Genomic DNA, 57157 nt, shown 5'->3' with positions numbered 1-57157 from the left:
GGCGGTGCTTCAGCGCCGAACCGAACGGCTGACCCTGCACGACCGGGAGGTCTTCGCGGCCACCGTCGGCGGCATCCGGGTGGTGGAGCCCGCAGCCGACCTCGCGGTCGCCCTCGCCGTCGCCTCCGGCGGGCTCAACCTGGCGATCGCACCGCAGTTGGTGGCGATCGGGGAGGTCGGCCTGACCGGCGAGGTGCGTCGGGTGGGCGCGGTGCCGCGCCGGCTGGCCGAGGCGGCCCGGCTCGGTTTCCGGGTGGCCCTGGTGCCGCCCGGCTGCGGCCCGGCGAGCACCGGTGCCGGCCCCGAACAGATGCGCGTGATCGAGGTCACCGACGTCCGCTCGGCGTTGCAGGCCGCGGCGCGGGCGTCGGCGGAGTGACGCGGTGCACCGGCGGGTCGGTCAGGCCGGGCGGAATCGTGACACATCACAGTAACCGCGAGAGCACCCACCGCAGGGCAGTCCGTAGACTGTGCCCGTGCCGATCGACCGCGATACCACCAAGCCTGCCGGCGCGACGCCCCACGCCCGCACCGGCGCCGTGGGCTCGCCTGCCCGTGCGATCAGCGTGAGCGTGACCGGAGGTGGCGTGGCCGGCGACCCGCTGCGCGCCAATCTGGCCCTGATGGCACCGGGCACCGCGCTGCGCGACGGGCTGGAGCGGATTCTCCGGGGCCGGACGGGCGCGCTGATCGTGCTCGGCTACGACAAGGTGGTCGAGGGCCTCTGCACGGGTGGCTTCCCGCTCGATGTCGAGTTCTCCGCGACCCGGGTCCGCGAGCTGTGCAAGATGGACGGCGCGGTCGTGCTCTCCAGCGACGGCACCCGGATCGTCCGGGCGGCGGTGCATCTGATGCCGGATCCCACCATCCCGACCGAGGAGTCGGGCACCCGGCACCGCACGGCGGAGCGGGTCGCCCGGCAGACCGGTTACCCGGTCATCTCGGTCAGCCAGTCCATGCGCATCATCAGCCTCTACGTCAACGGCCAGCGCCACGTGCTGGACGACTCGGCGGCGATCCTCTCCCGGGCGAACCAGGCGCTGGCCACCCTGGAGCGGTACAAACTCCGGCTCGACGAGGTCTCCGGCACCCTCTCCGCGCTGGAGATCGAGGACCTGGTCACCGTTCGGGACGCCGTGGCCGTCGTGCAGCGGCTGGAGATGGTCCGCCGGATCGCCGACGAGATTGCCGGTTACGTGGTCGAGCTGGGCACCGACGGACGGTTGCTCGCCCTCCAGTTGGACGAGTTGATGGCCGGTGTCGACGCCGACCGCACCCTGGTCATCCGGGACTACCTGCCCGTCGGCCGCAAGTCGCGGACGCTTGACGAGGCGCTGGTCGAGCTGGACCTGCTGAGTGCCACCGAGCTGATCGATCTGGTCTCGGTGGCCAAGGCGATCGGTTATCCGGCCGCCTCGGACGCGCTGGACGCCGCGGTCAGCCCTCGCGGGTTCCGGCTGCTGGCCAAGGTGCCCCGACTTCCGGTGTCCGTGGTCGACCGGCTGGTGCTGCACTTCGGCAGCCTTCAACGGCTGTTGGGCGCCACAGTGGAGGACCTCCAGACGGTTGAGGGTGTCGGAGACGCCCGGGCCCGCGGCGTACGCGAGGGGCTGTCGCGGCTGGCCGAGGCGTCCATCCTGGAACGCTACGTCTGAGGCACGCCGATCATCTGAGGACCAGCTTCGCGGGCTGACTCAGCTTGGTGCCCACCCGGGCGAAGACCTCGTACGTGCCGGCCTGGGCGACGGGACCGTTCGCCACCCCGTCGGCGCACCGGCTGCTGTCCCGGCCGTTCCAGGCAACCTGATAGGAACGCTCGAACCCGGGGGTGAAGGACTGCACGTCCGACCCGGCGGCCGTACCGCACGTGTCGGAGGACCAGACCACCTCGGCGCCGGCCTTGATGTACAACTCCTGCGCGGTCGCGCCGACGTCCCGGCTGCACGTCCGGTCGGACCGGTTCCGGACCTTCAAGTGCAGGTCGACGGCGGCACCGGGGGCGACCTGGGCGGGCAGAGCCACGGCGGTCACCGACAGTTCGGCGTCCGCGCAACTGCCCTCGTCGGTGACCGGGTTGACCGCCGGTGGGTTGTTGCTGAGGCTGGGCTCGGTCTCCGGCTCGTCCGCCGGGGTGGAGGGATCGGCCCCCGCGTCACCCGACGGCGGTGAGCCGGTCTGCGGGGTCAGCACCGACCCGGTCGGGGCGGGCGTGCCGGTGGCCATGCCCGGATCGGGCTGGCCGTTGCCGGTCACGTCGTTGCCACCGTTGGGCCCGTTGCACGAGTAGAGCAGGACAATCAGGAAGAGCAGCACCGCACCGAGCACGACGGCGCGACGCCGCCAGTACACGGCGGGAGGCAGGGGGCCGACCGTCAGACGCATGATGCCCCCACCGTAGCGGCGGGGTGTGCGACGGACCGCAGCGACGCGCCGTGGCTCGCCCGTCCCATCCGATCCGACCCTCCATTCACGACGGTCCGCCGGGCCGAGGTTCACCCGCCGTCACTCCCAGTGACGAACCAACCGGCTCAGAGGTAGACCTTGCGCTGGTAGATCGCGTGTGCGCCGGCCACCCGGTCCAGGAACAGCAGGCCGGCGCAGTGGTCGATCTCGTGCTGCAGGGCGCGCGCCTCGAAACCGTCCGTCACCAGACGGACCGTCTTCCCGCTGCCGGGCAACGCCCCCTCCACGACCAGCCGGCTCGCCCGCTTGACGTCACCGGTCAGATCCGGCACCGACATGCATCCTTCCCGGCCCGCCTTCCACCGGGTCGCCTCGACCACCCGGGCGTTGCAGAGCACGAAGACGCCGTGCCCGGTGACCGTCTTGGGGTGACCCGTGACGTCCACCGCGAAAACCTGGGCGCTCACTCCCACCTGCGGGGCGGCCAGGCCGACACAACCGGGCGACACCCGCATCGTGGCGATCAGGTCGGCGGCCAGTCGCACCGTCTCACCGGCGGCCGGGTCCACCTCGCTGCCCGGCCGGCTGAGCACCGGATCCGGTGCGGAGACCACCGGGACCACCCGACCGGCGCCCAGCACCTCGGGTACCCAGTCGCCGAGGCCCACGTACGCGTCGGCCTGAGGGTCCACGTTCCTCCCGCCTGACGCGCCGCTCACAACAGGTCCGGTTCGGCGGGTCGGAGGGTCACCTCGACACCGAGACCGGCAGCGGCCTCCGCCAGCCGGGCGGCGAGCGCGTCCGCGGTGCCCGTGGGCAGTTCCACCTCGGCGACCACCACGTACAGCGTCCCGGCCAGTCGGGTGCTCAGGTCGGTGACGTTGCCGCCGGCGTCGGCCAGCACCCGGGTCATCGCGGCCACGATGCCCATCCGGTCGGCGCCATGCACCGCCATCACGTACGGTTCGCCGGCCGGTGCCGTCTCACCGTCGGGCGTCACCTCGCGTACGGTGGCCAGCAGTTGGCCGTCGGAGGCGAGCGGGGCCAGCGCGGTCTCGACCTCGGCGGCGGTCGGGCCGACACAGATCAGGGTCATCGCGAAATGCCCTCGCAGCCGGGTCATGGTGCTGTCGGTGAGGTTGGCCCCGAGCCGGGCGAGCACCTCGGCGACGTCAGCCACTATGCCGGGCCGGTCCCGGCCGATGACGGTGATCGCGAGCTCGTTCATCCGGGCATTCTCCCCGACCGGTGTGCGCCGTCGATGTCGGACCGCCCGGACCGCCCGAACGGCGGGACGGGTGTGCGTGACATCATCGTCGGCGCGATGACAGAAGCCACCTTCGCCGGCCTGGTGAGCCGGTGGTATGAGCAGCATGCGCGGGATCTGCCGTGGCGCAGGCCCGAGGCGGGTCCGTGGGCGATCCTGGTCAGCGAGGTCATGCTCCAGCAGACCCCGGTGGTCCGGGTGGTGCCCGCCTGGCAGGCGTGGCTGGCGCGCTGGCCGACGCCGGCTGCCCTCGCCGGATCCAGCCCGGCCGAGGCGATCCGCATGTGGGGACGGCTCGGTTATCCGCGCCGGGCGGTCCGGCTGCACGAGTGCGCGGTGGCCATCGTGGAGCGCCACGGCGGCGAGGTGCCGGAGCGACTGGAGCAGCTGCTCGCACTGCCCGGCGTGGGCACGTACACGGCCCGTGCGGTCGCCGCCTTCGCGTACGGCCAGCGACATCCGGTGGTCGACACGAACGTACGCCGGGTGGTCTGCCGGGCGGTGGCCGGAGAGCCGGACGCCGGCCCCACCACCCGACCCGCCGATCTGGTCGCCACCGAGGAACTGCTGCCCGCCGAGCCGGCCGCGGCTGCGCTGGCCAGTGCCGCCATCATGGAGTTGGGCGCGGTCGTCTGCACCGCCCGGTCCCCTCGCTGCGAAGCGTGCCCGGTCGAGTCGATCTGCGCCTGGCGGGCCTCGGGACGCCCCGCTCCGGTCGGTCCGACCCGCCGTCCCCAGCGGTACGCGGGCACCGACCGCCAGGTACGCGGCCTGCTGCTCGGGGTGCTCCGGGAGGCCACCGGCCCGGTACCGCACCAGCGGCTGGACCAGGTGTGGGCGGATGAGGTGCAGCGCGCCCGGGCACTGGCCGGACTGGTCACCGACGGACTGGTCGAGCCGATCGGCGAAACGTCGTTCCGGCTGGTCGGAGATGGCCCTCCGGCACCGGTGGCCGGCTGAGGGCCGGCTCCGAGCGGAGCCGGCCCTCAGGGACTCGATGTACGGCTGACGGATCAGGCGGAGTAGCCGCGGGTGGCGATCCAGTCGGCCAGCGCGTCGGTGCTGATCCAGTACTCGGACCGGGCGGCGTCGGCCGAGTCAGCGATCTTCATCTGGTCGCCGCCGTCGCGATAGCCGGTCACCGCGATGTAGTGGCCGCCATCGAAGGTGTGGCTGCCCCCGCCCAGGTCGGTGGCGGTCCCGACGACGTTTGCCACCACGCCCCGGCCGTTGTCGATGGCGCGGACGACGTCGTCACGCAGTCGGTCGGTCTCGGCACGGTCAGCGGCCTGACCGGGGATCTCCACCGTGCGGTAGACATCCTTGCCGGCCCGTTCGTTAAGCGCCTCGGTGATCAGGTACGCCGAATCGGTGCCCCGCTCCGTGGTACCCATCTCCCGGGCAAGGTCGTCCTGCGAGACGTCCTTGTTCAGGATGCTCAGCGTGTTACGCACGGCGGCCGGGCCGCAGTAGTAGAAGTTCGGCTGGGCCTCGTAGCGGACGTTCAGCTGCCGCTCACCCTTGCCGTGGCCGCGCTCGGCCACGGTGCCTAGCGGGCCGGTGCTCGGCGGAGCGGCGACCGCGCCCACCGGGCCGGCGATCATTCCACCGGCGCAGACGGCACCGGCGGCGGTCAGAGCGGCCTTGCGGATCGGATTAGCCATGATCGTTGCCTTCCGTCTCGGGGGATCGACGCGACACCAGGAGAGGGAGGTGCGGAAACCGCGCCGGGCGAAGGCGGCGGATGCGCGCCTGCCCGGGTCTGCAACCACCTCGGGGGGCCGGGCATTTCCGAGCCGCCCGAGCAGGACCGTCGCGGTTACTCCCCGTACAACGGCTTCCAGGACCGGTCCATGCCCGCCCAAACCGTGACCGACGTCACGACAAATCACATGAAAACGGACACGGCATCCGACCCGCCTCAGCGAGTTGGTGAGCGTTCAACGGTGCCCAGAGACGACGGCGGCCCGGTGGCGTGATGCCACCGGGCCGCCGTTGCTTCGGCTGACGACTACTCGTCCGCGCCCGCCGCCGCCGTCCTGCCGCCGAGGTCGGCCGGTACGGCGTCCGGCACCTCCACCGGCCGTTCGGAGCCCCGGAAGACGAGCTTGGACTTGTCGATGTCGTTCGGATCGCCCTCGCAGTCCACCACCACGATCTGACCCGGGGTCAGCTCGTTGAACAGGATCCGCTCGGAGAGGTTGTCCTCGATGTCGCGCTGGATCGTGCGACGCAGCGGACGCGCCCCCAGCACCGGGTCGAAGCCCTTCGCCGCCAGGTACTTCTTGGCGTTGTCGGTCAACTCCAGGCCCATGTCCTTGTTCCGCAGCTGGGTCTCGATGCGGGAGATCATGATGTCGACGATCGACAGGATCTCCTGCTGACGCAGCTGGTGGAAGACGATGGTGTCGTCGATCCGGTTCAGGAACTCGGGCCGGAAGTGCTGCTTGAGCTCGTCGTTGACCTTCTGCTTCATCCGGTCGTAGTTCGAGTCGGAGTCCTCCGACGCCTGGAAGCCCAGCGAGACCGCCTTGGCCACGTCCCGGGTGCCCAGGTTGGTGGTCAGGATGATGACCGTGTTCTTGAAGTCCACGATCCGGCCCTGACCGTCGGTGAGCCGACCGTCCTCCAGGATCTGCAGGAGGGTGTTGAACACGTCCGGGTGGGCCTTCTCGATCTCGTCGAAGAGGACCACGCTGAACGGCCGACGCCGCACCTTCTCGGTCAGCTGCCCGCCCTCGTCGTAGCCGACGTAGCCGGGAGGGGCACCCACCAGCCGGGAGACCGTGTAGCGGTCGTGGAACTCGGACATGTCCAGCTGGATCAGGGCGTCCTCGCTGCCGAACAGGAACTCCGCGAGGGCCTTGGACAGCTCGGTCTTACCCACCCCGGAGGGGCCGGCGAAGATGAACGAGCCCGACGGGCGCTTGGGGTCCTTGAGGCCGGCCCGGGTCCGCCGGATCGCCTTCGAGACCGCCTTGACCGCGTCCTCCTGGCCGATGACGCGCTTGTGCAGCTCGTCCTCCATGCGCAGCAGGCGGGAGGTCTCCTCCTCGGTCAGCTTGTAGACCGGGATGCCCGTCCAGTTGCCCAGCACCTCGGCGATCTGCTCGTCGTCGACCTCGCTGACGACGTCCAGGTCACCGGCCTTCCACTCCTTCTCCCGCTGCGCCTTCTGCCCCAGCAGCTGCTTCTCCTTGTCCCGCAGCTGCGCGGCGCGCTCGAAGTCCTGCGCGTCGATGGCGGACTCCTTGTCGCGGCGCACCTGGGCGATGCGCTCGTCGAAGTCCCGCAGGTCCGGCGGCGCGGTCATCCGGCGGATCCGCATCCGGGCACCGGCCTCGTCGATGAGGTCGATCGCCTTGTCCGGCAGGAACCGGTCGGAGATGTACCGGTCGGCCAGCGTCGCCGCCGCCACCAACGCGGCGTCGGTGATGCTCACGCGGTGGTGCGCCTCGTACCGGTCCCGCAGACCCTTGAGGATCTCGATGGTGTGCGCCAGCGACGGCTCGCCCACCTGAATCGGCTGGAAGCGTCGCTCGAGCGCGGCGTCCTTCTCCAGGTGCTTGCGGTACTCGTCGAGCGTGGTCGCGCCGATGGTCTGCAGCTCACCACGGGCCAGCATCGGCTTGAGGATGCTCGCCGCGTCGATCGCGCCCTCGGCGGCACCCGCACCCACCAGAGTGTGGATCTCGTCGATGAACAGGATGATGTCGCCCCGGGTACGGATCTCCTTGAGCACCTTCTTCAGGCGCTCCTCGAAGTCACCGCGATACCGGGAACCGGCCACCAGCGCGCCCAGGTCGAGCGTGTAGAGCTGCTTGTCCTTCAGCGTCTCGGGCACCTCGCCCTTGATGATCTTCTGGGACAGCCCCTCGACCACGGCCGTCTTGCCGACGCCGGGCTCACCGATCAGGACCGGGTTGTTCTTGGTACGGCGGGAGAGCACCTGCATCACCCGCTCGATCTCCTTCTCCCGCCCGATGACCGGGTCGAGCTTGCCCTCGCGGGCAGCCTGGGTCAGGTTCCGGCCGAACTGGTCCAGCACCAGGCTGGTCGACGGCGCGGCCTCACCCGGCGCGGTGCCCGCCGCGGCCGGCTCCTTGCCCTGGTAGCCGGAGAGCAGCTGGATCACCTGCTGGCGGACCCGGTTGAGGTCGGCGCCGAGTTTCACCAGCACTTGGGCGGCGACGCCCTCACCCTCGCGGATCAGCCCGAGCAGAATGTGCTCCGTGCCGATGTAGTTGTGGCCGAGCTGCAGCGCCTCGCGCAGCGACAGCTCCAGCACCTTCTTGGCCCGCGGCGTGAACGGGATGTGCCCGCTCGGCGCCTGCTGGCCCTGGCCGATGATCTCCTCCACCTGCTGGCGAACGCCCTCCAGGGAGATCCCGAGGCTCTCCAGGGCCTTGGCCGCGACGCCCTCACCCTCGTGGATCAGGCCCAGCAGGATGTGCTCCGTACCGATGTAGTTGTGGTTGAGCATCCGGGCCTCTTCCTGGGCCAGGACGACAACCCGTCGCGCTCGGTCGGTGAACCGCTCGAACATGCCCTCGTGCTCCTCACGTGCCGTGCGCACTCGATCTTGGTGGTCAAGACTCTCGGCGGGGCCGGATACGCGAGCGCCCGGGACGGGCGTCCGCGCCTCATTACTCTATCGCCGCGAGCCGACTCGGCTGACCTCGTGTGTCTGCGTCGTAGGCCCGGTACGCGTCGTTTTGCACAACCATCCACGCTCAGCGGGTGTTCCGGGCATGGTCTGTGTACGCGCAGAGCGAAATTCGGCCCGGCTGCCGGGACCGCCGGAAGCGCCGCACGGGGGCGTCCCGGCCCGGACGGCACCACCGCGGCGCCGTCCACAGGTTGTGGACAACACATCCACCGGTTGTGGACAACGTCCGTCGCCCGGCGGTTAGTCCCGTCCTGTCGATCATGCCGGCACGAGGCGCGGTCCGGCGAGACGGCGACGCCGGCCCGGAGATCGCCTCCGGGCCGGCGTCGCGCACAGCCGTACGTGCCTGCCTGGCCTCAGTGACCGGCCTTCGAGTGGTACTCGTCGACGATCTCCTGGGGGATCCGACCCCGGTCCGAGATGTCCTTGCCCGCCTTGCGCGCCCAGGCCCGGATGGCCTTGTTCTGCTCACGGTCGGCGGTGGCACCACCCCGACCACGGGCGGCGCGCCCACCCACGACCACACCGCCGCGACCGACCTTGGTGCCGTGGGCGATGTAGGGGGCGAATACCTCGCGCAATTTCTCTGCGTTCGAACCGGACAGGTCGATCTCGTACTGAACGCCGTCGAGCGCGAACTTGACGGTCTCGTCCGCGTCCCCGCCGTCCAGGTCATCGACCAGCTTGTGAATGATCTGCTTGGCCACGTCCCACATTCCTTTCGAGCAGGGCTGATCCTGCCTACTGCACGAGCACAATAACCCGTCCGATGCTTGCCGCGTCAATAGTATGCGGTAACGCGGCGGAAAGTTGCCGTCGGACTACCGGGACCCACCAACGTGAAGCGGATGGTTCCCCGAATTTTCGATGGCGGCCACCGCCATCCGGAGGCCCACCGATTCCATTCCCCTTGGCCCGGCCGGGCCCATTCCCACTTCCTCGCCCGGAGAAAGCCGCCGTCCGGCCACCCCACCTCGGAAGGTCGGCAATGCCCGCGCCCACCAGCTGTTTCCGCTGCCCAGAACCGGCCCCGGCGCGGAGTGGGCGACGCCCGGACCGTTCCCCGAACCCGAACGCGCGTGGGTTCCACTTGCGGCCGGAGCGACTCGCTGCGGCGGACCGAGTCAGCGGCCACTGCCCTGTGGACGCTCCGGACGAAGGTGGGTGACGCCCGGTGCTCCCCGTGGACTCGCCGACCTCCGCCATGGCGAGCTTCCACGAGTACGAAGAGTCGACGTCCCCATTACAGAAGTTGCGGTCGGTCTCGGAGAGTCGACCGACGCCGCCGCCCACGGCGTGCTTCAGAAACAGTTCCGGTCGCCTTTCGAGATACAGATCGGTGTCGAGTGCATTGCTGTGGGTCACGAAAGGTCGGACTGCCGCACCCCGACGAGCGGCGTCAAGGGCGAGCGGCCTCAAACGCTCCGGCCGACCGTTACTGGATAGCCTGCGGTCATGAGTGACCCCATCGAAGCCCTCTCGTTCGGCACCGCCGCCGCCGATTACGACCGGTACCGGCCGCGCTATCCGCACGCCGCGTTGCAATGGGCGCTCGACGGTGTCGACACCCCCGCGCAGCTGGTGGATCTGGGTGCCGGGACCGGCATCCTCGCCCGTGGCCTGCGCGTACTGGGCCACCGGGTGACGGCCGTCGAGCCCGACCCGGGAATGCGCGCCCAGTTGACGTCTGTCGACATCGGCGGACACGTGCTCGCCGGCAGCGCCGAGTCGATGCCCCTTGACGACGGGTACGCCGACGCCGTCCTCACCGGGCAGGCGTACCACTGGTTCGACCGGCCCCGGGCGCACGCCGAGATCGCCCGGGTGCTGCGGCCTGGCGGGACCTTCGCGCCGATCTGGAACCTGCGGGACGAGAGCGCCGCCTGGGTCGCCGAGCTGAGCCGGATAGCCGAGATCGGCGACACCGTCGACCACCTGCGGCAGAGCGTGGCCGATTTCGGGGACTCCTTCAGCTCACCCGAGTGGGCCGAGTTCCCCCACACCACCACGCTGACCCCCGACGAACTGCTCGGCCTGGTCCGCACCCGCTCCCACTACCTGACCGCCACCCCCGACCGGCGCGCCGAGGTCGACCGCGAGGTCCGCAACCTGCTGCACACCCACCCCGACCTGGCCGCCCAGGAGACCATCACCCTCCCCTACGTCACCCTCGCAGCCCGCGCCCACCGAACCTGACCAACCCCAAGGACCCAACCGCAACAGACGCACCAACCCCGCCGCCCCAGGCCCCACCCGCCCAGCGGACGGATGGCGCGTACCCGCCGGAGGGTTTCCACCCCAGCAAGATCACGATGACACGTTCCGCTCATACACCATGCGCAACCCGATCAGCGTGATCATCGGCTCGTGATGGGTGATCGTCCGGCACTCGTTGAGCACCAGCGAGGCCAGCCCGCCGGTGGCGATCACCGCCTTCAGCTCGCCCATCTCGGCGGCCATCCGCTCCACGATCCGGTCCACCTGCCCGGCGAACCCGAAATAGAGGCCGGCCTGGAGGCACTCGACGGTGTTCTTGCCGATCACCGAGCGCGGCCGGGTCGCCTCGACCTTGCGCAGCTGGGCGGCGCGGGCGGCGAGCGCGTCGAAGGAGATCTCGATGCCGGGGGCGAACGCACCGCCGAGGAACTCGCCCCGACCGCTGATCACGTCGAAGTTGGTGGTGGTACCGAAGTCGACGACGATCGACGGTCCGCCGTACAGGGTGTACGCGGCCAGCGTGTTGACCACGCGGTCCGCGCCGACCTCCTTCGGGTTGTCGATGGCCAGTTGCACCCCGGTACGCACGCCGGGCTCGACGATGACGCTCGGCAGCTCCCCGTAGTAGCGGGTCAGCATGGTCCGCAACGAGCGCAGGGCGGCCGGGACGGTGGAGCAGGCGGCCACTCCGGTGATCTCGACGGCGTCCCCGGCGAGCAACCCTCGGAACATCAGGCCCAGTTCGTCAGCGGTCGAGCGGGCGTCGGTCTTGATCCGCCAGGAGTGCACCAGCTTGTCGCCGTCGAAGGTCGCCAGCACGGTGTTGGTGTTCCCGATGTCGATGCAGAGCAGCACGCCCGAAGCCTAGTGCGGCGGCCCGGTTCACTCCGTGCGCAGGTCCAGGGCGATGTCCAGGATCGGTGAGGAGTGGGTGAGCGCGCCGACGGAGAGGAAGTCGACGCCGGTGGCACCCACCGCCGCCGCGTCGGCGAGGGTCAGTCCGCCGGTGGCCTCCAGTTCGGCCCGGTCACCGACGGCGGCGACCACCTCGGCCAGCACCGCCGGTGACATGTTGTCCAGCAGGAGGAAGTCGGCGCCGGCCTCGACCGCCTCCACCGCCTCGGCGAGCGTGTCCACCTCCACCTGCACCGGCACGTCGGGGAACATCTCCCGCACCCGCCGGTAGGCGGCGGTCACGCCACCCGCGGCGAACTTGTGGTTGTCCTTGACCATGGCGACGTCGTGCAGGCCCATCCGCTTGTTCGTGCCCCCACCGGCACGGACCGCGTACTTCTCCAGGGCCCGCAGGCCCGGGGTGGTCTTGCGGGTGTCGAGGACCATCGCCTTGCTGTCGGCCAGCGCGTCCGCCCAGGCGCGGGTGTGGGTGGCCACCCCGGACATCCGGCACAACAGGTTGAGGGCGGTGCGCTCGGCGGTGAGCAGCACCCGGGTGGGGCCGGTCACCGTCGCCAGCACGTCCCCCCGGGCCACCCGCTCGCCGTCGCGGGCGACCAGCGACACCTCGACGGTACGGTCCATGCCGGTCACCTCCGCCGCCAGCTCGAACACGGCGGCGGCGACGGCCAGCCCGGCGACCACCCCGTCGGCTCGGGCCACCACGTCGGCGGTGTCTGTCTGCCCGGCCGGGATGGTGGCCACGCTGGTCACGTCGAGCGCATCCGGGCCGAGGTCCTCGACGAACGCGTTCTCGATGATCCGGCGCACCTGGTCCGGGTCCAGCCCGGCCGCGCGCAGCATCCGCTCGGTCTCGCCGGTCATCGCGTCTCCTCCCATCGGGTGGTCAACCGTCCCTGTCCACCGATGGCTCCGACCAGGTGGCCGTGCCACCGCTCGTCGGCCACCGGGAAGTCCTCCCGCCAGTGGCAGCCCCGGGTCTCCCGGCGCGTGTACGCCACGGCGACCAGGGTGGCGGCCACGGTGAGCAGGTTCGTCGCCTCCCAGTCGGCGGTGCGCGGCGTGCCACGGGCGGCACCCAGCTCGACCAGTTCGGCGGCGGTGGCGGTGAGCGTCGCGGCCGAGCGGAGCACGCCGGCACCCCGCGTCATCGCCCGCTGCAACACCGGCGTCGCCGCGTTCGGCAGCACCCAACCACCTTCCCCGCGCCATGCCCCGGTGTCCGCCGGGCGAGCCTGCTCGGGCAGGCCGGACGCGATGTGGTCGGCGATCCGTCGGGAGAAGACCAGCCCCTCCAGCAACGAGTTGCTGGCCAGCCGGTTGGCACCGTGCACACCGGTGCAGGCGACCTCGCCGCAGGCGTACAGGCCCGGGATGGAGGTACGGCCGTGCAGGTCGGTGCGGACCCCGCCGGAGGCGTAGTGCGCCGCCGGCGCGACCGGGATCAGGTCGGTTCCCGGGTCGACGCCGATGGCCCGGCACGAGGCGACGATGGTGGGAAAACGGCGAGCCAGGAAGTCACCGCCGAGGTGACGGGCGTCGAGGTGGACATGGTCGGCACCGGTGGCCAGCAGCACCCGGTGGATGCCCTTGGCGACCACGTCCCGGGGCGCCAGCTCGGCCAGTTCGTGCTGGCCGAGCATGAACCGCTTGCCGTCGGCGTCCACCAGGTACGCGCCCTCGCCCCGCAACGCCTCGGAGACCAGTGGCTGCTGGGCGTGCCCGGCGCCGGGCACCCGGGAGTGTTCCGGCACGATCAGCGCGGTCGGGTGGAACTGCACGAACTCGACGTCGGTGACCGCGGCACCGGCCCGCATGGCCAGGGCGACCCCGTCGCCGGTCGAGACCGACGGGTTGGTCGTGGCCGCGAAGATCTGCCCCATTCCGCCGGTGGCAAGCACGACCGCGCGGGCCAGCAGGGCGCCGACGCCGTCCTCGCTACCCTCGCCGAGCACGTGCAGGGTGATCCCGCACGCCGCGCCGAGCCCGCCCGGGCCGTCGCCGGGCGCGCGGAGCAGATCCAGCACCAGCGCGTGCTCGACGAGCCTGATCCACGGGTCGCGGCGTACCGCCTCGTGCAGCGCCCGCTGCACCTCCGCACCCGTCGCGTCACCGCCGGCGTGCACGATGCGGTCGGCCCGGTGCCCGCCCTCCCGGGTCAGCATCAACGAGCCGTCGGCGTTGCGGTCGAACTCGGCACCGAGGCGCATCAGTTCCCGCAGCCGAATCGGTCCCTCCTCCACCAGGACGCGCACCGCCGCCGGGTCGCAGAGTCCCACCCCGGCGATCTCGGTGTCGGAGGCGTGCATGACCGGGGTGTCGGCCGGGTCGAGCACCGCGGCGATGCCGCCCTGCGCCCACCTGGTCGATCCCTCGTCCATGTCCACCTTGGTGACCACGGTGACGTGCAGGCCCGCCTCCCGCAGGTGCAGCGCGGCGGTCAGCCCGGCGACCCCGGAGCCGACCACGATCACGTCGGTGGTCTCCACCCAGCCGGGCTCCGGAGCGGCCAGCCGGTTCGGCAGGGCCGGCAGGCCGACGGTCGGTAGGTCCATGCCCACAGTCAACCCGAACGCCTCTCGGCTCGGGCGGCGGGGGCGGGACGAGTGGTTCCGGCTACTTCGTCCGGACCGGCAGGGCGGCCGGGCCGGCGTCCTTGAGCGTGCCGGTCACCCGCCGATCGCTGAGCCACAGGTAGCAGCGCACCCCCCGGTCGCCGACCCGCCAGCGCCCGGCGCTGGGCGGGCGTACCACCACGTCGGTACGGAAGATCAGGTCGTCGTCGTCCGGCAGGCCGGCGTAGCGGGCGAGGATCGAGCGGCATCCGGCGTAGAACGGTGCCCACTGTGCGCTGCGCGTCGGGTAGGGGCGGTCCGGAGCCGGCCACACCCCGGCGAACTCGGCGTCGTGGCGCTCGGCGCACTCCACCGGAACCAGGGTCTGCACCACCCCGCCCCGGTCGGTGCGCGTCTGCTGGCAGCCCAGCCGCAGCGCCGACCGGGTCCGGAGCACGTCGCGCAGAGATCCGGTACGCAGCACGACCGTGGCGCCCGCCTCGACCGTGCTGACCTCCATCAGGTCGCAGCGGTACCACCGCGAGCCGGCCGCCCAGCCGGGCTTGGACGGCACCGCGACCGCCAACCGCAGCCGCCCGGCCCGCCAGTTGTCGCCGACGTAGCCGTTTGCTCGGTTGTCACACTCGGCGAAGGCGGTGCGCAGCTCCGCCGAGCCGGTCGGCGGCGGTTCGTTCCGTCCAGCGGGGAAGGACCCGACGTGCACCGTCTCCACCCGGTGAGGCGTGGCGCAGTCCACCGGCGCGTACGCCCCGAGCGGCACCACCTCGGCGAAGTCCGCCTCGTGACAGACTCCGGCGGCCGGGGTGAACGGCCCGGGCTCCGGCAGCACGGCCCAGTCGTCGACCAGGTTGCCGTCCAGCCCGCCGGTCGACCCGCAGCCGGTCAGCAGCGCCGCCACCACGAAGGCCGTGAGCAGGGTTCTCGTCGCACGCTGCATGGCGCCGCCTCCCCCAGTCAGCGGCCGTCCCCCGACGGCGCCTCAAGGGTAACCAGAAATGACCTTCCGGTGACAGACCGGATTCGCGGCGCGATCGTCGCGACTCAGACCGACAGCGGGTTGGGCACCGGAGTTCCGGCGGTGCCGGGCGCGGCGGTCGACGGATCGGTGCCGAGGTCGACGACCTTGTTCTCCGCATCCACGTGCACCACCCTCGGGCGATAGGCACGGGCCTCGGCGTCGTCCATCTGCCCATAGGAGATCAGGATGACCAGGTCGCCCGGGTGTACCAGGTGGGCGGCGGCACCATTGATGCCGATCACACCGCTGCCCCGCCGACCGGGGATCACGTACGTCTCCAGCCGGGCACCGTTGGTGATGTCGACGATCGCCACCTGCTCGCCGGGGAGCAGGTCGGCGGCGTCGAGCAGATCCTCGTCGACGGTCACCGAGCCCACGTAGTGCAGGTCCGCCTGGGTCACCGTGGCCCGGTGGATCTTGGACTTGAGCATCGTGCGGAACATCGGGACGCCTTTCGCGGGTACGTGTGGTCAGGAGGCCGGGTCGAGCCGGACCGGAACGTTGTCGATCAACCGCGTGTCGCCCACCCAGGCCGCCACGAGCAGCCGGGCAGGACCCCGGACCGGCCCGGGCTCCAGGTCCGGGTCGGTGAGCACCAGGTAGTCGAGCCGGGCGCCGGTTTCGCCGGCCCCGAAAGCGGCGTGCGCCGCGGTCAGCACCGCACCGGCGTCACGACCGGCCGAGGCGGCCTCGGCACCGGCCCGCAACGCCCGGGACAGGCTCAGCGCCACCGAGCGCTCGGCCGGAGAAAGGTAGCGGTTGCGGCTGGACAGGGCCAGGCCGTCCGGTTCTCGGACGGTGGGCACCCCGACCACCTCGACCGGCACGTCCAGGTCCCGGCACATCCGCCGGACCAGGGTCAGCTGCTGGTAGTCCTTCTCACCGAAGAAGGTCAGGTCAGCCCGGGTGAGCTGGAGCAACTTCAGCACCACGGTCAGCACGCCGTGGAAGAAGCCGGGCCGGCTCAGCCCTTCCAGGTCCTCGCCGAGCGGCCCCGGACTGACCCGCACCGCCGGCTCGCCGCCCGGGTACATCTCCGTCACCGAGGGAGCGAAAACCAGGTCCGCGCCGGCCCGGCGGCACACTTCAAGATCCGTGTCGAGGGTACGCGGGTAGCGGTCGAAGTCCTCGTTCGGCCCGAACTGCAGCGGATTCACAAAGATCGTCACGATCACGTGGTCGGCGCGCTCGCGAGCCGCGCGCAGGAGGGTCTCGTGGCCCTCGTGCAGCGCGCCCATGGTCATCACCACCCCCACCGTCCCGGTGCGGGCGGCTCGCGCCCGGGCGAGATCGGCGCGGGTGTGCACCAGTTCCGTCACGTGATCCACCTCAACTCGAAGCTGCCCTCCACCGCGGTCACGCCGCCACCCCGCTCCGCTGGTCGTCCAGGACGCCGAGCAGCGGTTCCGCGTCCGCCGGGCGCAGCCGACCGGCGGCGACGGCCCGGTCGGCGGTACGCCGGGCCAGGGCGAGATACGGCTCGACCGACTCGGGGGCGGTGGCCGCGAGCCGCGCCAGATGCCGCCGCACCGTACCGGCGTCGCCCCGGGAGACCGGCCCGGTCAACGCGTCGTCGCCGAGGCGCAGCGCGTTCTCCAGCGCGGCGTGCAGCAGCGGGGCGAGCACCTTCTCGGGCTGCCCCACCCCGGCGTCGCGCAGCCGGTCGGCCGCCTCGTTGACCAGGGTCACCAGATGGTTGGCGCCGTGCGCCAGCGCCGCGTGGTACAGCGGCCGGTCGGTCTCGGCGATCCACTCCGGCACCCCGCCGAGGTCGGTGACCAGCCGGGCGGCCAGCGGGCGCAGCTCGGCGGGGGCGGTCACCCCGTACGAGATGCCGGGCAGCCGGCCGAGGTCGTCGGGCGTACCGGCGAAGGTCATCGCGGGGTGCAGCGCCAGCGGGCGGGCGCCGGCCGCGCTGGCCGGCGCCAGCACCGCCAAGCCGTGCGCCCCCGACGTGTGCGCGACCACCTGTCCGGGACGCAGCGCGCCGTCGGTGGCCAGCCCGGTGATCACCCCGGCCAGCGCGTCGTCCGGCACGGCGATCAGCAGCAGGTCGGTGGCGGCCCGGGCGACCTCGGCGGCCGGGCGCGGGGCGACGTCCGGCAGCAGCAGCGCCAGGCGGGCCCGGGAGGCACCAGAGGCGCCGGTGGCGGCGACCACCCGGTGGCCCGCAGCGGCCAGCGCGGCGCCCAGGGTGACGCCCACCCGTCCGGCACCGATGACGCCGACGGTGAGCACGGAAGGGGTCGCGGCCCGGGCAGATGCCACGGTCGTGGGCCGCCGACGGGCGGCCGGGTGCGTGCGCAGCGGTGCGCTCATGTCACGATCCAGTCCTCGAGGCGGGGTACCGGTCGGGGCAAGTATGCGTCGCTGACGCGGATCTGAAACAAGGATGTGTGAAATCGTTCACCGGTGTGAGGAGGACCCATGCTGATGCGCTGGCGGGAGGCGATGCGACGGGCGCTCTACGGGGTCGACGGCTTCTTCGTCTCCGGTGCCGGGCCGGCGGCCCATTTCCGCACCAGCGTGCACGCGTCACCGATCTTCACCTCGGCGCTGCTCCGGCTGATCCACCACCTCGACGACGCCCTGGGCTTCCCCGACCCGTTCGACGTGGTGGACGTGGGCGCGGGGCGAGGCGAGCTGCTCAGCTCACTCTTGAGGGGGGTCACTGTTGGGGTTTCCGGGGAGCCCGCCCGCTCCGGGCGGTCAGGCTTGATCCCTGCGCGGACGGGCTCCCCGGAAACCCTGACCACCACGGCCGCCGTACACCCGGCACCGGTCGCGCCGGTTCCGCTGGCGCGCCGGGTACGGTTCACCGCCGTCGAACTCGCCGCATGCCCCGACGACCTGCCCGAACAGATCGCCTGGACGAACGAGATCCCCGACAAGATCACCGGACTGCTCGTGGCCACCGAGTGGCTCGACAACATCCCCCTCGACCTGGCCACCCTCACCCACCACGGCTGGCACTACCTCCTCGTCGACCCCACCACGGGCCAGGAGACCACAGGCGACCTCATCAGCCGCGAGGACAACGATTGGCTGACCACCTGGTGGCCCCGACCGACGGACGACCCTGACCTCGCGACGCAGACCGTGCCGGGCGGTCAGGGCTCGACCGGGTCGAGCTTCCGGGCAGCCCGGCCAGCGCAGGGATCAAGCCTGACCGCCCGGAGCCGGTCGGCGCAGGGATCAAGCCTGACCGCCCGGAGCCGGTCGGGCTGCCCGGAAACCCCCACGGACCGCACCCCCACGGACCCCACCCTCCCGGCAGAACGGGCGGAAATCGGGCGGACCAGGGACGAGGCCTGGGCGCACGCCGTGAGCCACGTCGACCGAGGGCTGGCCCTGGCGGTGGACTACGGACATCTACGGGAGGAACGGCCGGCCGACGGGACGTTGAGCGGGTACCGGGACGGGCGGCAGGTGCCGCCGGTGCCGGACGGCTCCCGCGACGTCACCGCACACGTCGCCATGGACTCGGTCGCCTCCGCCGGTGAGCGCGTCGCCCGGTGTGCGTACGTCCTGACCTCGCAGCGGGAGGCGTTGCGAGCGCTCGGGGCGGACGGCGGCCGACCGCCGCTGAGCCTGGCCGCCAGCGACCCGGCCGGCTACGTGCGGGCGCTGGCCACCGCGTCGGCGGCGGCCGAGCTGACCGACCCGGCCGGCCTCGGCGGCCACTGGTGGCTGTACCAGCCGGTCGGCCTGCCCGCCGACCGGCTGCCACTCGGTCAGTCCTCCCCGATCAGCTCGGAGCGGCGGTAACGCAGTTGCGCCGGCACCGTCGCGTCGATGGTCCGCACCGCCGCCTCGGCACCGGAAAACAGCTCCGGATCGACGTTGATGAAGCAGCCCTGCACTCCGAAGACCGTCCGCTCCGGGCCGTCCTCCTCGACGCCCACCACGTCGGAGAAGCGGACCTGGTGGACGTCCCCGTCCGAGTCCCGGAACGCCAGACCGTCGTCGCAGAGCACCAACCGCGCCGTCCGAGCCTCCCGGGCGAAGAGCTTGGCCAGCAGGGGCGGTTGGAAGACCCGGCCGGAGGGCAGCTCCCGGCCAGTGGTGCAGTCGAGTCCGGTGAGCCCGGGCAGCTCCAGCGTGGTCCCGCAGGGCACGACCAGTTGGGTGCTGGCCAGCGCGGCGCGGAAGCGCTCGCGGACGTCGTCAGGGGTGACCGCAGCCCGCAGGGCCAGCCGCTCCGCCGTCGGCAGGCAGGGCCAGCCGAACAGCTCCGCGGTCGCGGCGTCGCGCAGCTCGACCTCCACGAAACGCGGATCCTGGTACGCCTCCCGGGCGGCCTCCCGTTCCTCGGCCAGCTCCTGTTCCGTCGGCCCCTCCTCGGCCATCCGCCGCAGCTCGTCCCAGAGCAGCCGGGCCACCTGGACCTCCTGCCCCTCGCGGGCGTCCACCGTGATCGCGTGGAGGTAGCGGTCGCCGTCGAACTGCGCGGCGTCTCCACCGACCTCGTAGCTGAGCCCGTGGGTGTGCCGGGCGATCCGCTCCAGCCGCTCGGCGAGGACGGCCATGCCGAGACTCCAGGCCACGTCCCGCTGGCCCAGCAGGGCCGCGCCGACCGCCGGCACGGCATGTTCGGACCAGGCCGGGCCGGTGACCTGCCGAGGTACGGCGACCGGGTGCGCGGGCCGGGGACCCGGCGGCAGCGGTAGCCGGAGCCCGTCCGGCGGCGGCCCGTTGAGCACCAGGACCGCGTTGCCGGCGGTGAAGAAGCGGGCGGCGTACGAACGCACCTGGTCAGCGCTGATCCGGTCGAAGCCCGGCCCGCTCCACGGGGCGAGGCCCAGCCCCCGTGTCCCGAAGCGCTGGGTCAGCAACGCCGCGACGGTCGGATCGACGTACGAACCGCCCTCCGCGGCGAGTACGCCCGCCTCCTTCTCGATCCGGTCGAGCGGCAGATCGGCCAGTGCCCGGCACACCCCTTCCAGGAAGGCGACGAGCTGCTCGGGCCGGCCGGCCGCCATGAACTCGGTGGTGTACAGGTCGACGCAGGCGTTGCGATCGTGGTGCACCCGGGGCAGAACGCTCATCGCCAGGTGCTCGACCAGGTGGGTGACGCCGATCGTCCGGAAGGTCTCGTCGCGTCCACCGCAGCCGAACACCAGACTCGCGGTCAGCGGCGCCGGACCGGCCTTCCACAGCACCGGCACACCGTCGATCTCTGTACGTTGCATGGCCGGATCGTACGAACGGCGTGCGGAGGGGCGCACCGCCCTTTCGGTCGGGGCTGGAGCGCAGACGTATGCCGCCCGGGTCCGGTGTTCATGGCACGATGGCGGGCATGACCACGGGCGACCTGCGTGAGCTGACCGTCGGCACCGGGGCTGGTCTGGTGGCGGGCACCGGCGGGGAGCAGCTCGGCGCGGACATGGTGTTGAACATCGGTCCGCAGCACCCCTCCACGCACGGCGTGCTACGGCTCAAGCTCGTCCTCGACGGGGAGCGGGTGCTGGCCGCCGAACCGGTCGTCGGTTACATGCACCGTGGCGCCGAGAAGCTGTTCGAGGTGCGCGACTACCGGCAGATCATCGTGCTGGCCAACCGACACGACTGGCTCTCGGCGTTCGCCAACGAGTTGGGCGTGGTGCTCGCCGTGGAGCGGCTGATGGGCATGGAGGTGCCCGAGCGGGCCACCTGGCTGCGGATGGCCCTGGCCGAACTGAACCGGGTGCTGAACCACCTGATGTTCCTCGGCTCGTATCCGCTGGAGATCGGCGCCATCACCCCGATGTTCTACGCCTTCCGGGAACGGGAGACGCTCCAGGCGGTGATGGAGGAGGTCTCCGGCGGCCGGATCCACTACATGTTCAACCGGGTCGGCGGGTTGAAGGAGGAGGTACCCGCCGGGTGGACCGGTCGCGCCCGGGCCGCCATCGGTGAGGTGCGCCGCCGGATGCCGGACCTGGACAACCTGATCCGCCGGAACGAGATCTTCCTGGCCCGCACCGTCGGGGTGGGCGTGCTGTCGGCGGCCGAGGCCGCGGCGTTCGGGGCCTCCGGTCCGGTGGCCCGGGCCTCCGGACTCGATCTCGACCTGCGTCGTGACGAGCCCTACCTCGCCTACGACCAGCTCGACGTGCCGGTGGTGACGAAGACGGCCGGCGACTGCCACGCCCGCTTCGAGGTGCTGCTCGACCAGGTGTACGCCTCACTCGACCTGGCCGAGCAGTGTCTGGACCGCGTCGACCGGCTGACCGGCCCGATCAACACCAGACTGCCGAAGGTACTCAAGGCACCCGAGGGACACACGTACGCCTGGACGGAGAACCCGCTGGGCATCAACGGCTACTACCTGGTCTCCCGGGGCGAGAAGACGCCGTGGCGGCTCAAGCTGCGCACCGCCTCGTACGCGAACGTGCAGGCGCTGGCCACGCTGCTGCCCGGCTGTCTGGTGCCGGACCTGATCGCCATTCTCGGCTCGATGTTCTTCGTGGTGGGCGACATCGACAAGTGACGGCCGCCGCCCGGTGGGGACCGGCGGGGGTCAGCGCCAGCGGCCAGCGCCGCCGTCGTGCGCGGGGCCGTAGCCGGGTTCCTCGGCGTGGTGCCGCCGACCGTAGGGTTCCTCGCCCCGACGCTGTCCACGCGCGGGTTCGGGCTGGTACCCGTACGCCGGCTCCGGCTCCGGCTCATAGCCGCGTGCTGATTCGGGCTGATAACCGCGCTGGCGGGGTGGTCGCCACTCCTGCGGCACCGGCACCCCACCAGCGGGCAGCGCCGGACGGCTCTCCGGCTCCTCCCAGCCGTCCCGCCACGAGTCGTCGCCCTCGGTACCCCGCCGAGGCTCGTCGTGGCGCACGCTCGCCCAGCGGTCCGCCACCCGGTACTCGGTGCCGGCCGGGTCGGCGTGCATCTCGGCCCGGCGCTCCCCGACCCGCAGCTCGCGTCCCCGGTCGTCGTCCCGGACCGTCGCCCAGCGGTCACCGGCCCGCAGCTGCGCCCAGTACTGCCCGGTGTCGTCCGCCCGATGCCCCCGCGCGGCCGGAGCCGGGTCGGCGGGCGTCTCCTCCCAGTGCTGGGCGGCAGCGTCCCAACCCCGGTCGTGGCGCGGCCCTGCCCAGTCGCGGTCGTCCCGCTGCGCCACGTGCTCGTCGGGGTAACCCGAACCCGCGTCCGGGGCGGTGGACCAGTCGTCGGGCGCAGCCGACCAGCGGCTCTCCTCCCGTGGCTGCGACCAGCCACGTTCCTCCTCGCGCGGCGAGCCGGGCCACGGCCGGTCGTCGTCGCGGGACACGCCCGCCCAGGGGCGCTCCTCCTCCTGTGGCGTGCCGGACCAGGAACGTTCGTCGTGGCGGCCCGCACCGGACCAGCCTCGGCTCTCGTCCCGGCGGGAACGGTCGTCCCCGTCGGACCACGATTGGTCGTCCCGCTCGGCACCGTGACCGCCCCGCGCGCGCTCTCCGGGCTGCGCTGTCGACCAGGCCGCCGGGTACCCGCCGTACCGGCCACCGGACTCGCCGACACCGCCGTCCACGATGGTGTGTCGGGTGGTGACGTGCACCGTCTCGGTGTGCCGAACCACACCGAGCGGCCTCGGCCCCGGCTCACCCGGGCGGCTCTCCTGCTCAGGGCGGACGGGCGAACCGTAGACACCGGCCGAGCCACTGGCCGGGCGATCGCTGCCGGGCCCGGACCGCTCCCCGCCGTACCCACGACTCGGGCTGTGGGCCGCCTGGGCCGCGCCGTACATCCCGGCCTGACCGCTCGGCCGCTCGGCCTGCCGCGGAGGCCCCTCCGGTACCGGCACCCGGGCCCGGCCCGGGCCGGACGGCTCCTCGGCCCCGATCGGAGCCGCACCACCCGAGTCGACCCGCCGACGCAACCCGGCCAACGCCTCCTGAACCCGCTGGACCTCGTCGAGCGCCTGGTTACCGCGCTGGGCCGCGGCCACGATCTCACCGCGCAGCTCCCGCCGGAGTTCGTCGACCTCCTCGCGTAGTTCCCCGGCGTGCTGCCCGCCACCGTCGGTACGCAGCGCGATGGAGAGACCGATCAGCACCACGGCCAGAATGGCCAGCACCGCGGCGAACCGCAGCGGCCCGTTGCCGTCAGCCACCAGCAGTATCAGCGCCGCGACGGGAGCCAGGGCCACACCGCCCCAGAAGAGCACGGTGAGCAGCTGGGGGTTACGCGTGTCGGCGGGCACCGGGGCGGGCATGGGTCCGCAGCCTACCGAGAGTTGCGTCACGTGGGAACGGTCCGACGACAGGTGCCGGCGGTACGTCCCGACGAATCCCGACCGGACCCGCCACCGCAACCCGGGCAGGTACGGGGCCAGCAACGACACGGCACCCCGGGCCGATCCGCCCGGGGTGCGCGTCGTGGTGGCGCGGGCGGTCAGCCCTGCGCGTACGCCGCGTCGGTGGAGAAGACCAGGCCGACACTGATCGTGCCGTTACGCAGACCCGTCTTGGTCAGCGGGCCGCCCTGGTCGAGCGAGGAGAACGAGCCCACCGCCAGCCCGTAGGTCTGTTCCAGGCCGGGCTTGCAGAACGGGCGCTCCTGGCACTCCGGCGGGCCACCCAGCACCGTCGCCGTGCCCGAGCACTTCTCGGCCAGTTCGGAGAGGGTCCGCACGCCGTACTTCTCGGAGAACTCCCGGGTCACGGCGAAGGCGTTCTGGTTCTGCGCGGCGGCTGGCGCGCCGAAGGTCAGGCCCACCTTCTCACCGAGGCCACGCAGCGCGGTCACGGTGCCCTCGACGTCCGGCGAGGAGACCGGCTGGCCGCCGCTGTTCGCCTTGCCGTTGAGGAACTCGGCCAGGGTGGCCGCGTACTCGGGGACGACCTGGATCTCACCCTTCTCCAGCGCCGGCTCGTACAGCTCCCGGTTACCGATCTGCTGCACGGTGACCTGGTAGCCCGCGGCGGTGAGCTGGATCTTGTAGAGCTCGGCGATGATCTCGCTCTCGGTGAAGTTGCCCGCCCCCACCGTGATCCGCCCGCCCGGCCCCTTCTCCAGGCCGTCGGTCAGCGAGTTGGCGGTGGCGAACTCCTGCGCCGCGGCCTGCGCGCTCTTACGGTCCACGTCGACCGCCTTGTTGAGCTGCACCAGCTTTGGTGTGTCGAGCACCCCGGAGACCTTGTCGAGCGCGGCGATCAGCTGCGGCGTGGCCACCTCGCTGTTGACCGCTGGGATGATGTTGTCGGCGTTCTGCAGGGACTTGTCGTCGTCGAGTGCGATCAACTGCTCGCCGGCCACCGGAGCGCAGCCCTCACCCGAGGCACCCTGCTGGGGCGCCTCGGTGCCGGACGAGCCGGCGTCACCGCAACCCGCCAGCACCGTCGCCGCCGCGACGGCTCCCACCACCGCGATGGACAGTCTTCTACCTGCGCGCATCAGCCCGCCTTCCGTGTCCCGGCGCGACCCGGGCGGGCCGGCCGCGTGTCCGACGGGCGATCCGTCGTCCGGCCGCCCGCGAGTTCCACCAAACATCCTGACGCCACCCACCGACAACCCGGGGAGGCGTTCGTCACCGGAACGTCACCATCGGGCCGCCGGCCGTCCGCCACTCCCGACGGGCGGCCGGGCGCATCACCGGCACCACCCGGTCAGGAGCCGGTGACCGCGTCCGCCGCGCGTCGCCCGGCACCGCGCCGGGCACGGCGCAGCGGGCGGGGGGTGACCAGCCGTTCGACCAGCGCGAAGAGTAGTTCGACGCCGAGCGCGAGCCCGGCGACGAGCAGCCCGCCGGCCAGGATCTGCCCACCGCCGACCGCGATGCTCAGGCCGAACCCGAACCGGATGATCTCTCCCAGACCACCGCCGTTGACGAAGGTCGCCAGCGCCGCCGTGGCGACCACCTGGACGGCGGCGGTCCGGAAGCCGGCCGCGAGATAGGGCACCGCCAACGGCAACTCCACCCGACGCAGCACCTGGGCGCTGGTCATGCCCATCCCCCGGGCCGCCTCGCGGATCTGCGGATCGACCTGCCGCACCCCGGTGTACGCGTTGGCCAGCAACGGCGGCACGGCGAAGACCGCGAGGGCGACCACCACGGCCGGGCGGCCGAAGCCCAGGAAGGTCAACGGAAGGATCGTCAGCAGCGCGAGCGTGGGCACCGCCAGGGTGAGGTTGGAGACGAGCACCACCAGCCCGCCACCCCGGCCGGTGTGGCCCAGCCAGAGACCGAGTGGCCAGGCGACCAGGCAGCCCAGCAGCACCGCGGCCGCCGACATGCTCACGTGCTCGCCGAGCCGGTCCAGGATGCCGCCCGGGTTCGTCCAGTTCAACGGATCGTTGAGCCAGACCACCGCCTGCGACACCGGGTTCATCGCGTCCTCCGACCGGTCCCGGTCATCCTCCCACCCCCGACACTCATCCGGTCCGCCCGCGCAGCCACGGGGTGAGCAGCCGGCCGGCCCCGACCAGCAGCAGGTCGAGCACCAGTGCCAACAGCACACAGAGCAGCGTCCCGGTCATGATCTGGGCCTTGTAGAGGTTGTTCTGGAAGCCGGCGAAGATGATCTGCCCCAGCCCGCCGCGCCCGATCACCACGCCCACCGTGACCAGGGCCACCGTGGAGACCGTGGCCAACCGGAGGCCGGTCAGGATGCCGGGCACCGCCAGGGGTAGCTCGATCCGCAGCAGCCGCCCCCAGCGGCCGTAACCCATGCCCTCGGCCGCCTCCCGGACCTCCGCCGGCACCTGGTTGAGTCCCGCGACGGTGTTACGGACGATCACCAGCAGCGCGTACAGCACCACCACGCTCAGCACGGTCGCGACACCGATGCCCAGATAGGGCGCGACGAACGCGAACAGGGCCAGGGAGGGGACGGTGTAGAGCACCCCGGTGAGTGCGAGAATCGGCCCGGTGAGCGGCCGGAACCAGTACGCCACCACCGCCAACGGGACGGCGATCAACGCGGCGATCAGCACCGCCCGCAGGGTCAGCGTGGTGTGCTCACGCAGGGCGGCGAGCACCGTGTCAGAGTTGTCCCGCACGTACTGCCAGGAGAACCACGGGTTACCCGGATCGGCCCGGTAGCTCAGGCGGAAGGACATACGTGGACGTTACCCCGGGTGCCGGAGATGGCCGGCGCGCGGCGTCGATCACCCTCGACGGCATCGGCAAGCGCTACCTGGACGGCACCGAGGCGGTCCGAGACCTCAGCCTGCACGTGGACTCGGGCGAACTGGTGGTACTGATCGGGCCGTCGGGCTGCGGTAAATCGACCGTGCTGCGAATGATCAACCGGCTGATCGAGCCCACGGCCGGGCGGATCCTGCTCGGCGACTCCGACGTCACCCGGGTCGACCCGGTGCGACTGCGCCGACAGATCGGCTACGTCATCCAGAACGTCGGGCTCTTTCCGCACCAGACGGTGGCCGCCAACGTCGCCACCGTGCCCCGGCTGCTCGGCTGGGCCGCCGGCCCCGTCAAGCGCCGGGTCGAGGAACTGTTGGAACTGGTCGGCCTCGATCCGGCGCAGTTCGGCCGGCGCTACCCGCACGAACTCTCCGGCGGCCAGCGGCAGCGGGTCGGGGTGGCCCGGGCGCTCGCGGCCGATCCGGTGGTGCTGCTGATGGACGAGCCGTTCTCCGCCGTGGACCCGATCGTGCGTACCCGGCTTCAGGAGGAGTTCCTGCGGTTGCAGGCCGAGGTACGCAAGACCATCGTCCTGGTCACGCACGACCTGGACGAGGCCGTCCGGCTCGGCGACCGGATCGCGGTGCTCTCCGAGGGCGGCCGGCTGGAGCAGTACGACACCCCGGCCACCCTGCTCGGCGCTCCTGCCACCGGGTTCGTCCGTGAGTTCGTCGGGGCGGACCGGGGCATCCGCCGACTGGCGGTCACCCCGCTGACCCGGGAGGTACTCGAACCGCTGCCGGCCGATGGCGGCGCGGGCCTGCCGACGGTGCCACTGGGCGGCTCGGCCTACGACGCGTTGGCCGTCCTGCTCACCTCCGCCGGAGGGCAGGCCGTGGTGACCGATGACGGGCGGCCGGTGGGCACGCTCAGCCGGGAACGCGTGCTGACGCTGGCGGAGCCGACCGGCTGAGCGCCGCCGTGGCCGGGCGGGCCGGCCGGGAACCTGCCCGGCCGGCCGTCGCCGTCAGCGCCGGCCCCGGTAGCCGCCGAGGGTGGCGAGTCCGACGATCCAGCCCACGAAGAAGCCGTACTCCGCGCCGTCACCCGCGGCCTGGAAGGCACCCAGCAGCGACGGGTTGGTCCGGATCAGCGTGGTGAACAGGGCCGCGAACGCCCCGGCGAAGATGAACGCCCCCCAGCCCGCGAAGAACTGGCTGATGGTTCCGCGGGCCCGCGCGAGCTGGGAGCCCGGCAGCAGGTAGAGGAACACGAAGGTGAGGACGACCACGAGGATCGCCTTCAGGTCGTCGGCGAAGATCTCCTGGATCGAGTCCGAGGAGTCGAATCGCCAGGCAGGCCAGGTGAGCAGGCGCAGGAACCACCCGCCGGCGCTGTCCGGATCGGTGTTGTTCCTGGCCCAGTCGACGTACCAGGGGCTGCCGAAGACGAGGACCAGGATGAGCGCGGCGAGCGTGCCGGCGCCCGGTGCGGACTTGTATCGATTGGTGAGAGCCATGGCCCCGCTAGTTCCCAGCGAATCGACGCAGGCAAACGCGAGGCGTCAATTATGGTGGTACGCGAAGTAGGCGAAGTTCTAGTGCTTCATCAGGTAGTCGATGAAGGCGGCGCGCAGCAACGGCGCCGATTCCTCGTAGCCGTGGCCGGTCATCTCGCGCCAGAGAGCCACCGCCTCGTCGACCGTCGGTCCCACCGAGTTCGGCGCGCCGTCCAGCGCGGCGGCCTCGTCCGCGTTCGGCAGGTGCCGCAGCACCGACCAGAAGAACCGCACGTCGCGCCGCTCGCGGGCCAGTGCGAAGGCCCGCTCGCGCAACTCCTCGGTGGAGAGAACGTCCAACTCCTCGAACGACCGGCCGTCGGAGATCGATGATGTGTCGGTCATGTACCGAGCCTAACCGCCGAGATCACTCTCGGCGCGCCGACGACGCGCGGGAGGGATAGCCGCCTTCACCGGTCGTCGGTCTCCCAGGTCCGCGGGCCGGTCTCCCAGCTCCGGGATCCCCACGGGTCCGTGGTGCCGGCGGTGGGCTGGGCCGGCAGGACGGGTGGCCAGTCACCGACCGGCTGCGGCTGCGCCACACTCCACCCGGCGCCGGTGGTGGCGTCGGCGGGTGGCGTCGGCGGCGGCAGCGCCCCGGCTGGCGACGCCGGGCGTCCGTACGTCTCGACCAGGCGGGTGACCGCGAGTCCCGCGGCCAGCGCCACACCACCGACCGCCCAGTTGCTGATCGTCCAGTCGCGCGCCTGCGCGTACGCGAGGAAGAGGCCGATGGCACCGGCCGTCACCAGCGTGCCGAAGACGCCACCACGCAGGCCGAACGCACTGGTGCCGGCGAGCAGCGCCGCTCCCACCGCCAGCACCGTCCAGTCCAGCCCCGCCGCCGGTGTCACCGCCCCGTCGGTCGAGGCGATCAGCACTCCGGCGAGGGTGGCGAGCACGGCGGAGCAGACGTACCCGCCGGTGGCGACGACGGCGGCCGACGCACCCCGTCGGCGGGCCGGGTCGACGACCGGACGGAATCGACCGACCAGGCGACGGATCGGGCTCACCGCCCCGAAGAGCCCACCGAACACCGCGATCGCGGCGAAGCCGATGAAGAGCTGTCCGGCGGTGCCTCGGGGGTCGTAGTCCCCCTGCACCAGCACGGGCGCCGAGCGCTGCTCGATGTAGACGATGACACCGGCCGCGCCACCCAGGCTCGCCGCCCAGCCGGGCACGTGCAGCAGCACGACCACCAGCCCCAGCAGCAGCCCACCGACCGCGGCCACCGCCGTGGCCGTGCCGACGGTGACGAGCACCCCGCGATCGCTCTGTTCGGCGAAGTGCAGCCCGGCAGCCACCGCCACGGGCCCGATCGCGAGGTTGACCGCGGCGGTCCGCAGGGTCAGTCCGGCTGCCAGTGCCAGCAGGCCCAGGCCGACCACGTCGACGATGAGGTCGCGCAGCCCGCTGCCACGCAACACGGCCGGGTCCTCCCGCCACACCAGGTAGACCAGCGCGCCGAAGCCGAGCAGCAGGAGGGTCTCCCAGACGATGTAGACGCCGAACCGGTCCCGGCCCGACTCGGCGTCGGTGTCGTCGAGGGCGGCCTCCGCGCCGGTCGCGGCACCGGCCGAGTTGAGCTCCGGCGCTCCGCTGCGGCCCGGTTCGTCGTACCCCATGATTCCTGCCTCCCAGCGGCCGCCCGGACTCCACCGACGCACGGGCGGACCGGTGGCGGGGCGTTGCCCTTCGGTCGCAGGCACCGTACCCGCGCGCCGGAGCCGGCGTAACCCCCTGCCCCGGCGGGAGCCGGCGGTCTAGCCGCGGCCCGGGCGGCTCTCCCAGTCGTCCGGCTCGTGTTCGTCGTCGGGCCGCTCCGGGACCCGGCAGGACCGTTCCAGCCAGAGTGCCGCGGCCACCAGAGCGGCCGAGGCCAGCAGGCCGGCGACGGCGGCCGGACGGTCGTCTGCGGCCGCCCGGGTCGGCTGCACGAACAACCACCCCGCCAGCCCCGCGTACCCACCGGCGAAGATGGCACCGACCAGCGCGGACGCCTTGGCCAGCACGACGAACCGGGCAACCATCAACGGGTTCACCGGCTCGCGCCCCGGCCGGCGCTCGATCCGGCCCCGGGTGTTGATGGCCGCGTACGCCTCCAGGACGGCGAGCCCGGCCAGCGTCACCACCGGCAACCAGGGCAACGGCGGCAGTCGGTCGTAGTAGAAGGTGCTGATCAGCAGCCAGGCGACCGCCGCGGCGGCGAGGGCGGTCACCACCAGGGTCGAGATGCGGGTGGGCCCCATCCGCGAGCCGTCGGGCGGCGGGGAGACACTCATACCGGCACTCCGCTGCGCTCCGCACCACCATGAGGCGCCAACGCGCTGAGCCTGATGATTCGCTCGCTGCGCTCGCTCATGTCGTCGACTCTAACGTCAGATCGGGCCGAGGGCTCAGTTCCGGCACCTCGGCGGCGGCCGGACCGTTGGTGAGCAGGTCGGTCAGCCAACCGTGCCCGGGCAGTTCACCGTAGGGCTGGATGTCGATCCACGGCCGGAGGACGAAGGCCCGCAGATGCGCCCGGGGATGCGGCAGGGTCAGCTCGGGATCGTCGCTGAGCACCGGGCGGTCGTCGTCGGTCCACACCGCGACGACGTCGACGTCGAGCGTGCGCGGACCGAAGCGCCGCCCGGGGTCCCGGACGCGGCCGGCGGCGTCCTCCGCCGCCCGGGCCCGAGTCAACCAGTCGTACGGACCGGCCGTCGGGTCGACGGCCAGCAGCACGGCGTTCAGGTAAGCCGGCTGCTCGGTGTCGCCCCACGGCGGAGTCTCGTAGACCCCGGAGACCACCAGGACACTCTCGCCCAGCACGGCCAGGGCGGTGCGCAGGTGGCCGAGCCGGTCACCCAGGTTGCTGCCGAGGGAGAGCACAGCGCGGGTCATCGGGTACGCGTCCGGCGCATCGTCACGGCCACGTCGGTGAAGGTGTGCGGAACCGGAGCCTCGGGCTTGTGCACCGTGACCGTCGCGCCGGACACCCGTGGATCCGCCAGACAGACCTCGATCAGCCGGTCGGCGAGGGTCTCGATCAGGTTGACCGGCTCGCCGGTGACCACCTCGACCAGCCGTTCGGCCAGTTCGCCGTAGTGCACGGTGTCGCGCACGTCGTCGGAGCGGGCGGCCGGGCCCAGGTCGAGTTCGAGCACCGCGTCGATGACGAACTCCTGGCCGTTGGCCCGCTCGAACTCGTAGACCCCGTGGCGACCGTGCGCCCGCAGGCCGGTCAGCTCGATCCGCCCGGTCACCGTCGAGCCCGCCCGTCGGCCCCGACCTGCCCGGCGGCGTTCGGCATCCCGGTGCCGCCGGTCGGCCCGGTGGCGGTCACGCCGCCGTCGGCCGAGGTGCCGGCGGGCCGGGTACCCGCCGACATGGCGGCCAGGCGGGGACGGCCGGTGGCCTGCCAGACGGCGAGCGCGTCGACGGTGGCGCGCACGTCGTGCACGCGTACTCCCCAGGCGCCGGCCGCGACCGCGAGCAGGCTGGTGGCGACGGTGGCCGCCTCCCGCCCGTCGGTGGGCCGAGGCGCGCCGTCGGGGCCGGCCAGCAGCCGGCCCAGGTAGGACTTGCGGCTCGCGCCGAACAGCAGCGGGTAGCCGAGCTGGAGCAGCTCCGGCAGTCGGGCGCTGAGCTGCCAGTTGTGGGTGGCCGTCTTGGCGAAGCCGAGACCCGGATCGATGACGATGCGGTCCGGGGCGACCCCGGCGGCGAGCGCGGCCTCCACCCGCTGGCCGAGTTCGGCCCGGACGTCGGCGACCACGTCGCCGTAACTGGCCAGCTCGCTCATCCGGCGGGAGTGACCGCGCCAGTGCATCAGCACCCAGGGACAGCCGGCATCGCTGACCACCCGGGCCATGTCGGGGTCGGCGAGCCCGCCCGAGACGTCGTTGACCACGATCGCGCCGGCCCGCAACGCCGCCTCCGCCACCCGGGCGCGGGTGGTGTCGATGCTGACGGGGACGCCGGCGGCGGCCAGCTCCCGGATGACCGGCACCACGCGGGCGGCCTCGGTCTCCGCGTCGACGCGGTCGGCACCGGGCCGGGTCGACTCGCCACCGACATCCACCAACTCCGCTCCGTCGGCTCGTAGCCGGACGCCGTGTGCGACAGCGGCCTCGACGCCGGCGTAGCGTCCGCCGTCGGAGAAAGAGTCGGGCGTGACGTTCAGGACGCCCATCACCACCGGGGCCGGGGCCCGCACCAGATCGGTCACGAGTAGGACGGTACCGGGCGCGCCGCCCGTCGAAAGACCGCCCGGTCGACAGCCCTGACATGGCAATTGGAACAGGTGTACGATCGGTCGTCCGGGTCGGATCGGGCAGCATCTTCGCGGCTTGTCGCAAAGGGGGGCGGCCCGTACGCTGTGGAATTGCCCAGCATCGAGATGGCGACGCTTGGAGGGAGGGCCAAAGCGGGACAACCCGCCCAAAAATCGCCACCTTCCGTGGCGACTGCCGTACGCAGGGTCTCGGACGCTGCGCACAGTGAGCACCGATCCCGCAAGGCTTGCCTACTGCACCACCGCGGCGCCGCCGGCCGCGACTTGGGGAGGTTTCAGTGATCGCCATCGAGCTGATGGAAACGGCGTCAACCAGCGCCGCCCACCTGCTCTCCACCCTGGCATCGTCAATCCCGTTCGCCGCCGAGGAGCCGAAGGGGATCAACACCGAGGGCGTCGTCACCTTCTTCGCCAGCAAGATCGCTCCGATCCTGCTCGCCGTGCTGGGCGTCATCTTCATCGGCCGCGCCAGCCGGGGCGAGATCTCCAAGGTGCTGACCAGCTCCGCCATCGCGATCGTCGGGTTGGCCTTCATCGCCGGAGCCGCCACCCTCTTCTTCATCGGCGACTTCCTGATCAACCTGATCTTCGAATAGGCGCGGGCACGAGATGCGGCTACGCACCGACGACGACATCTACCGGGCTCGCCTGGTCTATCTCGGCCCGCCCGGCTACACCCTTCCGGTCCACCTGCCGTACGCCCAGTACGGGCTGTTCATCCTGCTCGTTCCCCTCTACATGTTCATCCACTGGCTGTTCACGTTGCAGGTCGAGCTCTTCCCCGCCTGGGAGATCGCCCTCGCCATCGTGACCACCTCGTTCGTCTTCCGGTACGTCGATCCGGACCGTCCGGCGCGCATGGTGATCCGTACCGCGCTGACCGACTGGCGACGCACCCGGGAGCCGGCCGCCGAGCAGCGCGATCCGCGGCTGGTCGGCAGCAGGATCAGGATCCGGGAGGAACTGGCATGACGGGCTGCACGCCGTACGGGCCGAGCGAGGACACGGGCAGGGCGATCGCATGAGCCGCTCCGCCACGCCGGGATCCCCGGCCGGACGCCCGGCCGCACCACACGGTAACCGTGCGCGTTCATTCGACTACCCGGAACCCAACGAGCTGGACGACGCCACGCTGGACCCGGCGCTCGCCACCTCCCCGGGTCACGGAAGCGTCGGTGTGTTTCAGGCGCCCCGACCGCCGCAGCGCCGGGCGGTTCCGGCCGAACCCGCGCCGACCAGTCGGGACGGCGCGGACATCGACTCCCCGTTCCTCGACCTGTTCGGCGGCGCCTACCCCCGGCCAGGTGCGCAGCGGGGTAACGGGCTTTCCGCGCGGGCGCTGCCACAGCAGCCGCACCCCACGCCACCACTCGCCGCCGGACCGGCACCCGCGCCCCCTCGTGCGGCTCCGCCCCCGGTTCCCGCGCCACCGCCCGCTCCCCCGCGGGCCACTCCTCCCGTACCGGTGCTCGACGACCCGGCGGTGGCCACCAGCCTCCCGCCGGCAAGGAACCCCCGGCCCGCGAGGACCGGCACGTCCGGGAGACCGAGCCGGCACACGCCGATGCCGCGACCCGGACGCCGCGCCGGACGGCGCCACCGGCCACCCGCCCCGCCCCCCGGCAGCGCTCGGTGGACCACCGTGACCGGCCGGTCAAGCCGGTCCGCGTCCGGCCGCCGAAGATCAAGTTCGGTGATCGCGATCCGGCGGTCGAGCTGGCCATCACCGAGATCGCCGGCCACCTGACCTTCACCCCCAACACGGTCACCGCCTGGTACTGGCTGCCCGAGGTGCGCTGGGCCTTCCGCCCGGACGCGGAACGCGAGGCGTTGCTCTCCGCCATCTCGGAGCAGTACGCCGGCCTGGCCGGCTTCCGGCTGCATTTGCGCCGCACCACCCGGCCCTTCCCGGCCGACGAATGGGCCCGCACCATCGACGCGAACACCGCCGCGCCGCTGCCCGACGTCCCCGGAACACCCGGCTGGGCCGAGCACCTGGTGGCCGCGCAGCGGCACCTGCTCTCGGTCAACCACGCCGAGGGTCAGACCTACCTCGGGGTCACCTTCGCCCGCCGGTCGCTCGGCGACTCGCTCACCGAGCGGCTGCTGCGCACCTTCGGCCGCGGCGTCGCCGACGGTGAGCGACGCAAGCTCGGCCGCACCGTCGAACAGTTCGACGAGGTGCTGGGCGCGTTCGGCATGCGCGGGCGGCGGGTCACCGCGCAGGAGCTGGAATGGCTGCTCTACCGGTCGGTGGCGCTCTGCATGGCGCCTCCCGGCACGCTCTCGCCAATCACCGACGGGCGCTGGGAACGCGGCGACCTACTCGCCCTCACCGAACAGGTCGAGCGCTACCGCACGCCGTACGGCTCCACGGTGAAGCTGGTCAACCGGATGACCGGCGAGGAACGGCACGTGGCGGTGCTCGCCGTGGGCCGGATGGAGCCGCTGGAGATTCCCGAGCGGCACGAGCCCTGGCTGCACTTCCACGAACGGCTGCCCTGGCCGATGGAGCTCTCCACCCGGGTCGACATCCTCGGCTCCGGCGACTCCTTCCGCAATCTGGAACACCGGCTCCGCATGATCCGGTCGCAGCAGCTGGACTACGCCGAACACGGCATCGACGCCCCACCGGAGTTGGAGCGGCTGGCCAAGCGGGCGCTGGTCATCGGGGACGAGATGACCACCGGGCTGCCGGTCGACTCCGCCCGCGCCCACGGCTGGCACCGGATCGCGGTCGGCGGGCGTACCCGGGAGGAGTGCCTGGAACGGGCCCGGCGGCTCATCCAGCTCTACTCCCGGGAGCTGCGTATCTCTCTGCAACATCCGAAGAACCAGGACTGGCTGGCCCGCGAGTTCATCCCGGGCGAGCCGATCGCCAACACCGGTTACGTCCGTCGGATGCCCGTCAACCTGCTCGCGGCGGCGCTGCCGCAGGCCGCCTCCACGGTGGGAGACCGCCGGGGCGACCTGATCGGGCGTACCGCCGGCACCTGCCGCCGGCCTGTCTTCCTCGACCTGCACTTCCCGATGGAGGTGCGGGAGCGCTCCGGCCTGGCGGTCTTCGTCGCCGAGCCGGGCGGCGGCAAGTCCACACTGCTCGGCGCGTTGGGCTACCTGGCTGCTCGCCGTGGCGTGCAGGTGACCCTGCTCGACCCCTCCGGCCCGCTGGCCCGGCTCTGCGCGATGCCGGAACTGCGGCCGTACTCGCGAGTGCTCAATCTGACCGGATCCGAACACGGAACGCTGGCACCGTACTCCCTGATCCCGACCCCGCTGCGCAGCGAGTTCGGCGCCGGAGCCGCCGGCGACCGGGAGTTCGAGATCGCGGTCTCCAACGCGCGGGCCGAGCGCCGGATGCTGGTCCAGGACATCTGCATGATGCTGGTGCCACCACAGGTGGCCCGGGAGGCCTCCACCGCCACCCTCTTCCGGCACGCCGTACGGCAGGTGCCCGCCGAGGAGACCTCCACCCTGGACGACGTGGTCACCTGCCTCGGGCAGCTCGACGACGACGCCGGCCGGGAACTGGCCAACCTGCTGTTGGACACCGCCGAGATGCCGTTGGCGATGCTCTTCTTCGGTCGCCCACCGGAAGGGTTGCTCGGCCCGGACGCCGCGCTCACCGTGATCACCATGGCCGGCCTGCGGCTGCCCGACCTCAAGATCGAACGGGAGTACTGGTCGGCCGAGGAGGCACTCGCCCTGCCGATGCTGCACACCGCGCACCGCTTGGCCGTCCGCCGCTGCTACGGCGGCTCGATGGGATCGCGGAAGCTCGTCGGCCTGGACGAGGCACACTTCATGGAGGGATGGCGCTCGGGTCGATCGTTCCTCGTCCGACTCGCCCGCGACTCCCGTAAGTGGAATCTCGCCGCGCTGGTCGCCTCCCAGAACCCGCGCGACATCCTCGGCCTCGACGTGCAGAACCTCGTCTCCACCGTCTTCGTCGGTCGGATCGCCGAGGACGCCGAGATCGCCTCCGAGGCCCTGCGGCTGCTGCGCGTACCAGTCAACGACGGCTACGAGGCCACCCTCGCTTCCCTCTCCACCGCTGACGCGACCTCCGCCAACCGGCTCGGTTTCCGGGAGTTCGTGATGCGCGACGTCGACGGCCGGGTCCAGAAGGTCCGGGTCGACGTCTCCTACGTGGACGGACTACTGGATCACCTCGACACCACCCCCGCCGCCATCGCCGCCGCCGCAGGGGTGCTGCCGACCGTGCTGCCTGATCTGGAGGCGTGACATGGCGAGGGCCCGGGCACGGATCACGGCGCTCCTCCTGGCACTCGGCGTCCTCGCCGCAGCCACGATCGGCTGGCCCGGGCTCACGGCCACACCGGCGTACGCGGCTCCGACCGCGTACCAGGCGCCGGCCGAGCTCTGCACGACCCGAGAATGGCAAGTCGACTTCCGCGCCTGCGTGGCCAAACTCCAACAGGTGGCGGAGTCGGAGGCGACCTGCCTAAAGCCCCCGACTCCGACCGCGCCGGATTCCGGCATCGCCGGTTGGTTCGCGTCCCGTCCCGAGGCCTCCAAGCTCCCCGGCCCGAAGGGCTACTACAGCGACTACGGTTACGCCGGTTACAGCTACAGCACCTACAAGGTGGAGACGGGCTGCGCGACAGGGCTGCTGCATCCGGACTACAAGTTCACCAACACCATCGCCAACGGCGAGTTCATGATGGCGACGGCGATCATCGGCGCCTCCAACGCGCTGCGCGAACGCGCCTGGGATCCCGGGACCATGTGGGGCTGGGCGGATCCGCTGGTGGACCAGGCCACCAAGGCGATCTACCAGAAGGTGTTCAGCGTCTTCGGCATCGTCACGCTCTGCGTCGTCGGGCTCTATCTGCTCTGGCGTTCCCGCCAGTCGGACATGAGCACGGCGATGACCACGGCCGGATGGGCGCTGGTGGTGATGGTGGCGGTCACCGCGCTGGCCGCCTGGCCGGTCAAGTCCGCCAACCTCGCCGACGGCGCCCTGGTCTCCACCCTCGGCGTCGTGCACGACGCCGTGGGCCCGGCCGCCAGGGACGTGCCACCAGGCCGGTGCGCGATGCCCAACCCGGACGCCTGCACGGACAAGCGCCCACCGGCGGTCCGGGCCAGCGACACGGCCGCCGAGTCGATGCTCTACCGGAACTGGCTGCGCGGCGTGCTCGGCTCGGCCGACAGCGAGACGGCGAAGAAGTACGGCGCCGCGCTCTACGACGCCAAGTCACTCTCCTGGGGAGAGGCCGAGAAGATTCGGACGAGCCCTGAAACCCGCGAGGCCACCATCAACGCCAAGAAGCAGCAGTGGATGACGGTCGCCGCGCAGATCGAGCGGGAGGATCCGGAGGCCTACGAGTACCTCCAGGGTGTTCGGGACATGGATCGGGTGGGCGCCGGGTTCATCGCGGTGCTCGCCGCCCTGCTCTTCGCGATGTTCGACCTGACCGCGTCGCTGCTGGTGCTGCTCGGCTTCCTGATCTTCCGGTGGGCGGTGATCGCGGCGCCGATCCTGGGCACCATCGGCCTGCTCCGCCCGGCCAGCGCCGGACTGCGACGGCTGGGCAACGCCGTGGTGGCGGCGCTGTTCAACATCGCGATCTTCGGTACCGGTGCCGCCATCTACCTCTTCGCGGTGGACCTCATCATGAGCACGCCCACCCTCCCCGGCTGGTTGCAGGTGGTGCTGGTCTGGCTCTGCGGAGTGGTCGGGTGGTTGCTGCTGCGCCCCTACCGCCGGATCACCCAGCTCGGCGGCAAGGACAGCAGCGAGGCGGTGAGCTCGGCGGGCTCCTGGCATCGCCGATTCTTCCGCGACATGCGCACCGCGGCTCGCCTCGACGTCGCCGAGCCCGGCGGCACCGCCGAGCCCAGCGTGGGACGACGCCGAACCATCGCGCCGGAGCAGCCGAAGGTTCGGCCCGAGGCCCGTCCGGATCCGGTGCCGGCGGGCGCACCGGCCGGCGAGAAGCGGCCGGACGGTCGGGAAGCGGGCGGCGCCGATGCCCCCGCCCAGGAGCGACGCACCGAGAACCGTCCCGTCGCGCCCCGGCCGCGCCGTCGGCAGCCGGCCTCCTGGACCGAGCCGGACGTGCCGGAGGAGAACCCCTCCTTCGTCATCTACCGCCCCGGCTCCACCGAGCGAGCCCCCGAGAAGCCGGCACCGCGGGTTCGCTCCGAGGCCCGGTGACCGCCGTGCGTCGGGTGATCGAGTTCCTGGCCCTCCGGTTGCTCCGGTCCCGGTTGGGCGTCGCCCTCGGCATCGCCGTGCTGGTGCTCGGAGTGGTCGGGGCGGCCCGGCTGGTGGCCGGCCCCGACGATCCGACGGCCGGGCTGAGCAACCGTCCGGCCGACCCGATCACCACCGTGCACCCGACCACCGGCGACGACGGCGCGATCTCCACGACCACGACACCGTCGCCAGTGACCCGGGCCGGCCAGCCGGCCCCGGAACTGGTGGCCGAACGCTTCGTCGCCGCCTGGCTCGGCAACCCGGGCCAGACCGCGGCGGACTGGCACGACGCGCTGCGTCCGCTCTCGACCGCCGCTCTCATCGAGAAGCTCGCCGGCGCCGACCCGACCCGCGTGCCCACCGGCGCCGTCACGGGCGACGTGATCATCCGTCCCCGCGGTGAGACCTTCGTGGAGGCGACGATTCCACTCGATGGCGGGCAGCTCCGGCTCGAACTGCTGGCGCCCGACGGACGCTGGCTGGTCGACGTGGTGGACTGGGAGCAGGGATGAACATGGAGAGTCGTCCCCGCCGCGGGCCGGTCCGGGTGGGCGCGCTCGCCGCCGCGCTCACCGCGACGCTGGTGCTGCTCTGCTGCACCGGTGGTGCCGGCGCCTTCTTCCTCACTGAGCTGGGGGGCGACGCCGCCGAGCAGCTGACCCCTGCCAGCATGGAGTGCACCGGAGACTTCGAGGTGAACGTCGCCGGGAAGATGCCCCGCTTCGCCCAGTACGGGGAACGCCAACTGCGCAACGCCGCCGTGATCATCAAGGTCGGCCAGGAGATGAAGGTGCCGCCGCGGGGCTGGGTGATCGCCGTGGCGACCGCGATGCAGGAGTCGCGGCTGCTCAACCTGGCCAACCGCACGGTCGGCGAGTCGCAGGAGATTCCGAACGAGGGCATCGGTGCCGACCACGACTCGGTCGGCCTCTTTCAGCAACGGGCGTCGTGGGGCACGGTCGCCCAGCGGATGAACCCCGAGTACGCGTCCCGCAAATTCTACGAGAAGCTCGTCGACGTGCCCGGCTGGGAGAAGCTGCCGCTGACCGTGGCCGCTCAGCGGGTCCAGATCAGCGCCTTCCCGGACGCCTACGCCAAGCACGAGGAACTCGCCGCGCGCATCGTGGATGCGCTGGCCGGGGGTGCCGCACGGAGCGCGCTGATCGCGGGCCGGGAGGTGTGCGACGCGGCCGCCGGGGGCGAGATCGCCGCCTCCGGTTGGACCGCACCGATCCCGGGCGGAGTCGGCTCCGGCTTCCGGACCGCCAGCCGTCCCGGGCACAACGGTGTGGACATCGCCGCTCCGAAGGGCACCCTGATCAGGGTCGCGGCGACCGGCCGGGTCCTCGTTTCCCGCTGCGATCCCGACTGGAGAGGGCGACTCAGCTGTGACGTGGACGGCTGGCCCGGCAAGGGCGGCTGCGGCTGGTTCGTCGACGTGCTGCACGCCCAAGGCGTCATCACCCGCTACTGTCATCTGGTGAGCCGTCCCCGGGTCGCACCGGGCGACACCGTGCAGGCTGGTGAGGTGATCGGCGAGGTGGGCAGCAGCGGCAACTCCTCGGGACCGCACCTGCACTTCGAGGTCCACGTCGACGGCGACCGCAGCAGCCGGGGCGCCATCGACCCGGTGCCGTTCATGCGGTCGAAGGGCGCGCCGTTGAAGGGCGCCGGGTGAAGCACGCACCGTCATGACCGAACCGCTTCCGGACCCGTTCGCCGACCAGCCCGACTGGGCACCGCAGCCGCCCCGCCCCATCGAGATCGTTCCCGCCGCCGGCAGCGCCGAGCTACGCGGCCGAAGGGTGCTGGTCGGGCTGCCCGGCCTGGGCTGGCGTGCGGACCTGCGGGCCGACGAACGGGTGGTGCAGAACAGCCGCACCTACGTCCCGGTCATTCCGGAACACGAGTGGTACCGCGCCGAGTCCGACCAGGTCGAGGTGTTCGCACCGCTGGTGCCGGTCGAACGGGTCTGGGTCGAGACGGTGGGCGGGCCGGTCACGCCGGCGACGGCTGGCGGACTCCGCCTCGTGTCGCTGGACGCGCCGGCCCACCGGGCACCGACCCCGGTCTTCGAGGCGGACTCGGTCACCGGCCGGCGGGTCGTGCACATGGTGGGCGCGGTCGAGCATCGTGACCTGCGTGCCGTCACCGAGACCTACTCCGGCGCGGAGGGTGACATCTGTGTGCGGGTGACGCCCGAGGTGGAGTGGTACCGCTGGGCCTGGCGCGGCCAGGCACCTACCACTCTGGAGGTTCCGGTCCACATGCTGTGGGTGGAGTAGGCTAACCGGCCGCTGCGGCGGAGCAGACCCGCCAGTCGTCCCTCAACCGAGTGGTGAACGTCCATGATTGCCGGTCAGTCTGCCGGATGCCGTCCACCTGTGCCGAGAAGGTGAGGTCGACGGCTACCTCTGCGTTGTCACCGACCCGATCCACCTGGAACCCTTCCCAACTGACCCACATAGTCGTGTCAAATCGCTCCTCGCGGGCCGCAAGGTCGTCTCTGAGCCGACGAAGCTGATCCAAGTCACTGTTGTCCTCGCAGGTGAAGAGCGATGCGCGGACGTCGTTGCGGTCGACCAAGAAGGCCCGCAGGTAGTTGTCCACCACCACGGCGGGAGTGCTGCGGTCGGGAGTGGTGGCACGGTCGTATACCAGGTAACCGACCACCCCTCCGGTCAGGCAGAGCGCCGCGACAACCGCACCGATCACGGTCAGCACCGTACGCAGGCGTCGCCGGGGCTGGTGCGGGGCCGGCGCCACGGCGGGCGGCGCAAGCTCCTCCGGCGGGGTCCTCTGCGCCGGTACGCGGGAGACCTGGGAACCGGCGGGGGGCGGCACTGATTCCACCCCCTGAGGCTATCGGCTGAGGCCCTCCGACCCAATGCCCCAGATTTGGCAGATCGTGACGGATCACTGCCGATGGGTGAGATCCGCGACAACACCGGCGCAGCGCCGTCGTGCATCCCGGAGGTGGAGCCTTCGCTGGGTTACCGTCGTTTCTGCCCGGCGAGTGGGTGCCGACCTCGGGCGGAGGGGGTGGACGCGGTGGGCGGTCCGAAGACACGGACGCTCCGCGCCGCCGCGTTGCACCGCCGGGCCGCCGCGACGGTTGCGGCGGCGGCGGCGATCCTCGACGAGACCCGGCCCGTACCGGCCGACCAGCGCCGCCAGTACGCTCTTGCCGAGCGGTTGCGTGACGCTTCCGCCGTCCTCGCCCCCGGTTGGGCCGGGTCCTCCCTGGACGGCGTCGATCCGGCGCGCCCCGCCGGCGAGGGCCCACCGCCGTTCGTCCGGGTGGGCACCGCCGCCCCGCTGGACGACGCGCGCTTTCCGGCCCTGGTGCCGATGTTCGGCAGTGGACATCTGGTGGTGGACACCGACGTGCACGACCTGCGGGTCGTCGGACTGCTGCGGGCCGTACTGCTGCGGGTGCTGGCGGCGACTCCGGCGGGGGCGCTGCTGGTGCGGGCGGTGGACGCGACGGGTGTCGCGCTCGCACCGTTCACGGCGCTGGGTGATGCCGGGGTACTGGCCCCGCCGGCCACGGACGCCGAGGGTCTGCGGGCCGTGCTGGCCGAGGCGGAGCGGTGGGTGGCGCCGGGGGCCTCCGGGCCGCGCCGGCACGACCGCTCGCTGCTGCTGGTGCTGGCCGCGCTGCCGGAGCCGTACGCGCCGAGCGACCTGACGCGAATCGAGGCGCTCGCCGAACAGGGGCCGGCGGCCGGGTTGCACCTGGTGGTGGCGGGGTGGCCGACGACCGGCCGGTCCGGGCTGCCGCGGGCGACTACGGTGGCGATGCGGACGGCCTACGCGTTGCTGGGTGATCCGCCCGGGACGCCGTTCGCCGGTGTCGGCACCGACGGGGGTTTGAACTCACCGGTCTTCGTCGAACCTGATCCGCCGGCCGAGTTGGTCGAGACCGTGTGCCGCCGGATCGCCGCCCAGATCGAGGCGGGCAGCCGGTTGTCCCTGTCCCACCTGCTGCCACCGGCGGGCGACCTGTGGCCGGGTGACGGGACGGACGGGTTGAGCAGCACCATCGGTGACGCCGGTGGACGGCCGGTTTCGCTCGGCTTCACCGAACTGACTCCGCACTGGCTGGTGAGCGGTCGGTCGCGGGGTTGCCGGTCCACCTTCCTGACCACGGCCCTGCTCGGTCTCGCCGCCCGGTACGGCCCGGAAGAGCTGGCGCTCTACCTCGTGGACCTTGGCGACGGCGAGTCCTTTGCGGAGTTTCTGCAGACCGAACGCGATCGCTCCTGGATTCCGCAGGTGCGGGCGGCCGCGATGGCCGCCGACCGGGAGTACGTGCTGGATCTGCTGGACCAGTTGACCGCCGAGGTGCACGGGCGTGCCGAGGCGTCCGCCCGCGCCGGTGGGCAGCGTTTCGCGGAGCTGCGGAGACATCGTCCGTCACCCCGGATCGTCTGTGTGCTGGAGAACCTTCCGGTGCTCTTCGCCGATCGGGACGGGCTGGCCGCCGAGGCGGCCGCCCGGTTGGATGCGCTGGCCAGGACCGGGCGGGCGTACGGTGTCCATCTGGTGCTGGCCGGCGAGGGTGACCTGGGCCTGGGCAACCGGTCCGACGGCGGGCAGCGGGACTCGCTGCTGGGCCAGTTCCCGGTACGGGTGGCGCTGCCTGGCGGCGGGGCGGTGTTGGAACCAACCAACGACGCCGCGGCCGGTCTGCCGGTGGGCAGTGCGGTGGTGAACACCGCCGGTGGCCTCGGCGGTCCGCGGGGTGCGATCCGGGGTCACGAGCGGATGGTCCGGTTCCCCGATCCCGGCAACGAGCCGGATGCCGTGGCCGGGTTGCGCCGACGGCTCTGGGCGGCCCGCCCGTCGGGCGCGACCCCGCCGGTCGTCTTCGCCGGGTATGCGCGTCCACGGCTGGGCAACGATCCCCGCTACCGGGCGGCCGTCGCCGGTCGCTCGCTGACGCCCGCCGCGCTGCTCGGGCGGGCGGTGAACGTGGCGCGGAGCACGGCGGCGGTGCCGTTCGGACCGGCCGCGGGTCGGAACCTGGCGGTTCTGGGTCCGCGACCGGCGGCGTGCCGGCTGCTGGCGACGGCCGCACACAGCACGGCGACCCACCACCCGCCGGGTACGGCGCGGTTCGTGGTCGCGGCGCCGGATGTCGAGGCACGACCGCTGGTCGACGCCCTCGTCGCGGAGCTGGCCGAACGCCAGCCGGTCGATCTGGTGGATCTACCCGGCCTGGTCGCCGTGGCGTACGCCGGGGAGCCGGCCTACCTGGTGGTCTTCGGGCTGGACGTGGCACCCGCCGACGAGCTGCCTCCGGCCCGGCTGCGGGCCCTGCTGCGCGACGGACCACCGGCCGGGCAGCATCTGCTCGGCTGGTGGCGTACGGTGCCGTCGTTCGCGACGCTGATGGAGCCGGACGAGACGGTCGACAAGCTGACCGCCGTGGCGGTGGCGGGTGTACCCGGGGCGCAGCTCACCCCGGTGTTCGGCCGACCGGTGGAGTGGCGGCCCCGCCCCGACCGGGTGGTGCTCTGGGACGGGCCGGGCGAGCGCGGCGTGGTGCTGGTTCCGTACGACGTGCCGGACAGCGCGGAGGGGGAGCCCGGATGACAGTCGATCATCCGCCGGCCACGACCGTCGGGCCGGGTCGACAGCGGACCGCCGGGGCGGCCGAGGATCCGGTGCGGGCCGCGTGGGCCGAATATCTGGCCGCCGCCCGCCAACTCGACGGGGTACGCCGGGGCGCGGCGACCGCCGCGAGCGAGCAGGCCCGCGCGGTCCAGGCCGCCCGGGAGGAGTTGACCGGGGTACGCACCCGGCTGGCGCCGCAGCAGACCCGGCTACACGAGCTGGGCGTACCACCGATCTCCCTGGAGCCGACGCCGCCGGAGCTGGCCGCGGCGACCCGATCGATGAGTGGCGGCCCGACCGCGGTCCTGACGGCGTTGCGTGACGCCCGGCGGTGCGCTCACGGCGCGGACGACACGCTCGCCGCGCGTGGCCTGTCCCGGGTGGCGCATTGGCCGTCCCGCCCACGCAACCTGCTGGTGTACGGCCCGTTGGGGCTGTTCGTACCGACGCTCCTGGTGCTGGTGTACCTGCTGGCCGGCGGCGGTGCGGTGACCGCCTTGGCGTTGGTGGTGGGGTTGCCGGCACCGGCGGTCGCGTTCGGCCTGGGGTGGCTCGCGGTGGGTCGGTGCTTCCCGCCCCGGCCCGGAGAGCGGGTGGACCGTACGCCGCGGTTCGGCGCGCTGGTCTGCCTGATCCCGGCCGTGGTCGCCACCGCGGGGATCGTCCTGGCGATGCTGGCCGCCTGAGCTGCCGACGGCCAGCATCAGCCGCCGATCACCGCGGGATGATCAGGGCCATCGCCTCGGCCCGGGACTTGGCGTCCCGCTGGAGGGTGCCGCGGACCGCCGACGTGATCGTCTTGGCCCCGGACTTCTGGATGCCCCGCATCGCCATGCACATGTGTTCGCACTCGAGGACGACGATGACGCCGCGCGGCTCCAGCCGCGTCATCAGCAGGTCCGCGATCTGCGAGGTGAGCCGCTCCTGCACCTGGGGCCGCCGGGCGAAGACCTCGACCAGCCGGGCCAGCTTGGAGAGTCCCGTGATCCGCCCGTCGGGCCCGGGGATGTAGCCGATGTGGGCGCTGCCCCGGAAGGGCAGCAGGTGATGCTCGCAGAGACTCATCACGTCGATGTCCCGGACCAGCACCAGTTCCTCGTGGTTGGCCTCGAAGGTGGTGGTGAGCACCGTGGCCGGGTCGACGCGGAGGCCGGCGAAGAGTTCCGCGTACGCCCGGGCGACCCGGGCCGGGGTCTGCTGGAGGCCGTCGCGGTCCGGGTCCTCGCCGACCGCGATGAGGATCTCGCGGACGGCCTTCTCGATCCGACCGAGGTCCATGGTGTCCTCGACGGGACGGCCGGTGAGCCGGCCGTTGACCAGCCGCGCGGCGATGTAGTCGAGGCGGTCGGTGTCGGGATCGGGTTCGGTGGCGGAGGCGGCCAGTCCCCACTGTCGGGAACTGGCCGCCGTGTCGTCGGTGCTCAGTGCGAACCGTCCGAGTTGTTCGAGCTGCCGCCGCCGACCGTCGCCTGCGCGCCGTCGGCCTCGGCCTGCACCTTGAGCGCGTCCTTCTCCGCCGGGGTCAGCACGGGCGGTTCGGTGGAGGGCTGCCGCTTGCCGAAGCCGTTGTACGGGGCCATCGGCGGGCGCTTGACCACCCGGGCGCAGATCCTGGCCATGTCGGCGGTGGAGAGGGTCTCCTTCTCCATCAGCTCGAGCACGATGTTGTCCAGGACGTCCCGGTACTCGACCAGGATCTCCCAGGCCTCGTCGTGGGCCAGCTCGATCAGAGCCCGCATCTCGCTGTCGATCTCGGCGGCGACGGCGTCGGAGTAGTCCCGCTCGTGACCCATGTTGCGGCCGAGGAACGGTTCGTCGCCGCTGGTGCCGTACTTGATCGCACCGAGCTTGGAGCTCATGCCGTACTGAGTGATCATCGCGCGGGCCAGTGCGGTGGCCTTCTCGATGTCGTTGCCGGCACCGGTGGTGGGCTCATGGAAGACGAGTTCCTCGGCGGCCCGGCCACCCAGCGCGTACGCCAGGGTGTCGACCATCTCCGCGCGGGTCTGGGTGTACTTGTCCTCCGTGGGCAGCACCAGGGTGTGGCCGAGGGAGCGGCCACGGGACAGGATCGTCACCTTGTGCACCGGTGCGGCGTGCGGCAGTGCCCAGGCGACCAGCGCGTGCCCACCCTCGTGGTACGCGGTGATCTTCTTCTCCTGGTCGCTCATCACCCGGGTACGTCGCTGCGGGCCGGCGATCACGCGGTCGATCGACTCTTCCAGCGAGTCGTTGGAGATGGCCCGCTGGTCCTTTCGCGCGGTCAGCAGGGCGGCCTCGTTGATCACATTCGCGAGGTCGGCACCGCTGAAGCCCGGGGTGCGCTTCGCCACCGAGTCGAGGTCCACGTCGGGCGTGAACGGCTTGCCCTTGGCGTGCACCCGGAGGATCGCCTTGCGGCCCTCCATGTCGGGAGCGTCGACCGGAATCTGCCGGTCGAACCGGCCGGGGCGCAGCAGCGCCGGGTCGAGGATGTCCGGTCGGTTGGTGGCGGCGATCAGGATGACCCCGCCCTTGACGTCGAAGCCGTCCATCTCGACGAGGAGCTGGTTGAGCGTCTGCTCCCGCTCGTCGTGGCCGCCACCCATGCCGGCGCCACGGTGCCGGCCGACGGCGTCGATCTCGTCGACGAAGACGATCGCGGGTGCGTTCGCCTTGGCCTGCTCGAACAGGTCGCGGACCCGGCTGGCACCGACACCGACGAACATCTCCACGAAGTCCGAACCGGAGATCGAGTAGAACGGCACGCCGGCCTCGCCGGCCACCGCGCGGGCGAGCAGCGTCTTACCGGTGCCGGGCGGGCCGAAGAGGAGCACGCCCTTCGGGATCTTCGCGCCGAGCGCCTGGTACTTCGCCGGGTTCTGCAGGAAGTCCTTGATCTCGTGCAGTTCCTCGACGGCCTCCTCGGAGCCGGCGACGTCGGCGAACGTCGTCTTCGGCGTGTCCTTGGTGATCATCTTGGCCTTGGACTTGCCGAAGTTGAGCACCCGGGAGCCGCCGCCCTGCATCTGCGACATGAAGAACAGCAGCAGCAGTACGAGCAGCACGATGGGGAGCAGGTTGACCAGCAGGCTGACCCAGATGCTGTCGGACGACACCTCGGTGTCGGCCGGACCGGTCACCCGGTTGTTGGCCTTGGCGTCGAGGACCTGGTTCCAGACCTCGTTGCCGACCTCGTAGGGGAACTGGGCCTCGATCAGCTTCGTGGTGGTGTCGCCGAACTCGGTCTCTTCGGCCAGTTCGAGTTGGATCGTCTGTTCCTTGTCCTGGAACACGACCTTCTCGATGCCACCCTTGTTGAGCTGGTCGAGCGCGACGGACGTGTCCACCCGGTGGTAGCTGGGCCCACTGGTGAACAACTGACTGAGCACGACGGCGCCGAGGATGACCAGGATGACCCAGAACACCGGTCGGCGGAAGAAACGCGTACGTTCCATGCTGTTGTCGAGCGCCGAGACGCCCGCATCCTCCTGATCGACGTCCTGACCGACTGTGGGTGTCGCCGCCGGGGCGGCTGCCGGAGCCGCCGTGCGGGCCGGCCTCGACCCCGGGGCGCGATTGCCGCGCCACGGTCATTCGACGGTACACCGTGCGAGACGGATGTGAGCTGGCGAGCCCAGCACTTACGCGCACGGCGAACCGGATGTCAGCCGGCGTGGCCCGAAATCGGATCTCCGAGCCACCGTGGTCAAAGGTAGCCCGATCAGCTGAAAGTCGGCTGAACGTCCGGACGGGCGGGCCGGCGCGGCGCGGTCGGGTGCCGGCCCGGTCAGGAGCGGGCGTACACCTCCGGCTTGAGCACCCCGACGTACGGCAGCTCGCGGTAGCGCTCGCCGAAGTCGAGCCCGTACCCGACGACGAACTCGGTCGGGATGTCGAAGCCGACGTACTTGACCGGCACCGTCACCTTGACCGCTTCCGGCTTGCGGAAAAGGGCGACCACCTCGACGCTCGCCGCCGACCGGGACTCCAGGTAACGCAGCAGCCAGGACAGGGTCAGCCCGGAGTCGACGATGTCCTCCACCACGACGACATGCCGACCGGCGATGTCCCGGTCGAGGTCCTTGAGAATGCGCACCACCCCGGAGGACGTGGTGCCCTGCCCGTACGACGAGATGGCCATGAAGTCCAGCTCGGCCGGGGGCCCGTGCCGGCCCAGCGCCCGGGCGAAGTCGGCCATGAACATGACCGCACCCTTGAGTACGCAGACGAGCAGCAGCCCGTCGGAGACGTGGGCGTAGTCCGCGGAGACCTGCTTGGCCAGTTCCGCGGTCTTCTCGCGGATCTGCGCCTCGGAAATGATCACGTGGTCGATGTCGGCGTCGTACCAGGAGCCGTCAGCCATGCCCCTAGCCTGCCGTACGCCCTGGGTGCACCGTCGCCGGGGCCGCCCCTTTCACGGCGACCCCGGCCGGGATCTTCCCGACGAAAGGAACAATCACCTCAGCAGCGCCGGGACTGCCACCGGCGACCTCCGTCGGAGGGCTTCCAGTCCGCGGAGTCACGGCTGTCGGCGGTGAGCCCGACGGCGGAGGCGAGGGCGAGGAACAGGAAGAAGAGCAGGAAGAACAGGAACCCCATGGCGGCGCTCGCTTTCTGGCGTCTGCGGTAGTCGTGTCGCCGCCGGTGCGCACCGGACATCTGCCAGTCTGCGCGCCCCACCCGCCACCGGACAGTGGCAGAAATGCCATCCCTGCTCGATTTCCTGCCACCCGGTCGGTTACCCTCGTCACATGCTCCGCTCGGTCGCCGTACTCGTCCTGGACGGGGTCGCTCCGTTCGAACTGGGCGTGCTCGCCGAGGTGTTCGGTACCGACCGCACCGCCGACGGGCTACCCGGCTACCGCTTCGACGTGTGCGGACCTGGGCAGGCCCCGGTCCGCACCTCCGCCGGTTTCCACCTGATACCGAATGCCGACCTGGCTCCGCTGGAGCGGGCGGATCTGGTCGCCGTACCCGCGCACGACCCGGCCACCACCGCGCCGAACGAGGTGCACGAGGCGCTGCGGGGGGCCGCCGACCGGGGCGCGTACCTGTTCAGCGTGTGTGCCGGCGCGTACCTGCTGGGCGAGGCGGGACTGCTGGACGGCCGGGAGTGCACCACCCACTGGCGGCACGTCGACGAGTTGCAGCGCCGCCATCCGAGCGCCCGGGTCCGCTGCAACTCGCTCTACGTGCAGGACGGTCGCCTGCTCACCAGCGCTGGCACCGCCGCCGGCATCGACGCCTGCCTGCACCTGGTACGCCAGGAACACGGCTCGGCGACCGCCACCCGACTCGCCCGGCGGATGGTGGTGCCACCGCACCGCGACGGCGGGCAGGCCCAGTACATCGAGGCGCCGATCCCGAAGGCGCCGGAGGCACCCACCCTGGAACCGGTGCTGGAATGGCTGATGGGTCACCTGGACCGGCAGACCACCGTCGACGAGTTGGCCGCGCGGGCCGGGATGGCGCCCCGGACCTTCGCCCGCCGGTTCCGCGCCGAGACCGGCACCACGCCGCACGACTGGCTGACCAACCAACGCGTCCTGCTGGCCCGCCGGCTGCTGGAGGACACCGCGCTCTCGGTGGAGGCGGTGGCCGAGCGAGCCGGCTTCGGCGACGCCGCCGCCCTGCGCCACCACTTCACCCGCCGGGTCGGTGCCACTCCACAGGCGTACCGCACCACGTTCCGCGACCGCGCCCTTGCCGGTTGACCGAGCCCCGGAGTCATCCGACCGATGGAGCACCCGACGCGTCAGAAGCCTCCGGCACCGCCGTCGACCCGGGACTCCGAACCGACGACGTACCCGCCGCCGGCGTGTCGCCAGATCGCCTGGCCGTGGCCGAAGACGGTGGGCTCGGGCGGCACGAGCACCTCGTGACCCCGGGCCCGCAGGTCGGCCACGAGCGCCGAACCGGCGGTTCCACGAGTCAGCTCCTCCTCCACCAGCAGCGAGCGGCCGGCGTGCCAGTACCAGCGCGGGGTATCCAACGCCGCCTGCGGGTCGAGTCCCGCGTCCACGGTCGCCGAGACCAGTTGCACGTGCCCCTGGGGTTGCATGTGCCCACCCATCACCCCGAACGGCCCCACCGGCGTCCCCTGCCGGGTCAGGAAACCAGGGATGATGGTGTGGTACGGCCGCTTCGCCGGGCCGACCACGTTGGGGTGATCCGCCTCGAGGCGGAAGCCGAGGCCACGATTCTGCAGGGCGAAGCCGTACCCGGGCAGCACGACGTGCGAGCCGAAGGCCAGGTAGGTGGACTGGATCAGGCTCACCATCATGCCGCTCCCGTCGGCGGTGCACAGGTAGACCGTTCCGCCGCGTTCCGGCACGCCGGCCACCGGGTCCGCCGCCGACTCCGTGACCGCCGACCGGCGCCGAGCCAGGTGCTCGGGCGCGAGCAGCGCCGCCGGTGGTACCGACGCCACCTCGGGGTCCGCGACGTGGGCGTGCGCGTCGGCGAAGCCGAGCTTGACCGCCTCGACCTGCCGGTGCAGCCACCGCGACCCGTCGGCCGGGTCGAACCCGTCCAGGATGCCCAGGGCGAGCAGGGCGGCCAGGCCCTGCCCGTTCGGCGGCAGTTCCCACACCTCGTGGTCCCGGTAGCGCACCGACACCGGATCGACCCACACGCTGGCGTGAGCCGCCAGGTCATCGACGGTGAGCAGCCCGTCGGTACGGGCGGCGTGATCGGCCAGGGCCGCCGCGATCCGGCCCCGGTAGAACTCCTCCGCCCGACTGTCGGCGATCAGCCGTAGCGTCCGCGCCGCGTCCGGGTTGCGCCACCGCTGCCCCGGGCGGGGAGCCCGCCCGCCCGGTGCGAACACCCGGCCGAACTCCGCGTACTCGGGACCGGTCAGGCCGTCGTGCCCGGCGACCGCCCGGGACCAGGCCACCGCCGTGGCGGTCGAGACGGGATGCCCGTGCTCCGCGTAGCCGATGGCGTCCACGAAGAGGTCCGCGAAGGGCAGCGAACCGAACCGCTCGTGCAGGTCGCGCCAGCCCGCCGGTACGCCCGGCACGGTCACCGGCAACCAGCCCCGGGCCGGCACCGCCGGGCCGCTGGCCTGTGCGCCGCCGAGCGCGTCGGCGGGCTGGGCACCTCGCCCGTCGGTCGCCGCCAGTACCAGGTCCCGGGTCAGTGCGGCGGGCGACCGGCCGGACGCGTTCAACCCGTGCAGCCGCTCCCCGTCCCAGACGATGGCGAAGAGGTCACCGCCGATGTCGTTGGAGGGTGGCTGCACGACGGTGAGCGTGATGGCGGTGGCCAGCGCGGCGTCCACGGCGTTGCCGCCGCGCCGCAGCACGGCCAGGCCGGCGGCCGCCGCCAGCGGCTGGCTGGTCGCCACGGCGGCTCGCGGAGCGAAGAGCGGTTGCCGGGGACGGGTCATCCGTCGACCACCGCCGGGTCGGGCACGGTCGCCGGGGCCTGCGGTGTCGCAGTACGGCCGGGCGGCTCCGGCACCAGCCGGTCGGCCCGGCGGAGCACCCGCATTCCGCCCGGCAGATAACTGGCCCGCTGACCGCGCCACGCCGTGACCAGGGCGTCGAGCGCGGCGACGTGCCGGTGCGACAGTGCGGCCGGCGGTGCGCCCAACTCGTGTGCCCAGGCACGCAGCACCCGACCGCGCACCGCGGGTGCCAGGTCCGCCAGGGCCGCGACGGCCAGCCCACCGTCGGGATGCCGGGCCTGGCCCAGCGCCGCACCGGCGAGTTCGTCGAGGACCGCGTTGTCCGCCGCGACCAGCGTGGCGGTCCGGGCGAGATTGTCCAGCACGCCCGGACCGAGCGCCCCGACCAGCGCGGGCAGCACGTCGGCCCTGACCCGGGAGCGGGCGTACGCCGGGTCGCTGTTGTGCGGGTCCTCCCACGGGGTCAGCCCGAGGGCCGCGCAGGCGGCGCGGGTCTCCGACCGCCCGATCTCCAGCAGCGGCCGTACGAGAGGGGTGCCGGACAGGTCCCGGCGGGCCGGCATACCGGCGAGCCCGCGCGGGCCGGCGCCCCGGGCCAGCGCGAGCAGCACCGTCTCCGCCTGGTCGTCCCGGGTGTGGCCGGTGAGCAGTCCCGCCGCGCCGTGCCGCCCGGCAACCTCGGCCAGCGCCTGGTAGCGGGCCTCGCGGGCGGCCGCCTCGGGGCCGCCGGGCCGGCCGGCGACCTCGACCCGGATCACGTTGACCGGTGCCAGTCCGACGCTCTCCGCCCACCGCGCCACCGCCTCGGCCCGTCCCGACGACCCGGCCTGCAACCCGTGGTCGACGGTGACCAGCCCGGCGACGCGGCCCGCCCGGGGAGCCACGAACGCGGTGGCCGCCGCCAGGGCGAGCGAGTCGGCGCCGCCCGAGCAGGCGACCAGCACCGGGCCGTACGTCGGCAGGTCGGACAGCGCACGACGGACCGCGACCCGGATCGCGGCCACCGGCGGGGCGAGCGGGGCCATCGGTGCGGTGACGCTCAGCCGGCGTTCGGCACCGGACCGACCGGACCGTGCACCCGCGCCACCCAGGCGTCCGGTTCGCTCAGCTCGGAGAGCCGGGGCAGCGTCAGCGGCGACTCGAAGACCCGGTTGAAGCCGGCCATGCCGACCCGGTCCACCACCGCGTGCACGAACTTGCGCCCCTCGGCGTACTGCCGCATCTTGACGTCGATGCCGATCAGCCGGCGGATCGCCTTCTCCACCGGGTTGCCGGCCTCGCGCCGCCGGTTGAAACCGGCCCGGATCCGCTCGACGCTCGGAATCACCTGCGGGCCGACGCCGTCCATCACGAACTCGGCGTGCCCCTCGAGGAGGGTCATCAGGGCGGTCAGCCGGTCCAGCACGGCCCGCTGGCCGGGCGTCTGCACGATGTCCAGCACGCTGGCCCGGCTCTGCGGGTCACGGACCGCGTCGGCAAGGGTGCTCACACTCCGGCGCAGCCGCTCCAACAGGTGCTCACCGCCCTGCGCGGCGTCCACGAACGCCTGCACCTCACCGAGGAAGTAGGCCCGCATCCAGGGTACGGCGGTGAACTGCGTCCGGTGGGTCACCTCGTGCAGGCAGACCCAGAGCCGGAAGTCACGCGGATCCGCGCCCAGCTTGCGTTCCACCTCGACGATGTTCGGCGCGACCAGCAGCAGCTGTCCCGGGTCGGCGGAGAAGACCTCGTACTGCCCGAGGACCCGGCCGGAGAGGTAGGCCAGCACCGTGCCCGCCTGCACCCCGGTCACCCGGGAACCGACGGCCTCGGTCAGCGCGCCTGGCTGCTTGTCCTGAGCGAGCCGGCCGACCAGCGGAGTGATCACCTCGCGGAGACCGGCGACGTTGGTCGCCGCCCAGTCACGCCGGTCGACCACCCGCACCGGCGGATGGGCGACCTGCGAGGTCAGCCCGGTGTAGTCGGCGACGTGCCCGGCCGCCTCGTCGGTCAGCCGGCGCAGCTCGGAGACCACCTCGGTGGCCTCGGCGTACGTCACCCGAGGGCCTGACTTGCCCAGTGCCCCCGCCGTCGCGGTGGCCAGATCCCAGTCCACGAACTGCGCCATGCAACCCACCGTACCCGCGGCCGGACACCTCGCCAGGCGAGCGGACGCCGCCGGTCCGCCGGCCTGGCGGCGACGGTGCGTGGCGGACCAGCCGCGACCTCCCGCACCCGCCGGTGAAGCCCTCGGTGGGGCTCGCCGCCGTCGGCTCAGCGACAACCGCACAGGGCGAGGGCGGCGGCGATCCGGTCCAGGGCGACCCGGGCCGGCTCCATGCCGTTCGGCGGCACGTCGTCGGTGAGCACGGCGAAGGTGAGCAGCCGCCCTTCGGCGGTGGTGACCACTCCCGCGATGGCGTGCACCCGGGTCAGCGTGCCGGTCTTGGCGCGCACCACGCCGGCCCCGGCGGCCGTGCCGGGTGCGGCACCGTACCGGTCACGCAGTGTGCCGGACCAGCCGCCGACCGGCAGCCCACCGAAGATGCCGGCGAGTTCCGGGCGGTCGGGGCTGGCCGCGAGCGCCAGCAGCTCGGTCAGCAGCACCGGACTGATCAGGTTCTTCCGGGACAGTCCGCTGCCGTCGGCGAGGGTCAGTCCGCTCGCCGGCAGGGCCAGCTCGGACACCACCTCGGCCATCGCGGCGGCGGCGCCGTCGAAGGAGGCCGGCCGGTCACGGGCCAGGGCGACCTGACGGGCCAGCGCCTCCGCGACGATGTTGTCGCTCTCACTGATCATGATATCGACCAGCCGGATCAGCGGCGGCGAGTGCACCACGCCCAGCTCGGCACCGGGACCGCCGCCACCGGCCGGTGCCGTCGCCTCGGTCGCCTCGGTCGGCGCCTGCGGGGCGGTGCCCTTGCGTACCGCGGCGGCCGGTACGCCGAGCAGCTCGGCGAAGGCCCGGCCGGCGAACAGGTCCGGTTGGGGGACCCGTTCCGCCCATCCGTGGCCGGCCCCGGGGTCCTTGCGCGCCCCGTCCAGCATCAGCGCGGTGATCGCTCCGCCGTACCCGCCGGTGGGGATGTCGTCGTCCCAGCCGGGCCCGAAGACCGGACCGGAGTAGCTCGACGAGTCGACGACGATGCTGGTGGGTGCGGTCCCGCCCAGCGCCGTACGTACCTGCTCGGCCAGGTCGGCCAGGCTGGCTGCGCCCGGGTAGAAGCCCTTCCCGTCGGCCGCCAACGTCGGGTCCCCGCCGCCGACGAGGACCACCTCGCCGGGCTGGGCGCCGGCCACCGCCCGGGTGGGGATCCGATGGCCGGGACCTCGCGCGGTCAACACCGTCACCGCGGTCAACAGCTTGGTCACCGAGGCCGGCACAGTTCCCACACCGCCGCCGCGGTCGAAGAGCGCCTCCCCGGTGAGCGCGTCGGCCACCGCGACGTTGACCCGTCCACCCAGAGCGGTGTCGCCGATCAACGGTTCCAGGACGGCTCGGAGCCCGTCCGCGCTGGGCGACGGTGCGCCGATGTCGGCGGCCGCCAGCACCGCGACCGGCGTCGACTCCACCGCTCCGGTGGCTGCCGGTGTGGCGGGCGCGTCACCGAACCAGTGGCCCACCGGCCCGGGCCGCACCACGACCAGACCCACCGCCACCAGCACGAGCACCAGCGCGGCGGCGAGCACCAGCGGTAACCGCCGGCGCGGCGACGGCCCGGTCGGAGACGGTCCGGCAGCGGTCGGCGGAACGCCCGGCGTGCCGGCGGCGGACGGCACCGGCGGTGCCGGTGCCGGGCTCACCGGCACGGATGCAGAGCCCGTCGGCGGGGCGGCGGGGCTCACCGGCACTGGGGCCGAGCCGGTCGGCGGGGCGGCGGGGCTCGTCGGGACGGCGGCACCGGATGCGGCGGCCCGGCCGGAGAAGGCGCTCCGGGGTGGTGGTTGCACGGCGCGGGGCGGACCCGGCTCGGCCGGGTTCGCGGGCGCTGACGCACCGGGTGTCGGGGACTGCGGCCGGAGGACCTGTGCGTCCGGCACCGGCACCCGGCCGGCCACCGGCCTTGCCGGCGGTTTGCCGTCACCGCCTTCGGCGGCACCGCCGGGACGGTAGTGTGAATCTTCCCTCCCCACGACCCCCTCCTCCCCCACCAGGAACCGGCCTGGGTGACACTACTTCGGTCCGAAGACTATGCGGCGGCCGGAGTCGGCGGGTGAGCATTCGCCCGCACGACCCTGCCGCCGGTTCCGTCAAGCCAGCGTGGGCCAACGAGGGAGCGTGCAGATGGATTTCGACGTCACGGTTGAGATCCCCAAGGGTCACCGCAACAAGTACGAGGTGGACCACGTGACCGGGCGGATCCGGCTGGACCGTACGCTCTTCACCTCCACGCAGTATCCGGCCGACTACGGCTTCATCGAGGGCACCCTGGGCGAGGACGGTGACCCGCTCGACGCCCTGGTGCTGGTGCCCGAGCCGACCTTCCCGGGCTGTCTGATCCGCTGCCGCACGATCGGCATGTTCCGGATGACGGACGAGAAGGGTGGCGACGACAAGGTCCTCTGCGTGCCCTACGAGGACCCGCGGCAGGAGCACCTGCGCGACATCCACCACCTCGGTGAGTTCGACCGGCTGGAGATCCAGCACTTCTTCGAGGTGTACAAGGACCTCGAGCCGGGCAAGTCGGTCGAGGGCGCGACCTGGGTGGGGCGGACCGAGGCCGAGGCCGAGATCCAGGCTTCGTACCGGCGGGCCAGGGAGGCCGAGGAGCGCGGCGAGTCCACGCACTGAGGTACCGACGGGTCGGGGGCCGCTCAACCGAGCAGTCCCCGGGCCCGCCCGTACAGACCCAGCACCGCGCAGGCGATCGGCACCACGGAGACCACCAGAAGGGTGTCGGTGACGTCGGCGAGCCGGCCGACGTACGGGGAGACCGGCCGGCTGGCGTACGTCGTGCCGCCGGTCACCACCAGCAGTGCGAGCAGCAGCCCGCCGATGACCAGGGCCGGCCGGACCGTCGCGTCGGCGGCCCCGGCCAGCACCCCGCCGAGGATCGCGTACCCGGCCAGGCCGGCGAGCACCGGCGCGACCCGGTGCCGGACCGCCGTGAAGAGCCGGGCGCGAAGCAGCAGCACCGTCGCGGTCACCGCGACGAGCAGCCGGCCGGCGTTGTCGCCGGTGACGGCGAGGATCACCGCCGCACCCACGACCAGCACGGCCTGGCCGATCAGCATCCCGGTGAGCATCTCCTCCGTCCGGGCGACGGCCGCGTACACCCGACCCCGGTCCGGCAGGTCACGAGCCCGGTCCGAGTCGTCCGAGGTGCCGGTGGGCAGGGTGATCGGTGGCAACGGCACCTTGCCGAGCCGGATGGCCAGCAACGGGACGGCCCCGACCGCGAAGGTCAGCGCACAGAGCAGCACGGCGGCCGCGCCGGAGGAACCGAGCGACATGCCACCGAGGGCGGCCGCGCCACCGCCCACGCCCACCACCGCGCCGGCCACGAAGATCCGCAGTCGGGTGGCCACCCCGAACAGCCCCAGCACCGACACCAGCAGCAAGGCCACCGACCCGGCGAGCAACTCGGGGGCACCGATCCAGCGCAGCGCGCCGACCGGCCCGACCGGATCACCCGAGCTGACGGCGAGGGCACCGGCCACGGCCGCGTAGGGCAGCGCGTGCACGCCGAAGAAGGCGGCGGCCGGCCCGTCGCCCTGTGCCCGGGAGAGCACGGTGCCGGCCAGCACCAGCAGGCCGGCCACCACGGTCGCGACCGGCCAGCCGGCGGGATCGCCGGGCCCACCGACGGCGAGGGCGTACAGGCCCACGGCGAGCGGAACACCGGCTCCGGCCAGCGCCGCCACCCGGGTCGCTGTCGATGACCATGCCCCGCCCCGGAGCCGGGCGGCGTCGGCGATCGCCTCCACCACGTCGTCGTACTCGAGTTCAGGCCACTCGGTACGAGCCGGCACCAGGTGCAGCAC

The 57157-nt window shown here is 72.4% G+C and carries 52 protein-coding genes and 2 pseudogenes (2 of these 54 cut by a window edge); 18 read left to right on the top strand and 36 right to left on the bottom strand.

The window, feature by feature from the left end:
* A protein-coding gene (gene radA, locus SM447_RS10210) for a DNA repair protein RadA (RefSeq protein ID WP_474572806.1) crosses the window boundary here: on the top strand, window positions 1-379 show its 3' portion. It extends 1067 nt beyond the left edge of the window; only the last 379 of its 1446 coding nucleotides appear in the window; the start codon falls outside the window, past its left edge; it ends in the stop codon at window positions 377-379.
* Between the two features lie 97 nt (window positions 380-476).
* On the top strand, window positions 477-1655 hold the full coding sequence (disA, locus tag SM447_RS10205) for a DNA integrity scanning diadenylate cyclase DisA (protein WP_474572510.1): 1179 nt from the start codon (window positions 477-479) through the stop codon (window positions 1653-1655).
* Window positions 1656-1665: 10 nt separating this feature from the next.
* Here the strand turns inward: disA and SM447_RS10200 are convergent, their stop codons facing one another.
* From SM447_RS10200 to SM447_RS10190, 3 genes are all read right to left on the bottom strand, one after another.
* Window positions 1666-2382: a hypothetical protein gene (locus tag SM447_RS10200; RefSeq protein WP_474572509.1), complete on the bottom strand. Its 717-nt coding sequence runs from the start codon at window positions 2380-2382 to the stop codon at window positions 1666-1668.
* 146 nt (window positions 2383-2528) lie between these two features.
* Entirely contained in the window at window positions 2529-3095 is a 567-nt protein-coding gene (locus SM447_RS10195) for a peptide deformylase (RefSeq protein WP_474572508.1), read from the bottom strand.
* 23 nt (window positions 3096-3118) lie between these two features.
* The gene (locus SM447_RS10190; RefSeq protein WP_474572507.1) at window positions 3119-3631 is read right to left on the bottom strand and encodes a glycine cleavage system transcriptional repressor; all 513 of its coding nucleotides are present in this window, start codon (window positions 3629-3631) and stop codon (window positions 3119-3121) included.
* Between the two features lie 96 nt (window positions 3632-3727).
* Here SM447_RS10190 and SM447_RS10185 point away from each other — a divergent pair, with 96 nt between their 5' ends.
* Entirely contained in the window at window positions 3728-4630 is a 903-nt protein-coding gene (locus SM447_RS10185) for an HhH-GPD family protein (RefSeq protein ID WP_474572506.1), read from the top strand.
* A gap of 53 nt (window positions 4631-4683) precedes the next feature.
* Here SM447_RS10185 and SM447_RS10180 read toward each other — a convergent pair whose 3' ends face one another.
* The 4 genes and pseudogenes from SM447_RS10180 to SM447_RS10165 form a co-directional block, all read right to left on the bottom strand.
* Window positions 4684-5337, bottom strand: coding sequence for a C39 family peptidase (locus SM447_RS10180; RefSeq protein ID WP_474572805.1), 654 nt, complete (start codon window positions 5335-5337; stop codon window positions 4684-4686).
* Window positions 5338-5681: 344 nt separating this feature from the next.
* Window positions 5682-8216 carry an ATP-dependent Clp protease ATP-binding subunit gene (locus SM447_RS10175; protein WP_474572804.1) on the bottom strand — a complete coding sequence of 845 codons (2535 nt, stop codon included), beginning with the start codon at window positions 8214-8216 and terminating at the stop codon, window positions 5682-5684.
* A gap of 479 nt (window positions 8217-8695) precedes the next feature.
* On the bottom strand, window positions 8696-9046 hold the full coding sequence (locus SM447_RS10170) for a histone-like nucleoid-structuring protein Lsr2 (RefSeq protein ID WP_093409819.1): 351 nt from the start codon (window positions 9044-9046) through the stop codon (window positions 8696-8698).
* A gap of 472 nt (window positions 9047-9518) precedes the next feature.
* A pseudogene (locus SM447_RS10165) lies at window positions 9519-9725 on the bottom strand (lysine--tRNA ligase); the annotation flags it as partial.
* Between the two features lie 69 nt (window positions 9726-9794).
* On the opposite strand from SM447_RS10165, the gene SM447_RS10160 reads away from it, so the two are divergent.
* A complete protein-coding gene (locus tag SM447_RS10160; RefSeq protein ID WP_474572505.1) occupies window positions 9795-10535 on the top strand; it encodes a class I SAM-dependent methyltransferase in 741 nt (246 codons plus the stop codon).
* A 111-nt stretch (window positions 10536-10646) separates the two neighbouring features.
* On the opposite strand, the gene SM447_RS10155 is transcribed toward SM447_RS10160, so the two are convergent.
* From SM447_RS10155 to SM447_RS10125, 7 genes are all read right to left on the bottom strand, one after another.
* Window positions 10647-11411: a type III pantothenate kinase gene (locus tag SM447_RS10155; protein ID WP_474572504.1), complete on the bottom strand. Its 765-nt coding sequence runs from the start codon at window positions 11409-11411 to the stop codon at window positions 10647-10649.
* A 27-nt stretch (window positions 11412-11438) separates the two neighbouring features.
* Entirely contained in the window at window positions 11439-12335 is an 897-nt protein-coding gene (gene nadC, locus SM447_RS10150) for a carboxylating nicotinate-nucleotide diphosphorylase (RefSeq protein WP_474572503.1), read from the bottom strand.
* Window positions 12332-14026 carry an L-aspartate oxidase gene (locus tag SM447_RS10145; RefSeq protein ID WP_474572502.1) on the bottom strand — a complete coding sequence of 565 codons (1695 nt, stop codon included), beginning with the start codon at window positions 14024-14026 and terminating at the stop codon, window positions 12332-12334. Before SM447_RS10145 ends, nadC begins: the two co-directional genes overlap by 4 nt.
* Window positions 14027-14087: 61 nt before the next feature.
* Window positions 14088-14984, bottom strand: a complete 897-nt coding sequence (locus SM447_RS10140; protein ID WP_474572501.1) for a septum formation family protein — start codon at window positions 14982-14984, stop codon at window positions 14088-14090.
* 104 nt (window positions 14985-15088) lie between these two features.
* Window positions 15089-15508, bottom strand: a complete 420-nt coding sequence (panD, locus tag SM447_RS10135; RefSeq protein ID WP_474572500.1) for an aspartate 1-decarboxylase — start codon at window positions 15506-15508, stop codon at window positions 15089-15091.
* A 27-nt stretch (window positions 15509-15535) separates the two neighbouring features.
* A complete protein-coding gene (gene panC / locus SM447_RS10130) occupies window positions 15536-16384 on the bottom strand; it encodes a pantoate--beta-alanine ligase (RefSeq protein WP_474572499.1) in 849 nt (282 codons plus the stop codon).
* Between the two features lie 37 nt (window positions 16385-16421).
* Window positions 16422-17384 (bottom strand): Rossmann-like and DUF2520 domain-containing protein, encoded by a 963-nt coding sequence (locus SM447_RS10125; protein WP_474572498.1) that lies wholly within the window; start codon window positions 17382-17384, stop codon window positions 16422-16424.
* A gap of 114 nt (window positions 17385-17498) precedes the next feature.
* On the opposite strand from SM447_RS10125, the gene SM447_RS10120 reads away from it, so the two are divergent.
* On the top strand, window positions 17499-18833 hold the full coding sequence (locus SM447_RS10120; protein WP_474572803.1) for an SAM-dependent methyltransferase: 1335 nt from the start codon (window positions 17499-17501) through the stop codon (window positions 18831-18833).
* Here the strand turns inward: SM447_RS10120 and SM447_RS10115 are convergent.
* Entirely contained in the window at window positions 18800-20257 is a 1458-nt protein-coding gene (locus SM447_RS10115; protein ID WP_474572497.1) for an insulinase family protein, read from the bottom strand. The two genes, SM447_RS10120 and SM447_RS10115, sit on opposite strands and share 34 nt — an antisense overlap.
* A 98-nt stretch (window positions 20258-20355) precedes the next feature.
* Between SM447_RS10115 and SM447_RS10110 the strand changes: the two genes are divergently transcribed.
* Window positions 20356-21537, top strand: coding sequence for an NADH-quinone oxidoreductase subunit D (locus SM447_RS10110; protein WP_474572496.1), 1182 nt, complete (start codon window positions 20356-20358; stop codon window positions 21535-21537).
* Window positions 21538-21567: 30 nt separating this feature from the next.
* On the opposite strand, the gene SM447_RS10105 is transcribed toward SM447_RS10110, so the two are convergent.
* The 4 genes from SM447_RS10105 to SM447_RS10090 all read right to left on the bottom strand — a co-directional run bounded on the left by SM447_RS10105 (window position 21568) and on the right by SM447_RS10090 (window position 26087).
* Complete coding sequence (locus SM447_RS10105) at window positions 21568-23241, bottom strand: DNA polymerase III subunit gamma/tau domain-containing protein (RefSeq protein ID WP_474572495.1); 1674 nt, start codon at window positions 23239-23241, stop codon at window positions 21568-21570.
* A gap of 179 nt (window positions 23242-23420) precedes the next feature.
* The gene (locus SM447_RS10100; protein ID WP_474572494.1) at window positions 23421-24422 is read right to left on the bottom strand and encodes a glycine betaine ABC transporter substrate-binding protein; all 1002 of its coding nucleotides are present in this window, start codon (window positions 24420-24422) and stop codon (window positions 23421-23423) included.
* Window positions 24423-24634: 212 nt separating this feature from the next.
* Window positions 24635-25357: an ABC transporter permease gene (locus tag SM447_RS10095; protein ID WP_474572493.1), complete on the bottom strand. Its 723-nt coding sequence runs from the start codon at window positions 25355-25357 to the stop codon at window positions 24635-24637.
* A gap of 43 nt (window positions 25358-25400) precedes the next feature.
* Window positions 25401-26087, bottom strand: a complete 687-nt coding sequence (locus tag SM447_RS10090; protein ID WP_474572492.1) for an ABC transporter permease — start codon at window positions 26085-26087, stop codon at window positions 25401-25403.
* 2 nt (window positions 26088-26089) lie between these two features.
* Here SM447_RS10090 and SM447_RS10085 point away from each other — a divergent pair, with 2 nt between their 5' ends.
* Window positions 26090-27085: an ABC transporter ATP-binding protein gene (locus tag SM447_RS10085; RefSeq protein WP_474572491.1), complete on the top strand. Its 996-nt coding sequence runs from the start codon at window positions 26090-26092 to the stop codon at window positions 27083-27085.
* Window positions 27086-27139: 54 nt separating this feature from the next.
* Here SM447_RS10085 and SM447_RS10080 read toward each other — a convergent pair whose 3' ends face one another.
* The 7 genes from SM447_RS10080 to folP form a co-directional block, all read right to left on the bottom strand.
* Window positions 27140-27631 (bottom strand): hypothetical protein, encoded by a 492-nt coding sequence (locus tag SM447_RS10080; protein WP_474572490.1) that lies wholly within the window; start codon window positions 27629-27631, stop codon window positions 27140-27142.
* 78 nt (window positions 27632-27709) lie between these two features.
* Window positions 27710-28015, bottom strand: coding sequence for a hypothetical protein (locus tag SM447_RS10075; protein WP_474572489.1), 306 nt, complete (start codon window positions 28013-28015; stop codon window positions 27710-27712).
* A gap of 65 nt (window positions 28016-28080) precedes the next feature.
* Window positions 28081-29295, bottom strand: a complete 1215-nt coding sequence (locus tag SM447_RS10070) for an ABC transporter permease (protein WP_474572488.1) — start codon at window positions 29293-29295, stop codon at window positions 28081-28083.
* 138 nt (window positions 29296-29433) lie between these two features.
* A complete protein-coding gene (locus SM447_RS10065) occupies window positions 29434-29919 on the bottom strand; it encodes a DUF3180 domain-containing protein (protein WP_474572802.1) in 486 nt (161 codons plus the stop codon).
* Window positions 29920-30028: 109 nt separating this feature from the next.
* Window positions 30029-30556 (bottom strand): 2-amino-4-hydroxy-6-hydroxymethyldihydropteridine diphosphokinase, encoded by a 528-nt coding sequence (folK, locus tag SM447_RS10060; protein ID WP_474572487.1) that lies wholly within the window; start codon window positions 30554-30556, stop codon window positions 30029-30031.
* On the bottom strand, window positions 30553-30918 hold the full coding sequence (gene folB / locus SM447_RS10055; RefSeq protein ID WP_474572486.1) for a dihydroneopterin aldolase: 366 nt from the start codon (window positions 30916-30918) through the stop codon (window positions 30553-30555). Before folB ends, folK begins: the two co-directional genes overlap by 4 nt.
* Entirely contained in the window at window positions 30915-31883 is a 969-nt protein-coding gene (gene folP / locus SM447_RS10050; RefSeq protein ID WP_474572485.1) for a dihydropteroate synthase, read from the bottom strand. Before folP ends, folB begins: the two co-directional genes overlap by 4 nt.
* Window positions 31884-32227: 344 nt before the next feature.
* On the opposite strand from folP, the gene SM447_RS10045 reads away from it, so the two are divergent.
* The 7 genes and pseudogenes from SM447_RS10045 to SM447_RS10015 all read left to right on the top strand — a co-directional run bounded on the left by SM447_RS10045 (window position 32228) and on the right by SM447_RS10015 (window position 40460).
* Window positions 32228-32545, top strand: coding sequence for a hypothetical protein (locus tag SM447_RS10045; protein WP_357589360.1), 318 nt, complete (start codon window positions 32228-32230; stop codon window positions 32543-32545).
* A gap of 13 nt (window positions 32546-32558) precedes the next feature.
* Complete coding sequence (locus SM447_RS10040; protein WP_111212817.1) at window positions 32559-32921, top strand: hypothetical protein; 363 nt, start codon at window positions 32559-32561, stop codon at window positions 32919-32921.
* 49 nt (window positions 32922-32970) lie between these two features.
* A pseudogene (locus SM447_RS10035) lies at window positions 32971-36194 on the top strand (ATP-binding protein).
* 1 nt (window position 36195) lies between these two features.
* Entirely contained in the window at window positions 36196-38133 is a 1938-nt protein-coding gene (locus tag SM447_RS10030) for an MFS transporter (RefSeq protein ID WP_474572484.1), read from the top strand.
* On the top strand, window positions 38130-38687 hold the full coding sequence (locus tag SM447_RS10025; protein ID WP_474572483.1) for a hypothetical protein: 558 nt from the start codon (window positions 38130-38132) through the stop codon (window positions 38685-38687). Before SM447_RS10030 ends, SM447_RS10025 begins: the two co-directional genes overlap by 4 nt.
* Window positions 38684-39853, top strand: a complete 1170-nt coding sequence (locus tag SM447_RS10020; protein ID WP_474572482.1) for a M23 family metallopeptidase — start codon at window positions 38684-38686, stop codon at window positions 39851-39853. Before SM447_RS10025 ends, SM447_RS10020 begins: the two co-directional genes overlap by 4 nt.
* A 13-nt stretch (window positions 39854-39866) precedes the next feature.
* On the top strand, window positions 39867-40460 hold the full coding sequence (locus SM447_RS10015; RefSeq protein ID WP_474572481.1) for a hypothetical protein: 594 nt from the start codon (window positions 39867-39869) through the stop codon (window positions 40458-40460).
* 1 nt (window position 40461) lies between these two features.
* Here SM447_RS10015 and SM447_RS10010 read toward each other — a convergent pair whose 3' ends face one another.
* A complete protein-coding gene (locus SM447_RS10010; RefSeq protein ID WP_474572801.1) occupies window positions 40462-41019 on the bottom strand; it encodes a hypothetical protein in 558 nt (185 codons plus the stop codon).
* A 198-nt stretch (window positions 41020-41217) separates the two neighbouring features.
* On the opposite strand from SM447_RS10010, the gene SM447_RS10005 reads away from it, so the two are divergent.
* A complete protein-coding gene (locus tag SM447_RS10005) occupies window positions 41218-43776 on the top strand; it encodes an FtsK/SpoIIIE domain-containing protein (protein ID WP_474572800.1) in 2559 nt (852 codons plus the stop codon).
* Window positions 43773-44483, top strand: a complete 711-nt coding sequence (locus SM447_RS10000; RefSeq protein WP_474572480.1) for a hypothetical protein — start codon at window positions 43773-43775, stop codon at window positions 44481-44483. Before SM447_RS10005 ends, SM447_RS10000 begins: the two co-directional genes overlap by 4 nt.
* A 28-nt stretch (window positions 44484-44511) precedes the next feature.
* Here the strand turns inward: SM447_RS10000 and folE are convergent, their stop codons facing one another.
* The 4 genes from folE to SM447_RS09980 all read right to left on the bottom strand — a co-directional run bounded on the left by folE (window position 44512) and on the right by SM447_RS09980 (window position 48378).
* Entirely contained in the window at window positions 44512-45180 is a 669-nt protein-coding gene (folE, locus tag SM447_RS09995; protein WP_474572799.1) for a GTP cyclohydrolase I FolE, read from the bottom strand.
* Between the two features lie 38 nt (window positions 45181-45218).
* Window positions 45219-47234 carry an ATP-dependent zinc metalloprotease FtsH gene (gene ftsH, locus SM447_RS09990; protein WP_474572479.1) on the bottom strand — a complete coding sequence of 672 codons (2016 nt, stop codon included), beginning with the start codon at window positions 47232-47234 and terminating at the stop codon, window positions 45219-45221.
* A 332-nt stretch (window positions 47235-47566) separates the two neighbouring features.
* Complete coding sequence (gene hpt, locus SM447_RS09985) at window positions 47567-48142, bottom strand: hypoxanthine phosphoribosyltransferase (protein WP_474572478.1); 576 nt, start codon at window positions 48140-48142, stop codon at window positions 47567-47569.
* Window positions 48143-48240: 98 nt separating this feature from the next.
* On the bottom strand, window positions 48241-48378 hold the full coding sequence (locus tag SM447_RS09980; RefSeq protein WP_474572477.1) for a hypothetical protein: 138 nt from the start codon (window positions 48376-48378) through the stop codon (window positions 48241-48243).
* Between the two features lie 152 nt (window positions 48379-48530).
* On the opposite strand from SM447_RS09980, the gene SM447_RS09975 reads away from it, so the two are divergent.
* Window positions 48531-49493, top strand: coding sequence for a GlxA family transcriptional regulator (locus SM447_RS09975; protein WP_474572476.1), 963 nt, complete (start codon window positions 48531-48533; stop codon window positions 49491-49493).
* A gap of 41 nt (window positions 49494-49534) precedes the next feature.
* Here SM447_RS09975 and SM447_RS09970 read toward each other — a convergent pair whose 3' ends face one another.
* From SM447_RS09970 to dacB, 4 genes are all read right to left on the bottom strand, one after another.
* Window positions 49535-51172 carry a gamma-glutamyltransferase family protein gene (locus tag SM447_RS09970; protein WP_474572475.1) on the bottom strand — a complete coding sequence of 546 codons (1638 nt, stop codon included), beginning with the start codon at window positions 51170-51172 and terminating at the stop codon, window positions 49535-49537.
* A complete protein-coding gene (gene tilS / locus SM447_RS09965; RefSeq protein WP_474572474.1) occupies window positions 51169-52218 on the bottom strand; it encodes a tRNA lysidine(34) synthetase TilS in 1050 nt (349 codons plus the stop codon). Before tilS ends, SM447_RS09970 begins: the two co-directional genes overlap by 4 nt.
* Before the next feature lie 14 nt (window positions 52219-52232).
* Window positions 52233-53300, bottom strand: a complete 1068-nt coding sequence (locus SM447_RS09960) for a zinc-dependent metalloprotease (RefSeq protein ID WP_474572473.1) — start codon at window positions 53298-53300, stop codon at window positions 52233-52235.
* A 146-nt stretch (window positions 53301-53446) separates the two neighbouring features.
* Window positions 53447-54952, bottom strand: coding sequence for a D-alanyl-D-alanine carboxypeptidase/D-alanyl-D-alanine endopeptidase (gene dacB / locus SM447_RS09955; protein ID WP_474572798.1), 1506 nt, complete (start codon window positions 54950-54952; stop codon window positions 53447-53449).
* A 505-nt stretch (window positions 54953-55457) separates the two neighbouring features.
* On the opposite strand from dacB, the gene SM447_RS09950 reads away from it, so the two are divergent.
* On the top strand, window positions 55458-55964 hold the full coding sequence (locus SM447_RS09950) for an inorganic diphosphatase (protein WP_093409905.1): 507 nt from the start codon (window positions 55458-55460) through the stop codon (window positions 55962-55964).
* Window positions 55965-55987: 23 nt separating this feature from the next.
* Here SM447_RS09950 and eccD read toward each other — a convergent pair whose 3' ends face one another.
* Window positions 55988-57157 carry the 3' portion of a type VII secretion integral membrane protein EccD gene (eccD, locus tag SM447_RS09945; protein WP_474572472.1) on the bottom strand. It continues 231 nt past the right edge of the window, so 1170 of the gene's 1401 nt are visible here — the last part of the coding sequence; its start codon lies off the right edge, out of view; its stop codon occupies window positions 55988-55990.

The sequence above is a fragment of the Micromonospora aridisoli genome (genome assembly GCF_056150025.1).
The sequence above is the reverse complement of the archived record's forward strand: the minus strand, read 5'-3'. Positions and strand labels throughout refer to the sequence as shown.

Excerpts from the sequence above, each read along its gene's own strand:
- SM447_RS10200 (WP_474572509.1), bottom strand. The coding sequence starts at position 2,382 with ATGCGTCTGACGGTCGGCCCCCTGCCTCCCGCCGTGTACTGGCGGCGT.
- SM447_RS10190 (WP_474572507.1), bottom strand. The coding sequence starts at position 3,631 with ATGAACGAGCTCGCGATCACCGTCATCGGCCGGGACCGGCCCGGCATA.
- SM447_RS10185 (WP_474572506.1), top strand. The coding sequence starts at position 3,728 with ATGACAGAAGCCACCTTCGCCGGCCTGGTGAGCCGGTGGTATGAGCAG.
- SM447_RS10175 (WP_474572804.1), bottom strand. The coding sequence starts at position 8,216 with ATGTTCGAGCGGTTCACCGACCGAGCGCGACGGGTTGTCGTCCTGGCC.
- SM447_RS10160 (WP_474572505.1), top strand. The coding sequence starts at position 9,795 with ATGAGTGACCCCATCGAAGCCCTCTCGTTCGGCACCGCCGCCGCCGAT.
- nadC (WP_474572503.1), bottom strand. The coding sequence starts at position 12,335 with ATGACCGGCGAGACCGAGCGGATGCTGCGCGCGGCCGGGCTGGACCCG.
- SM447_RS10145 (WP_474572502.1), bottom strand. The coding sequence starts at position 14,026 with ATGGACCTACCGACCGTCGGCCTGCCGGCCCTGCCGAACCGGCTGGCC.
- SM447_RS10140 (WP_474572501.1), bottom strand. The coding sequence starts at position 14,984 with ATGCAGCGTGCGACGAGAACCCTGCTCACGGCCTTCGTGGTGGCGGCG.
- panD (WP_474572500.1), bottom strand. The coding sequence starts at position 15,508 with ATGTTCCGCACGATGCTCAAGTCCAAGATCCACCGGGCCACGGTGACC.
- SM447_RS10125 (WP_474572498.1), bottom strand. The coding sequence starts at position 17,384 with ATGAGCGCACCGCTGCGCACGCACCCGGCCGCCCGTCGGCGGCCCACG.
- SM447_RS10120 (WP_474572803.1), top strand. The coding sequence starts at position 17,499 with ATGCGCTGGCGGGAGGCGATGCGACGGGCGCTCTACGGGGTCGACGGC.
- SM447_RS10115 (WP_474572497.1), bottom strand. The coding sequence starts at position 20,257 with ATGCAACGTACAGAGATCGACGGTGTGCCGGTGCTGTGGAAGGCCGGT.
- SM447_RS10110 (WP_474572496.1), top strand. The coding sequence starts at position 20,356 with ATGGCGGGCATGACCACGGGCGACCTGCGTGAGCTGACCGTCGGCACC.
- SM447_RS10105 (WP_474572495.1), bottom strand. The coding sequence starts at position 23,241 with ATGCCCGCCCCGGTGCCCGCCGACACGCGTAACCCCCAGCTGCTCACC.
- SM447_RS10100 (WP_474572494.1), bottom strand. The coding sequence starts at position 24,422 with ATGCGCGCAGGTAGAAGACTGTCCATCGCGGTGGTGGGAGCCGTCGCG.
- SM447_RS10095 (WP_474572493.1), bottom strand. The coding sequence starts at position 25,357 with ATGAACCCGGTGTCGCAGGCGGTGGTCTGGCTCAACGATCCGTTGAAC.
- SM447_RS10090 (WP_474572492.1), bottom strand. The coding sequence starts at position 26,087 with ATGTCCTTCCGCCTGAGCTACCGGGCCGATCCGGGTAACCCGTGGTTC.
- SM447_RS10080 (WP_474572490.1), bottom strand. The coding sequence starts at position 27,631 with ATGGCTCTCACCAATCGATACAAGTCCGCACCGGGCGCCGGCACGCTC.
- SM447_RS10075 (WP_474572489.1), bottom strand. The coding sequence starts at position 28,015 with ATGACCGACACATCATCGATCTCCGACGGCCGGTCGTTCGAGGAGTTG.
- SM447_RS10070 (WP_474572488.1), bottom strand. The coding sequence starts at position 29,295 with ATGGGGTACGACGAACCGGGCCGCAGCGGAGCGCCGGAGCTCAACTCG.
- SM447_RS10065 (WP_474572802.1), bottom strand. The coding sequence starts at position 29,919 with ATGGGGCCCACCCGCATCTCGACCCTGGTGGTGACCGCCCTCGCCGCC.
- folK (WP_474572487.1), bottom strand. The coding sequence starts at position 30,556 with ATGACCCGCGCTGTGCTCTCCCTCGGCAGCAACCTGGGTGACCGGCTC.
- SM447_RS10040 (WP_111212817.1), top strand. The coding sequence starts at position 32,559 with ATGCGGCTACGCACCGACGACGACATCTACCGGGCTCGCCTGGTCTAT.
- SM447_RS10030 (WP_474572484.1), top strand. The coding sequence starts at position 36,196 with ATGGCGAGGGCCCGGGCACGGATCACGGCGCTCCTCCTGGCACTCGGC.
- SM447_RS10020 (WP_474572482.1), top strand. The coding sequence starts at position 38,684 with ATGAACATGGAGAGTCGTCCCCGCCGCGGGCCGGTCCGGGTGGGCGCG.
- SM447_RS10015 (WP_474572481.1), top strand. The coding sequence starts at position 39,867 with ATGACCGAACCGCTTCCGGACCCGTTCGCCGACCAGCCCGACTGGGCA.
- SM447_RS10000 (WP_474572480.1), top strand. The coding sequence starts at position 43,773 with ATGACAGTCGATCATCCGCCGGCCACGACCGTCGGGCCGGGTCGACAG.
- ftsH (WP_474572479.1), bottom strand. The coding sequence starts at position 47,234 with ATGGAACGTACGCGTTTCTTCCGCCGACCGGTGTTCTGGGTCATCCTG.
- hpt (WP_474572478.1), bottom strand. The coding sequence starts at position 48,142 with ATGGCTGACGGCTCCTGGTACGACGCCGACATCGACCACGTGATCATT.
- SM447_RS09980 (WP_474572477.1), bottom strand. The coding sequence starts at position 48,378 with ATGGGGTTCCTGTTCTTCCTGCTCTTCTTCCTGTTCCTCGCCCTCGCC.
- SM447_RS09975 (WP_474572476.1), top strand. The coding sequence starts at position 48,531 with ATGCTCCGCTCGGTCGCCGTACTCGTCCTGGACGGGGTCGCTCCGTTC.
- SM447_RS09970 (WP_474572475.1), bottom strand. The coding sequence starts at position 51,172 with ATGACCCGTCCCCGGCAACCGCTCTTCGCTCCGCGAGCCGCCGTGGCG.
- tilS (WP_474572474.1), bottom strand. The coding sequence starts at position 52,218 with ATGGCCCCGCTCGCCCCGCCGGTGGCCGCGATCCGGGTCGCGGTCCGT.
- SM447_RS09960 (WP_474572473.1), bottom strand. The coding sequence starts at position 53,300 with ATGGCGCAGTTCGTGGACTGGGATCTGGCCACCGCGACGGCGGGGGCA.
- SM447_RS09950 (WP_093409905.1), top strand. The coding sequence starts at position 55,458 with ATGGATTTCGACGTCACGGTTGAGATCCCCAAGGGTCACCGCAACAAG.